General features: G+C 43.6%; 55 protein-coding genes and 1 pseudogene. 4 read left to right on the top strand and 52 right to left on the bottom strand.

The genetic code is table 11. The annotated features are described in order from the left end of the window. Positions 1-55: 55 nt before the first annotated feature. The 18 genes and pseudogenes from IE039_RS04280 to IE039_RS04365 form a co-directional block, all read right to left on the bottom strand. Positions 56-448, bottom strand: coding sequence for a sugar transferase (locus IE039_RS04280; RefSeq protein ID WP_308426350.1), 393 nt, complete (start codon positions 446-448; stop codon positions 56-58). Positions 449-499: 51 nt separating this feature from the next. After that, positions 500-1,246 (bottom strand): CpsD/CapB family tyrosine-protein kinase, encoded by a 747-nt coding sequence (locus IE039_RS04285; RefSeq protein WP_010006202.1) that lies wholly within the window; start codon positions 1,244-1,246, stop codon positions 500-502. Positions 1,247-1,258: 12 nt separating this feature from the next. Continuing rightward, the gene (locus tag IE039_RS04290) at positions 1,259-2,149 is read right to left on the bottom strand and encodes a YveK family protein (RefSeq protein WP_010006204.1); all 891 of its coding nucleotides are present in this window, start codon (positions 2,147-2,149) and stop codon (positions 1,259-1,261) included. A gap of 25 nt (positions 2,150-2,174) precedes the next feature. Continuing rightward, complete coding sequence (locus IE039_RS04295; protein WP_010006205.1) at positions 2,175-2,942, bottom strand: tyrosine-protein phosphatase; 768 nt, start codon at positions 2,940-2,942, stop codon at positions 2,175-2,177. Between the two features lie 295 nt (positions 2,943-3,237). Next, a pseudogene (locus IE039_RS04300) lies at positions 3,238-4,167 on the bottom strand (aldo/keto reductase). 164 nt (positions 4,168-4,331) lie between these two features. After that, positions 4,332-5,684: a hypothetical protein gene (locus IE039_RS04305; RefSeq protein ID WP_189428796.1), complete on the bottom strand. Its 1,353-nt coding sequence runs from the start codon at positions 5,682-5,684 to the stop codon at positions 4,332-4,334. Between the two features lie 104 nt (positions 5,685-5,788). Then, positions 5,789-6,520 carry a tRNA (guanosine(37)-N1)-methyltransferase TrmD gene (gene trmD, locus IE039_RS04310; protein ID WP_010003850.1) on the bottom strand — a complete coding sequence of 244 codons (732 nt, stop codon included), beginning with the start codon at positions 6,518-6,520 and terminating at the stop codon, positions 5,789-5,791. Next, on the bottom strand, positions 6,520-7,041 hold the full coding sequence (rimM, locus tag IE039_RS04315) for a ribosome maturation factor RimM (RefSeq protein WP_189428804.1): 522 nt from the start codon (positions 7,039-7,041) through the stop codon (positions 6,520-6,522). The genes trmD and rimM overlap by 1 nt, the downstream gene beginning before the upstream one ends. A 43-nt stretch (positions 7,042-7,084) precedes the next feature. Beyond that, on the bottom strand, positions 7,085-7,594 hold the full coding sequence (locus IE039_RS04320) for an HdeD family acid-resistance protein (protein WP_189428797.1): 510 nt from the start codon (positions 7,592-7,594) through the stop codon (positions 7,085-7,087). A 319-nt stretch (positions 7,595-7,913) separates the two neighbouring features. Continuing rightward, positions 7,914-8,405: a methylated-DNA--[protein]-cysteine S-methyltransferase gene (locus IE039_RS04325; RefSeq protein ID WP_010003846.1), complete on the bottom strand. Its 492-nt coding sequence runs from the start codon at positions 8,403-8,405 to the stop codon at positions 7,914-7,916. A gap of 63 nt (positions 8,406-8,468) precedes the next feature. Then, positions 8,469-10,388 (bottom strand): PTS fructose transporter subunit IIABC, encoded by a 1,920-nt coding sequence (locus tag IE039_RS04330; RefSeq protein ID WP_189428798.1) that lies wholly within the window; start codon positions 10,386-10,388, stop codon positions 8,469-8,471. Between the two features lie 16 nt (positions 10,389-10,404). Then, the gene (gene pfkB / locus IE039_RS04335) at positions 10,405-11,316 is read right to left on the bottom strand and encodes a 1-phosphofructokinase (RefSeq protein WP_010003094.1); all 912 of its coding nucleotides are present in this window, start codon (positions 11,314-11,316) and stop codon (positions 10,405-10,407) included. After that, a complete protein-coding gene (locus IE039_RS04340; protein WP_029509663.1) occupies positions 11,313-12,077 on the bottom strand; it encodes a DeoR/GlpR family DNA-binding transcription regulator in 765 nt (254 codons plus the stop codon). Before IE039_RS04340 ends, pfkB begins: the two co-directional genes overlap by 4 nt. A gap of 142 nt (positions 12,078-12,219) precedes the next feature. After that, positions 12,220-12,816 (bottom strand): 5' nucleotidase, NT5C type, encoded by a 597-nt coding sequence (locus IE039_RS04345; RefSeq protein ID WP_010005319.1) that lies wholly within the window; start codon positions 12,814-12,816, stop codon positions 12,220-12,222. Between the two features lie 131 nt (positions 12,817-12,947). Further along, positions 12,948-13,361 carry a 30S ribosomal protein S16 gene (gene rpsP / locus IE039_RS04350; protein ID WP_010005317.1) on the bottom strand — a complete coding sequence of 138 codons (414 nt, stop codon included), beginning with the start codon at positions 13,359-13,361 and terminating at the stop codon, positions 12,948-12,950. Between the two features lie 89 nt (positions 13,362-13,450). Then, positions 13,451-14,917, bottom strand: a complete 1,467-nt coding sequence (locus IE039_RS04355) for a PH domain-containing protein (RefSeq protein ID WP_010005316.1) — start codon at positions 14,915-14,917, stop codon at positions 13,451-13,453. After that, positions 14,910-15,401 carry a PH domain-containing protein gene (locus IE039_RS04360; RefSeq protein WP_010005315.1) on the bottom strand — a complete coding sequence of 164 codons (492 nt, stop codon included), beginning with the start codon at positions 15,399-15,401 and terminating at the stop codon, positions 14,910-14,912. The genes IE039_RS04355 and IE039_RS04360 overlap by 8 nt, the downstream gene beginning before the upstream one ends. A gap of 21 nt (positions 15,402-15,422) precedes the next feature. Beyond that, positions 15,423-15,614: a hypothetical protein gene (locus tag IE039_RS04365; RefSeq protein ID WP_010005314.1), complete on the bottom strand. Its 192-nt coding sequence runs from the start codon at positions 15,612-15,614 to the stop codon at positions 15,423-15,425. Positions 15,615-15,917: 303 nt separating this feature from the next. Between IE039_RS04365 and IE039_RS04370 the strand changes: the two genes are divergently transcribed. Beyond that, positions 15,918-16,550 (top strand): deoxynucleoside kinase, encoded by a 633-nt coding sequence (locus IE039_RS04370; protein WP_010005313.1) that lies wholly within the window; start codon positions 15,918-15,920, stop codon positions 16,548-16,550. A 76-nt stretch (positions 16,551-16,626) separates the two neighbouring features. Here IE039_RS04370 and ruvA read toward each other — a convergent pair whose 3' ends face one another. Genes ruvA through murI form a run of 7 tightly spaced genes read right to left on the bottom strand, consistent with a single transcriptional unit; the run spans position 16,627 to position 22,284 of the window. Beyond that, positions 16,627-17,220 carry a Holliday junction branch migration protein RuvA gene (gene ruvA / locus IE039_RS04375; RefSeq protein ID WP_019039745.1) on the bottom strand — a complete coding sequence of 198 codons (594 nt, stop codon included), beginning with the start codon at positions 17,218-17,220 and terminating at the stop codon, positions 16,627-16,629. Positions 17,221-17,244: 24 nt separating this feature from the next. Further along, entirely contained in the window at positions 17,245-18,306 is a 1,062-nt protein-coding gene (gene queA / locus IE039_RS04380; protein ID WP_189428799.1) for a tRNA preQ1(34) S-adenosylmethionine ribosyltransferase-isomerase QueA, read from the bottom strand. Further along, on the bottom strand, positions 18,303-19,160 hold the full coding sequence (locus IE039_RS04385) for a metallophosphoesterase family protein (RefSeq protein ID WP_189428800.1): 858 nt from the start codon (positions 19,158-19,160) through the stop codon (positions 18,303-18,305). The genes queA and IE039_RS04385 overlap by 4 nt, the downstream gene beginning before the upstream one ends. Beyond that, entirely contained in the window at positions 19,160-20,218 is a 1,059-nt protein-coding gene (ruvB, locus tag IE039_RS04390) for a Holliday junction branch migration DNA helicase RuvB (RefSeq protein ID WP_029508969.1), read from the bottom strand. The genes IE039_RS04385 and ruvB overlap by 1 nt, the downstream gene beginning before the upstream one ends. 47 nt (positions 20,219-20,265) lie before the next feature. Then, a complete protein-coding gene (locus tag IE039_RS04395; RefSeq protein ID WP_010006561.1) occupies positions 20,266-20,802 on the bottom strand; it encodes a YfcE family phosphodiesterase in 537 nt (178 codons plus the stop codon). 20 nt (positions 20,803-20,822) lie between these two features. Beyond that, a complete protein-coding gene (locus IE039_RS04400; RefSeq protein WP_010006562.1) occupies positions 20,823-21,437 on the bottom strand; it encodes an XTP/dITP diphosphatase in 615 nt (204 codons plus the stop codon). Between the two features lies 1 nt (position 21,438). Beyond that, on the bottom strand, positions 21,439-22,284 hold the full coding sequence (murI, locus tag IE039_RS04405) for a glutamate racemase (RefSeq protein ID WP_010006563.1): 846 nt from the start codon (positions 22,282-22,284) through the stop codon (positions 21,439-21,441). Positions 22,285-22,374: 90 nt separating this feature from the next. On the opposite strand from murI, the gene IE039_RS04410 reads away from it, so the two are divergent. Beyond that, on the top strand, positions 22,375-23,094 hold the full coding sequence (locus IE039_RS04410) for a YslB family protein (protein ID WP_010001244.1): 720 nt from the start codon (positions 22,375-22,377) through the stop codon (positions 23,092-23,094). A gap of 30 nt (positions 23,095-23,124) precedes the next feature. Here IE039_RS04410 and dltD read toward each other — a convergent pair whose 3' ends face one another. The 5 genes from dltD to IE039_RS04435 are packed head-to-tail and all read right to left on the bottom strand — an operon-like array spanning position 23,125 to position 27,577. Continuing rightward, the gene (gene dltD / locus IE039_RS04415; protein WP_010006565.1) at positions 23,125-24,408 is read right to left on the bottom strand and encodes a D-alanyl-lipoteichoic acid biosynthesis protein DltD; all 1,284 of its coding nucleotides are present in this window, start codon (positions 24,406-24,408) and stop codon (positions 23,125-23,127) included. A gap of 1 nt (position 24,409) precedes the next feature. Continuing rightward, positions 24,410-24,649 carry a D-alanine--poly(phosphoribitol) ligase subunit DltC gene (dltC, locus tag IE039_RS04420; RefSeq protein ID WP_010006567.1) on the bottom strand — a complete coding sequence of 80 codons (240 nt, stop codon included), beginning with the start codon at positions 24,647-24,649 and terminating at the stop codon, positions 24,410-24,412. A gap of 38 nt (positions 24,650-24,687) precedes the next feature. Further along, positions 24,688-25,896 carry a D-alanyl-lipoteichoic acid biosynthesis protein DltB gene (dltB, locus tag IE039_RS04425; RefSeq protein ID WP_010006569.1) on the bottom strand — a complete coding sequence of 403 codons (1,209 nt, stop codon included), beginning with the start codon at positions 25,894-25,896 and terminating at the stop codon, positions 24,688-24,690. Beyond that, positions 25,889-27,421, bottom strand: coding sequence for a D-alanine--poly(phosphoribitol) ligase subunit DltA (dltA, locus tag IE039_RS04430; protein WP_010006571.1), 1,533 nt, complete (start codon positions 27,419-27,421; stop codon positions 25,889-25,891). The genes dltB and dltA overlap by 8 nt, the downstream gene beginning before the upstream one ends. Before the next feature lie 15 nt (positions 27,422-27,436). Further along, entirely contained in the window at positions 27,437-27,577 is a 141-nt protein-coding gene (locus IE039_RS04435) for a teichoic acid D-Ala incorporation-associated protein DltX (RefSeq protein WP_010001237.1), read from the bottom strand. A 155-nt stretch (positions 27,578-27,732) separates the two neighbouring features. Between IE039_RS04435 and IE039_RS04440 the strand changes: the two genes are divergently transcribed. Together IE039_RS04440 and IE039_RS04445 are read left to right on the top strand one after the other, a co-directional pair. After that, the gene (locus tag IE039_RS04440; protein WP_010006572.1) at positions 27,733-28,947 is read left to right on the top strand and encodes a hypothetical protein; all 1,215 of its coding nucleotides are present in this window, start codon (positions 27,733-27,735) and stop codon (positions 28,945-28,947) included. Beyond that, positions 28,937-29,764 carry an alpha/beta hydrolase gene (locus IE039_RS04445; RefSeq protein WP_010006574.1) on the top strand — a complete coding sequence of 276 codons (828 nt, stop codon included), beginning with the start codon at positions 28,937-28,939 and terminating at the stop codon, positions 29,762-29,764. Before IE039_RS04440 ends, IE039_RS04445 begins: the two co-directional genes overlap by 11 nt. A gap of 60 nt (positions 29,765-29,824) precedes the next feature. Here the strand turns inward: IE039_RS04445 and IE039_RS04450 are convergent, their stop codons facing one another. From IE039_RS04450 to IE039_RS04555, 22 genes are all read right to left on the bottom strand, one after another. Further along, positions 29,825-31,189, bottom strand: a complete 1,365-nt coding sequence (locus IE039_RS04450) for a DEAD/DEAH box helicase (RefSeq protein WP_055307571.1) — start codon at positions 31,187-31,189, stop codon at positions 29,825-29,827. A 24-nt stretch (positions 31,190-31,213) separates the two neighbouring features. Further along, positions 31,214-32,206 carry a DHH family phosphoesterase gene (locus IE039_RS04455; RefSeq protein WP_010005869.1) on the bottom strand — a complete coding sequence of 331 codons (993 nt, stop codon included), beginning with the start codon at positions 32,204-32,206 and terminating at the stop codon, positions 31,214-31,216. A 63-nt stretch (positions 32,207-32,269) separates the two neighbouring features. Continuing rightward, complete coding sequence (gene dinB, locus IE039_RS04460) at positions 32,270-33,355, bottom strand: DNA polymerase IV (RefSeq protein ID WP_029509646.1); 1,086 nt, start codon at positions 33,353-33,355, stop codon at positions 32,270-32,272. A gap of 359 nt (positions 33,356-33,714) precedes the next feature. Then, positions 33,715-34,074 carry a 50S ribosomal protein L19 gene (gene rplS, locus IE039_RS04465; RefSeq protein WP_010001800.1) on the bottom strand — a complete coding sequence of 120 codons (360 nt, stop codon included), beginning with the start codon at positions 34,072-34,074 and terminating at the stop codon, positions 33,715-33,717. 120 nt (positions 34,075-34,194) lie between these two features. Continuing rightward, positions 34,195-35,895 (bottom strand): phospho-sugar mutase, encoded by a 1,701-nt coding sequence (locus IE039_RS04470; protein WP_010003507.1) that lies wholly within the window; start codon positions 35,893-35,895, stop codon positions 34,195-34,197. A gap of 46 nt (positions 35,896-35,941) precedes the next feature. Further along, positions 35,942-36,598: a DedA family protein gene (locus IE039_RS04475; RefSeq protein WP_010003506.1), complete on the bottom strand. Its 657-nt coding sequence runs from the start codon at positions 36,596-36,598 to the stop codon at positions 35,942-35,944. A 63-nt stretch (positions 36,599-36,661) separates the two neighbouring features. Continuing rightward, positions 36,662-38,116 carry a sucrose phosphorylase gene (gene gtfA, locus IE039_RS04480; protein ID WP_010003505.1) on the bottom strand — a complete coding sequence of 485 codons (1,455 nt, stop codon included), beginning with the start codon at positions 38,114-38,116 and terminating at the stop codon, positions 36,662-36,664. A 91-nt stretch (positions 38,117-38,207) separates the two neighbouring features. Next, on the bottom strand, positions 38,208-39,416 hold the full coding sequence (locus IE039_RS04485) for an MFS transporter (protein ID WP_048701475.1): 1,209 nt from the start codon (positions 39,414-39,416) through the stop codon (positions 38,208-38,210). 258 nt (positions 39,417-39,674) lie between these two features. Then, positions 39,675-40,631, bottom strand: coding sequence for a thioredoxin-disulfide reductase (gene trxB, locus IE039_RS04490; protein ID WP_029509641.1), 957 nt, complete (start codon positions 40,629-40,631; stop codon positions 39,675-39,677). A gap of 78 nt (positions 40,632-40,709) precedes the next feature. Next, positions 40,710-41,582 (bottom strand): UTP--glucose-1-phosphate uridylyltransferase GalU, encoded by an 873-nt coding sequence (gene galU / locus IE039_RS04495; protein WP_010003298.1) that lies wholly within the window; start codon positions 41,580-41,582, stop codon positions 40,710-40,712. Positions 41,583-41,630: 48 nt separating this feature from the next. Further along, positions 41,631-42,641, bottom strand: coding sequence for an NAD(P)H-dependent glycerol-3-phosphate dehydrogenase (locus IE039_RS04500; RefSeq protein ID WP_010003300.1), 1,011 nt, complete (start codon positions 42,639-42,641; stop codon positions 41,631-41,633). Then, positions 42,634-43,596 carry an HPr(Ser) kinase/phosphatase gene (gene hprK, locus IE039_RS04505; protein WP_010003302.1) on the bottom strand — a complete coding sequence of 321 codons (963 nt, stop codon included), beginning with the start codon at positions 43,594-43,596 and terminating at the stop codon, positions 42,634-42,636. Before hprK ends, IE039_RS04500 begins: the two co-directional genes overlap by 8 nt. Positions 43,597-43,618: 22 nt before the next feature. Then, the gene (locus IE039_RS04510; protein ID WP_010003303.1) at positions 43,619-43,954 is read right to left on the bottom strand and encodes a phage holin family protein; all 336 of its coding nucleotides are present in this window, start codon (positions 43,952-43,954) and stop codon (positions 43,619-43,621) included. Positions 43,955-44,138: 184 nt separating this feature from the next. Next, a complete protein-coding gene (gene phoU / locus IE039_RS04515; protein ID WP_010003304.1) occupies positions 44,139-44,813 on the bottom strand; it encodes a phosphate signaling complex protein PhoU in 675 nt (224 codons plus the stop codon). Between the two features lie 18 nt (positions 44,814-44,831). Further along, positions 44,832-45,602, bottom strand: coding sequence for a phosphate ABC transporter ATP-binding protein PstB (pstB, locus tag IE039_RS04520; protein ID WP_010003305.1), 771 nt, complete (start codon positions 45,600-45,602; stop codon positions 44,832-44,834). Beyond that, entirely contained in the window at positions 45,599-46,438 is an 840-nt protein-coding gene (gene pstB / locus IE039_RS04525) for a phosphate ABC transporter ATP-binding protein PstB (protein ID WP_010003307.1), read from the bottom strand. The genes pstB (IE039_RS04520) and pstB (IE039_RS04525) overlap by 4 nt, the downstream gene beginning before the upstream one ends. A gap of 82 nt (positions 46,439-46,520) precedes the next feature. Beyond that, positions 46,521-47,405, bottom strand: coding sequence for a phosphate ABC transporter permease PstA (gene pstA, locus IE039_RS04530; protein WP_010004353.1), 885 nt, complete (start codon positions 47,403-47,405; stop codon positions 46,521-46,523). After that, positions 47,405-48,328 (bottom strand): phosphate ABC transporter permease subunit PstC, encoded by a 924-nt coding sequence (pstC, locus tag IE039_RS04535; RefSeq protein ID WP_189428801.1) that lies wholly within the window; start codon positions 48,326-48,328, stop codon positions 47,405-47,407. The genes pstA and pstC overlap by 1 nt, the downstream gene beginning before the upstream one ends. Positions 48,329-48,423: 95 nt before the next feature. Further along, entirely contained in the window at positions 48,424-49,305 is an 882-nt protein-coding gene (locus IE039_RS04540) for a phosphate ABC transporter substrate-binding protein PstS family protein (RefSeq protein ID WP_029509635.1), read from the bottom strand. A 105-nt stretch (positions 49,306-49,410) separates the two neighbouring features. Further along, positions 49,411-50,766 (bottom strand): sensor histidine kinase, encoded by a 1,356-nt coding sequence (locus IE039_RS04545; protein WP_189428802.1) that lies wholly within the window; start codon positions 50,764-50,766, stop codon positions 49,411-49,413. A 68-nt stretch (positions 50,767-50,834) separates the two neighbouring features. Then, positions 50,835-51,743: a phosphate ABC transporter substrate-binding protein gene (locus IE039_RS04550; protein ID WP_189428803.1), complete on the bottom strand. Its 909-nt coding sequence runs from the start codon at positions 51,741-51,743 to the stop codon at positions 50,835-50,837. Positions 51,744-51,921: 178 nt separating this feature from the next. Then, positions 51,922-52,611: a response regulator transcription factor gene (locus IE039_RS04555; protein ID WP_029509632.1), complete on the bottom strand. Its 690-nt coding sequence runs from the start codon at positions 52,609-52,611 to the stop codon at positions 51,922-51,924. Between the last annotated feature and the right edge of the window lie 96 nt (positions 52,612-52,707).

Genomic DNA, 52,707 nt, shown 5'->3' on the forward strand with positions numbered 1-52,707 from the left:
CACCATTAAAGACCTTGATGGGTTTTTCTGTCCACTTAAATGTTCAACTTAAATTTTACAATCTGCCTAATGATAAAACTTTCTCATCTGTAATTGCAAGTGGTCTGGGGCCAATAAAGCTCATATCACCTTTTATAATGTTAAGTAACTGTGGTAATTCATCAATCGAAGTTTTCCGAATAAACATACCAAAAGGTGTAATATAACTCGTGATATCATTAAATTCTGAGTTGGCTTTCACTGGTGCACCGTCAGTCATTGAACGAAACTTATATAATGTAAACGGCTTAGAATTCAATCCAAAACGTTCTTGTTTGAAAAAAATCGGTCCTTTTGAAGTGAGTTTAACCAAAATCGCAACAAAAAAAAGCGGTACTATTAAGACAATACCAAGCGTAATCGCCACTATAGTATCTAAAAACCGCTTTAAAAATCTTCTATAGATCATTCTCATTCTCCACTCCCATTCCTATTTTAACCAGCTAGACTACTTGGTATCTCAATAACCATAGCCATAGCCGTATCCGTATCCATTACCCGAATTTTTCTTACGACTACGATCATTGTAAATAAACCCCAGCATTGGTGCTTCTGCTAATTTCAACATATCTACCGTACGTTGTAATGCGCCCTTCGTTGTGTGTCTCCCACTCACAACGATAGCCACACCATCCATCTTACTCATTAGAACCTGTGCATCAGTCACCATCAAGAAAGGAGGCACGTCAAAGATAACTAAATCATATTGCTGTCGCAACTCAGCAATCAAGTTTGTCATTCGACTGGAAGCCAGTAGCTCAGCTGGATTAGGCGGTACTGGCCCAGACGTTATCACGTCTAGCGTTTCCATGCGTGTATGATGAATAATTGATTGCGCATCACTATTCGCGTCAGCGAGATAGTTTGTCAAGCCATGATTATCCGTAATACCAAAGGTTGACGCTACCGTTGGCCGGCGCAAGTCGGTATCTACCAGCAAGATCTTCTTACCTTGTTGTGCATAGACTACTGCTAAGTTGGCTGTTATCGTTGATTTACCTTCAGATGGTAGTGCCGAAGACACAAGTAATGTCTTGACATTACCCTTTGCTACGGAAGCAAAATCAATGTTCGTACGAATCGTTCGAAATTGCTCAGAGACCGGATTTTTGGGTTCTGCTGCTGTAATCAAGCGTGCACCATTAATCATCGTATCCCGTGATAAGCCATCACGACCAGTTTTATATCGCTTTTTAAAAAATGCCATATCTTATATCTCCTAATCCTTACTTAAACGGCTCAAGCGCGAACGTGGATGCATTGCGTCATAACCTAATGATGAGCCTGTGTTGGCTGACATATCGAATTTCCCGATCTTTTTGATGTGTCCAACGGATCCTAAATTAGTTAAGCCAAACAATTGTGAGACTTCATCCGGGCTCTTAACTGTTGTGTCAGACAACTCCTTAGCCAACACAATTAAGAATGTTAACCCACCGAGTAATACGAGGCCCGCTAACGTAAAGAGCTTTGTATTTGGTGCAACTGGCACGTTACTTACCTTGGCTGAATCAATAATTGATACGTTATTGATTTTCATAAAGTCGCCAATTTTATTCTTGAATGAATCAGCGACGGTATTGGCCACCACTGCAGCTTCCTTGGCATTTTTAGCCTTGACATCGATTGAGAAAACTTGCGAATTTTGTTGATTAGAAATTGACACCATACTCTTCAGCTGATCCACAGACAAGTTGTAAGTCTTCTGTGTTGCTGGCTTCGTAATTTCCTCTTGTGCTGGCGCAATCAAACGGCGTGTCCCATCAGCCAATACCTGATATTCCGCGGGCTTGGCTTCTTGGACGACAATCGGTTCTGGATGCTTTAATTGCTTTGATACATCCCCTAAGACATTACTTGAAATCACCAAGTTCTTATACGTATTAATAATCTGTACAGCAGCTTGTTGATCTGATAAATTCACTGAACCGTTGTTATTATCGTTTGAGCGATTTACCAACATGCTGGTTGAAGCACTGTATGTTGGCGCAATTAAAAATTTTGCAATGCCAAAGCCAATTCCCGCACCCACGATTGCCATGAATAAGATAGTAAAAAAGTGCTTACGGATAATGTCCCATAGTTGTCGTAACTCAAGTACGTTATTCATTGTGTGTTAATCCTTTATTCTTTCATTAAAAACGGTTGCGTAGCCAACGTTTGACAATTGGTGCCGGTATCAGACGCTGAATGGGCCGCCCATCAATAATGGCTTCCGCATTCGACGCAAAGAGTTCGCTGATTTCAGCCCCCTGTTTCTTCCTTAGCTTGTCAAAAGCCGCCTGCATATTAAATGCTCGGTTGGGTAAGTCATGCACATCCGAGACAAAGACATGCCCCAGATTATGCGAGACAATCGCCTCGGCAAATTTTTGCACCTTTTTCCCAAAGACACCAACATATGAACTGGCTGTCACCTGCGCAATCGCCCCCCGCTCAACCAGCCGATACAAAATCTCTGGTTGAGCCATCAACTTGGTGTTGCGTTCAGGGTGGGCAATTTGCACCATAATCCCCCGTTGCATCAGATTAAAAATCATATCCTCACTAAAGGTTGGCACATCATCATCAGGAAATTCCAATAGTAAGTACCGGTTCCCTTCATCTGCAAAGAGAATTTCATCTGCCGCTAACGCTTCAATTAGCTCACCGTTAATCCGGACTTCTTGTGACGGAAAGACTTGTAGGGAAATCCCTTCTTGATCCAACATTGATTGAAATTTTTCGGTCAATGCTACCACATCAGCTTTTGGATTGTCGTATTGTCCATTCATATGATGCGGCGTCATTAACATCGCGTCAATGCCTTCCGCTACCGCCTCCCGTGCCATCCGTAAAGAGGCACGCATTGATGCCGAACCGTCATCAATATCCGGTAGCAGATGACTATGTAAATCGATCATACCCGCTCCTTAGTTTGTATTACTATTACAAGTTTAATATTACTATACTGGGTCAAACCTCGTATATAAGCAACCTTAACATGTGAAAGTTTCAACATTATTACAGTTATAAAACAAAAATTTCTTTTTGCCATATTACGGTTTGAGCAAGGTTATTTTCTCTCATATAACTTTTTTAAACCATAATAAAAGCGAACCGCTTACGCGTGTTCGCTTTTCGAAATCTTTACTTTTTATTTGTAAGAAAATATTAAATGATCCAACAAAATCACTTCTAATATCAAATTCGACGTGTTTAAGGCAATGTATTACCAGCAGCCAGATAAATATCATACCAATCTTGACGCGTTAACGTGACGTTATCACCATCAGCCATCTCTTGAATATGTTGGGCACTCATTGAACCAATGATCACTTGCATGTTGGCCGGATGACGTAAAATCCATGCCACCGCAATCGCGCTCTTACTGGTTTGATACTGATCCGCCAAGCGGGCGAGTTCGGCATTTAATTCTGGAAAATCAGGGTTATCCACAAACACGCCACCAAAGAAACCAAATTGCAATGGTGACCAGGTCTGTATCGTCATGTTGTGAATATGACTATACGCCAACAACTCCGCATCACGCATCGTCGCTGCATCATCGGTCATATTGACATGAATTTGTTAATCAATCATACCAGTGTGCATAATACCGAATTGTAGTTGGTTCACAATCAAAGGCTGCTGAACAGCAGTTTTTAACAGTTCAATGTCCAATGAGTTCTGATTTGACACCCCAAAGTAACGTACTTTACCACTTTTCTCTAAGTAGTTGAATGCTTCCGCAACTTCGGCCGGTTCAACTAACACATCCGGTCGGTGCAATACAAAGACATCTAGATAATCCGTTCCAATTCTGCTGAGTTCGTCTTCTACTGACTGGATTAAATTGGCTTTTGAAAAGTCCACTCTTTTGAAATTATCACCACGAACAATTCCACCTTTAGACTGAATGAGAATACTGTCCCGCGCAACGTTAGCATTTTTTAATGCTCGTCCAAATACACTGGATGATTGGCCATCACCATAAATATTTGCCGATTCAAAAAAATTAATGCCATTGCCAATGGCAGACTCAACCGCCTTTTGTGCTTCAATATCACTTCGCGTGCCCATACGCATGACACCAAGCCCAATTCGGGAAGCATTTAGTTCACTAACGCCTATCTTAATCTTCTTCAATATTCTCACCTCATTCTGGAGATACTTGATTGGTTTCAAAATCCGCAACAACTATTGACTGACAAGTCATATATCTAGTATTATAGCGCATGCTATCGTAGACAACTAATGTTCTGTTTGCACCGTCATATGATGTCTATTGTCTACAACAAAAAGCGAACACCTTACGAGCGTTCGCTTTTTGAAATGTCTACTTTCTTGTGATAAGAAAATATTAAACCATACAACACAATCGCTGCCAACACCAAAGTTGTTGCAACCGTGTTCCAACCATGCATGACTTGAATACTTTCAGCAGTCGGCGTACTGGCTGCAGTCATGATGAAAAAGTCTTGAATCGTATGGCCATCTTTAAGAATAATCACGGAGGCCAAGACCATCAGTAAAAACTGGGTCAAAATACTACCAATATTTTGCAACGTATACTTGACCCAGAGCCGCTTATCTTCTGGAATGGGTGCTGTCGCTTGATAACTTGTGGTTAACCAACCATTCAAGGTCCCTTTAAAGAGACTCACAATGAATAACCCGATTGGAAACAATGGCGTCCCCACAATCATCAGCAAGCCCACAACAATCCTAACTAGTGAGCGACGTTTGATGTCTGTCCCAAGTAGCGCCATCCCCTTTGGCGCCAACAGCGTCCCCAATACATAAGGCAAGTAAAAGTAGAAAAAGGCTTCCCGATGGCCATAAAACGCTGCTGTATACAGCGAACTAAACAAAAACAAATAATTTCCTACCGCGCCATTAATCAACGTTAAGCATAACAACTGATTTGGCACGTTACGTTGCACTTTTCGCCGCCAGAAAGTGACTAACCCGACTGTTAACAGGGCAATAAAGAAGAAACTGTTAATCACCGCATCAAAGGCTAACGTATCCGCCAACATGCGACTCGAGCGCAAGCCAAATAGTAAGATAAAAAACACAACGAACAAAATCAGGTAACGATACGAGGTCTCGGCAAAGTCATCGGCATCAACTTGATAATGGGTGATGACGTTTGGTGTTTGCAACGCCAAACCATACATCACGCTGTAAATCACGAAGAACACGAGGTACTTGACCCCTGCGGGCGACAGTAGCGCCGCCCCAAGCAACACTAACATCACCAGCGACCCAATCATATTGCCGCGTAACACCGCATCCCTTGTCTTCAGATACTGCCCAATTGCCGCATTAGCTGGTGGCAGCCACGCCCCACTCAGCCCGAGGAAAAAACCCGCCACAATAAAAATAGGAAAGTATAGGATCCCTAAAATACCAAAACCACATCCTAGTAACCCACAATAAAGCGCCAACTTTAGCAGGCTCAAACTATGTAAGCGTGTCTTAATCCCTCGAATAAAGAAAATCCCCGTCATCCGAAACGTATAAAATAAGACGAACGGTAAAACAGTCAGTAACGACTGCCCATTACTGAGCTGAATTAACAGCATAAAAGGCAAGACAATAATCGTACTACTTAAGATGGTCAGGGCAGATTTACCCACAATTGGCAATTGATTGGTCATAACGGTTTGTCCTCGTATGCAAAACGCGTCATGACATCACGTTTTAGGGTAAAGAAAAAGTCCAAGCAATGGCTTGGACTTTTTGTCATGATCGCATGATCTGATTACTCAGATTCATGTTTAATATCGTCTAAGAGATCGCGTTCCTGCTTTGACAGTGGTCGCTTCTCTAAGAGATCCGGCCGACGTAACCACGTCCGACGTAAGGACTCTTTTAATCGCCATTCGGCAATTTTAGCATGGTTCCCACTCATCAAAACTTCCGGTACCTTACGGCCCCGAAAATCAGCAGGTCGCGTATATTGTGGAAATTCCAACAAATTATCTTGGAATGAGTCTTCCTCAGCACTCACATTGTTACCTAAGACATCTGGTAAAAAGCGCGCCGTGGCATCAATGATGACCATCGCCCCAAGCTCTCCCCCTGTCAACACGTAATCCCCCAATGAGATTTCATCGTCAACGAGCTCGCGAATGCGTTCGTCATACCCTTCATAATGTCCTGCAATAAATGTGATATGTTCTTTTTGTGCTAATTCTTCCGCCACATGGTGGTCAAATTTGCGCCCTGCGGGATCAAGCAGCACCACGTGCCCCTTATCACCTGCTGCTGCTTCAACGGCAGCCATCGCATCAAAGATTGGCTGCGCCATCAAAAGCATCCCCGCACCACCGCCAAAAGGATAATCATCAACATTATTGTGCTTGTTTTCCGTATAATCACGAAAATCTGTCACATGAAAGTCTATTGCCCCTTTGTCAATCGCTTTCCCCAAAATCGATTGTTTCAACGGTGTAAACATATCTGGAAATAAACTTAAGACATCAATTCGCATTAATCTAATAATCCTTCCAACGCATCAATCGTGATGCGCTTATTATCGACATCAACGTTTTTTACCACGTCATCAATCATCGGAATTAATGCATCTTTTTGCCCTGGTCGCTGTACAACCCAGACATCATTAGCCCCAGTGGCCATAATTTCTGACACCACACCGATGTCGTTACCGTCTAGGTCAAATACACGACTATCTATAATTTCGTCGTAATAGTATTCATCATTCCCTAGTGTCTCACGTGCATCGCCATAGACATAGACATCGTGTGTTTTATATTTTTCGATATCGTTAATGTTGTTCACGCCTTCAAAAAGCACTAACCACATATTTTTGTGCAAACGTGACGACTTGACCTTAAATGGGACAAAGCCATCTTTTGTTTCAACTTGTAGTTCCGCACCTTTTTTGAAGCGCTCATCAGCAAAATCAGTAATCGCTAAGATTTTAACTTCACCACGAATGCCGTGGGTGTTGACAATTGTGCCAACTTTAAAATAATTTTCTTTTGTCATAATAATATTATAGCATAGCTTTTATGACCACTGGCAGGTGTTGTGCTTAGGCGTGACGGTGTGACCAAGTGAAGTATTGGAAGATCTTCACAACACCCACAATGATCATTGCCAAACCAAGTAGTAGCCACAAGATTGCTGCACCGATAAGTGGTGAGAATAGTAATACGATACCGGCCAACAAGCTAATCAATGCTGAAAATACTGCCCAACCCTTACGTTCAAAATACTTCAATGAGGCAAAGGTTACAATAGCTTCAACGATCCAAGTGATACCAACCAACAAACCAACGATCAAGAATAGGTAAGCTGTTGCTGCGTACAAGTTGATGAAGCTGAAGACACCAGCCACCAAATAAATCACACCAACTAAGAAGCTACCTAAACGCGCCCAAGCTGATTCGTCATCATGTGTGCCGATTGCGGCAACATAAGCTGCACCAATCGCAATAAAGGCGATACCAACCATGATCGTAACAGCTGCGGCTGTACGGTTTGGCCAAAAGACAATCAAAAGACCAAAGACCAAAGATAGTAGACCTTGAAGTCCTACCATCGAGCGCAACTACGTGTAAAATAAGTCTGACATTTTATTCTCTCCTCCTATATAGCTATTATAACCCTTCCAACCATTGTTGTCGGTTGTCACACAGCCAAAGGTACTGAATCTGATGTCGTTACGCCTTTTGTCATACCACATAATTCGCTACATTGCATTTCAACAAGCATAACGACCGCATTCCCCCATTAACTGCATCACTCAGACAGTCAGAATTGAAATAGGTAAATATCATACGTTTATCATTATATGAAAAGTAAACCCCTTTTTTAAACTTTTTTAGCACTCGAACTCGACGTGTGCTGAAATCTGCGATTTAACGCGGATTTTCCGGTATATCTAATGATAGTAAAACTTGCTTGATCTCGGGCCCATAAGCATATTTCCCAATCCCACCTTGCTTTGGCAAAATTCGATGACAGGCATTAATAATGGTCAGCGGATTTTTGCCAACAGCCGTGGCCACGGCCCGAATCGTCTTGGGATAATTGGCCCGTGCTGCTAAATCCGAGTATGTGAGTGTTTCAGTTGGCGTCATTTCATGTAAGGCCATCCAGACGGCCCGTTGAAACGGCGTCGCCCGCAGGTAATCAATCTTAATCGTCCGAAAGTCCACTGATTCCCCAGCAGCATAACGCCGAAATAGATCGAGTTCTGGGACCTGACCCGCTTGAACTGTCGCTGTGGGATAGTCTGCTAAAAATTCTTGGCGCCCATCATCCGCTAAACTCACAAAAACCACGGCATCATCTTGTTTGAATACCGTCAGTTGTCGTTGTAAAAATGGCATTGTGTCGTAAATAATCATGGTTTCATTTTAGCATAATGAGTCATAAGACATAAAAAGCACGCCTGACGGCGTGCTTTTATCTTACTTTCGCTTTAATAGGCCGAAAATCACACCAGAAATCACAGCCCCAATCGCAATAAAGAGCAAGTACAAGAGTGGTGAACTCGTCAAGGCAATCACGAAGATACCACCATGCGGTGCGAGCAACTTAATGCCTGTCAAACCAACCAAACCACCAGCGACCGCTGATCCAACCATGAAGCTTGGAATGGCGCGGACTGGATCGGCAGCAGCGAACGGAATCGCGCCTTCCGTAATAAAGGACAACCCCATCACAATGTTGGTCAATCCAGCTTCACGTTCTTGCTTGTCAAACTTATGCTTGAACATCAACGTTGCCACAAACACAGCCAACGGTGGCACCATCCCACCAGCCATCACGGCCGCCATAATATTTGACCCACCAGTCGCCACTGTTGCGGCAAGGGTACTTGTCCCAAAGACATAGGCGGCTTTGTTAATCGGACCACCCATATCCACCGCCATCATGCCGCCGAGCAGCGTGCCTAGCAACACCGCGTTCGTGCCGCTTAAGCCTGACAAGAAGTTATCCAACCCTTGGTTAATGCCTGACACTGGAATGTTGATGAACAACATCGCAAACCCAGTCAACAAGACACCCAGCACTGGATAGAACAAAATCGTTTTGATCCCATCAAGTGACTTTGGCAAATTGCTTAAGAGCTTCTTGAGTAGCAAGATAATCCCACCGGCTAAGAAGCCACCGACCAAAGCGCCTAAGAACCCTGACGGAATTGGCATATGCTTGGCATCTAGTCCAACGTTATAAATGTTATACCCGTTGGCTGACAAAGCACCGGCAACGAATCCCGCCACCAGACCTGGCTTTTCGGCAATCGAGTAGGCAATATACCCTGCTAACACTGGCAACATGAAACCAAAGGCAGCCCCACCAATTTGCTTCAAGAAAGCCGCAATTGGATGATACGTGCCCAAACTTGATAGCATATCCTTTGGCACACCAAGACTTTGGTCAATCAAGAAGGCAAAGGCAATCGCAATACCACCACCAATCACAAACGGCAACATGCTTGACACACCACTCATCAAGTGACGATAAAAGGCTTTACCAATTGATTGAGACGTTTCTGTCTCTTTTTGCTTTGGTGCATCACTATGGAAAATCGGTGCTTGTTTGTCTAAAGCCAGATTAATCAATTCTTCTGGCTGCCGAATCCCGTATGCTACTGGCCGATTAATTAACGGCTTGCCATCAAAACGTGCCATCTCCACGTTTTTATCGGCGGCAATAATCACGCCTTGCGCCTCAGCGATATCAGCGTCACTCAAACGGTTCCCAACACCACCAGCACCGTTCGTTTCTACCTTAATGCGAATGCCGAGTTCCGCAGCTTGCTTTTTCAAGGCTTCTTCGGCCATGTACGTATGGGCAATCCCAGTCGTACAAGCGGTCACGGCCACCAAGAATGGTGCATCTTGGGCCACCGTTGTCACCGGTTCTGGTATCACTTCTTGCTCGCTGAACAGTTCAACGACTGCTTCTGGGGTTTGTGCTGCTTTCAGCTCGTCCATAAAGCCATCTTGGAGCAAAAAACGTGACAAACTGGCCAAAGCTTCCAGATGGGTATTATTGGCATCCGCAGGGACGGCAATCATAAATAACAAATGCACCGGCTGACCGTCCATGGCGTCGTATTCGACCCCTTTTTCAGAACGGGCAAACACGACGGTGGGTAGTTTAACAGCACTATTTTTACTGTGTGGCATGGCAATGCCATCCCCTAATCCAGTCGTTGTCTGGGCTTCACGTGCCAAAATGCCTTGCATAAAGGCTTGTTTGTCAGTAATGCGACCAGCGTCATACAGACGGTCAATCATTTCCTCAAAAGCTGCTTGCTTGGTGGTGGCCTTCAGGTCCAGTATCATAACGTCGGTTACTAACAAATCGCTGATTTTCATGATGTTTCCTCACATATTATATTGGTGTGACACGAACTTGTTGATAAATTGATGTAATTGTTGCTTTTGTGGCGATATCATCGCTGAATGCCGTGGCTGTCCCACTGGCAACCGCCATTTTAAAACTTTCAAGCACATCGGCTGTTTGCAGCCAAGTGCCAACAAAACCGGCAATCATTGAATCGCCAGCACCGACCGAATTTTTCACCGTGCCAGCCACAGGGGCGGCGAAGTAATCACCATCGGGTGTTAGGAGTAGTGCGCCGTCACCAGCTAAGGAAACGATGGCCAATTGCGCGCCGTCAGCGAGTAATTGGTGTCCCCAATGTTGGACATCGGCTTGGGTGGTCAATGTTGTGTGATATAGTTGGGCCAACTCATGCCGATTTGGTTTCACCAACAACGGATGCTGGCTTAAAGCGGCTTGGAGTGGTGTACCCGTCGTATCGATCACAAATTGCGCTTGGTGTTGGGCAATTTTTTCAATGATGTGTTGATAAGTATCCGCAGCTAAACTTTTAGGCACACTACCTGACAAAATCACCGTATCATCGGCGGTTAGTTGATCAAATTGTTGCAAGAAAGTTGCTAATTCATCCGGCGTAATCTCTGGACCCGTTGCGTTGATTTCCGTTTCCACATCGGCTTTAATTTTTAAATTAATCCGTGTGTTACCCGCAATCGTCGTAAAGGCTTGTTTGAGATGTGGTTCATTTAACGTTGCTTGCAAGTGTTCGCCGGTGAAACCACCTAGAAAACCTAGCGCTGTATTGTCGATGCCCAAATGGCTTAATAGCCGACTCACGTTGATTCCCTTACCACCTGGAAACAATGTTTGTGAGGTTGACCGATTAGTTTCCCCCAAAGTCAGAACGGGTAAGCGCGTGATGTAATCCAATGATGGGTTTAATGTGACGGTATAGATCATTTTGTCTCCTCCGCTTCAATCACAGTCATGACTTGATGCAGTGCCTGACTTTGATCTGCTGTTAGTTGTGTGGTAATCAACGTGACTTGTGATAAGTCCACCGCCTTGGCAAACGAGGCCGTCCCAATCTTGCTGGCGTCCGCTAAGACATAGCTGGCTTGGGAGCGCTCAACCACAGCCTTTTTAATGGCCGCCTCTTCTAAATCTGGCGTGGTTAACCCAAAGTCAACGGACAAACCGTCGGCACCAATGAAACTCGTTTGAAAGACCATGTGGTTGATTTGATTCACCGCCGTAGCGCCAATGACTGCATCCGTGGTCTGTTTCACCTGACCGCCAATGATCATCACTGGAATCATCAAATCCGATAATTTAGCGGCATGATGCACCGAATTGGTCACCACCGTCACGGCTGGTTTTTTATCAGCCAGATAAGGGATGACCTCACCCGTCGTCGTCCCAGCATCTAAGAAAATCATTTCACCGCCTTTTAATTCGGCGGCGGCACGCTTGGCGATTTGTTGCTTATCGGCTTGATAAATGGTACGCCGTTCATAAACCGTCATGTTATCACGGTCAGGTGTGATCAGTTCAACCCCACCATGCACGCGTCGCACCACCCCTTCTGCTGCCAAGTCAGCTAAATCTCGCCGGACGGTCGAGAGCGAGGTTTGGGTTGCCTGTTTTAATTCTTGGAGGGATACAAATTGATTCTTTTGAATAATATCTCGTAGTCGCTTTTTTCTTTCTTCAACAATCATTGGTTATCCTCATTTAAAATGTAAGCGCTTTCTTTACGCTATTATCATAACTTGATTTAATTTGATTTGCAACCTTTTTCTATCATATTCGTTCAAATACTACCAAATAAAAAGCAATCACTGTCGTGATTGCTTTTTTTGTCTATTCCCAATGGGCTTTTTCAAAATGATCAGTTGCGCCATAAAGTTGATAATCAGCGCCTTTCGCCTGTTCAATGGCACTTTCATGAAGTTTTCCAGTGCTTTGATAAGCTTGCGCTACCAATTTCAGATAATCCACGAGTTCGCCAGTCCATACCAACCGCGGATCATGTCCGTACTGTAGCCAGAGACTATCGGCCGCTGGGTCTAACCACTGACTCGCCCCATGATACGGGCGGTCATCAATGAGAATGCCACCAACCGCATGTACTAGCCCCTTATCATGGGTCAAGGTAACCCGCTTATAAAACGGACTATCCGGCCCATCACCAAAATGTTCGGCTAACCACAAGAGTTTATCTTGCCAAGCACTGGCGTTTTGCCATGGTGCTGTGGACAGAATATGCAGTTCATAAACTGTTGCCAGCGCCTGCACCGCTGCCACCGCACCAGGCATTGGTGGCAAATCTCGGAAAATCCCAGGGATTTGATCCGGCTTATCGACTTGTAACTGTTGTGTCTCAATCGTGTTTAAAATGGCTAACGTATCGACTATGACATTATCCATATCTAAAAATAATTTGGGCTTTGCTTGCATGTGAATTTCTCCGTTTAGGTCAAAGTTAAAGAAAGCGCTTCCAACTTTGGATAGTTTTATTATAGCGGATTTTGCGGTAGAAACAAAGCACAAAAAAGCCGAAGCAAACGCTCCGACTTTTTGAGGTTGTTTTATACCAATGCCAACAATTCAGCCTTCTTAGCTGATGAAGCATATTCGATACCTTGGGCATCCAAGTATACCTTGATCTCAACAACAGTGTTCTTTTCAGTTGGCTTTGCAACTGAAGCAGCAGGCTTTTCAGCAGCTGACTTCTTAGCAGCCTTAGCTTCAGCAAACTTTGCCAAAATACCAGCATGGCTCAACAAGTTGCGAACAGTTTCTGATGGTTGTGCACCATTGTTCAACCATGCCAAAATCTTGTCTTCATCCAATGTGATTTCTGCAGGTTGTGCGATTGGGTTGTATGTACCCACTGTTTCGATGAAACGGCCGTCACGAGGTGAACGTGAATCAGCGATAACAACACGGTAGAAAGGACGCTTCTTGGCACCCATGCGCTTCAAACGGATCTTAACTGACATCTATAATGTCCTCCAAATTTCTTATGTGCTTTTTGCACGTTAATTTACTTTCTTATTATGCCACGATTTAAAAACCGTGTCAAGGGTTTTTACTTGACATCGATTAACCAGCGACGCACTTGCGCCACGACATCTGCTTGTAAGTAGCGTAAATCAATGACAGCAGCGCTGTCGCCGTGCCGTACCACGACTTGTAAATGCTGTGCTTGGCGTGGCACCATGAAGATACTTTGTGACGCATTCAGCCCTTGGATTTTGTCACGGCGAACATAATACTGACGTTTCGTAAACCATGGGGTCGTTTGAATTGCTAAGATATCACCAGCAATCGTCAAGCGTTGATCACGCATACGCAACCAAGCCGCCGACAACCAAACTAACAGGAGCACGCACGCCACTACCAGCATCACTGTATCAGAAACACCGTTGTGCCAATGCCAATGGGATGCTAGTACCCAATAACTCCCAAGTACGAGGCTTAAAATACCCAGACCCCACCACAACGCATAATGGATTTGATAGCGCAAAGCGTGGGGTACCGTTTTAACAGGTTGTAATGCAGGTAATGACAAGGTTGGTAATAACGGTCGTAGCACTTGCGTGGCTTCAGTTGTTTGAATCACCGGCATCAGGACCGTTTGGTTCGCTTCATTTTTATCTGACTTCACCGCTGACGCCAAAAAAACACTCACCGTCACCAAACGCAAAGCGCGACGCAATAACGATTGTTCCAACTGAATAGCTTGCACCCGTGTTGTTCGTAACTGCATGGTGTGCTTAGTCAATAAGCCACGGGAAATGGCCAAGTGCTGGCCAACACGGGTCAACGTAAACCCATAATACTGGTTATAAATTTTAAGAAAGGCTACGCCAATGCCCAAAAAGATGACGACGGCAGTCAACATAGCATAAAACATTAGACTACCACCACTTAACCAATGATCTAAACCAGCCATCACACTTTCTGGTAGATGATTACTCACTTCAGACAGCAAGGTCAAGATGACACCAATAATCCCCAAGCTACCAAATGACGTCAAGGCGTAACGGATTAAGGCCCGTTGGTCGATCTGATACGTGGCACTCGCCTGCGGTTGTGCTGTCGTTGTTGTGCCAACACTGGTAGTTTGCGCCGCTTGTCGGTAACGTTCAATGGTCGCAATCTGTGCTGGGGTTAAAGCGTTAAACGTTAACTGATCATCTGCTTTACCTGATGTCTCAATTCGCACTTGAAAGACTTCAAAAGGTTGGAAAATGAAGGGCTGTGTTTTGGTCAAGGTTTGCACCCGTTCAAATGGGACATGGGTCCGCCGTTTCACAAACACCCCTTGATGCACGGTTATTTCATGTGGCGTTAGCTCATAAGTAAAGAAAAACCACTTCACGACACCAAAAACCAGGGCAATTAACAAAAAACCACCCGTCCACAGCGCCTGTTGGCCAAAATCACGTCGCCCTTGCAACATCACAAACACAAACGGCAACAACAAATCTTTAGCCGTCTGCATCACCATGGCAATCACGGCAAATTTTGATTGACGCATGGGTTTAGTCATCAGTCTCAACCTCCCGTGCCTGGCGGGCTGAGGCAATTAATTGATCACGCAACGCTTGCGCGACCTCTTCTGCAATCGCTTCAATTTTGAAATTGTGCGCAGCGGTCACGACGACAACACTTTGCAAATGGTAATGTTGCAACAATGGACCTTGTTGGGTATCCACATTTTGAATACGATTAACCGGCACGGTTGCCGTTTTCCGAAGGAAAAAGCCCTGATAAATCGTCACCGCATCTGGGGTTAACAGATACTTATGATAGCGATAATAATACGGAATAAGCAACATATGCCCCACAACAAGAAGCACACCAATACTAAAAATCACATTAGTCATCGTCATCACTGTACTTGACCAATGTGATTGGAAAACATAATTGATGCCACCCCAAAGCACTAAGCCTGGTATCAGCAACAAAACATCACGCGCCAACCACACTTTCTTGGCTGTCCGCGGTAAACTCTTAGCGTTTGTTGGTATCATCTCGCAGCCCCCCAGCTACCATTACTTGTGACGTTCAGCGTTGATTTCTTCACTCAACACAATCAAGTGATCTAATGCCCGTCGTGCCAAACGTGAGTCGTGCAAACGGTTGGCTTCATTGGTAATACCACCCAGCGTGTGGGGCGTATTAATATCTTTAATAATGGCAATTAACTGTTCATGCCAGGCTGCCAATTGGTCTTTGTCTGTCATAATTTTCTCCTAATAAACAATTACGTATATTTTATCATGACTAGCAGCGAAGTTCATGAAAAAAACGTGCATTCTCATAAATTAATTATGACAATATTCGTTTTGTTACTCGTGTCGCGCTTGCCCTGGAAATTGGCACGTACTCACGTATCAGGGTTATTATTTTAATACGCTGACTAGTTGCCCCAACAGCCATCTTGGGGTAATGTTCGCTTTTTCTGGCAAAACCACGTAGCGGGTTGGCTTGTTGTTTGCCCAGATTTTTTGTATAGTTAATAGGTTACTAAATAATTGGAGGTTGTCATGGTGATTATTACAGCAGGCATGATTGGCGTTGGCAAAACGACATTAACGAGCTTGATCGCTGAACATTTTGGCACAAAAGCATTTTACGAACCCGTGGGCGACAATCCAGTCTTGCCACTTTATTACTCGGATCCAAAGCAGTATGGTTTCTTACTACAAATTTACTTCCTTAATCGTCGTTTCGACATGATTAAGCAAGCTTTGGCCGATGATAACAATGTCTTAGATCGTTCAATCTACGAAGATGCCCTTTTCACAGCTGAAAATCATAAAGATGGCAACATCACAGATGCTGAAATGGAAGTTTATACGCAATTGCTCGACAACATGATGGCAGAATTGCAAAAGCTCCCTAAAAAGGCGCCTGACCTCTTAGTCTATGCGGAGACAGACTTTGAAACGATTTTGTACCGCATCAAGAAGCGTGGTCGTGATTACGAACAATTCGACGAAAATGACGAATTGCGTCAATACTACTTCCGCATTTGGTCAGCTTACCGTGATTGGTTTGAAGCCTATGATGCGTCATCTAAGATTAAGATTGACTTGCAAACTTATGACTTAGAAGAAACAGCTAATCAACAAATCATCTTAGATCAAATCGACGAAGCCTTAAAGGCTATTCGTTAATAAAAAACCACTTCGTTAGTGTGGTATACCCAACAAGTTAAAGCAACTTTCGGGTACACCACATCGAAGTGGTTTTTTATTTGACTAACAATTTCAATGCTGAACGAATGTAGCCATCCGTGGTATCTGCCGTTTGCGCCAGCGTTTTTTCAATCTTAGCGATTTCTTTGGCACTATAACCCAGCGACGTTAACGCTGCTAGCGCATCGGCTAGTGCCTGGTTGTTGGCTACTGGTTGGGCCGTTGTGAGATACAAGCCAGCCGAAACTGCCAAATCGTCTAACTTGCCTTTCAAATCCAAAATGATTTGTTGGGCCGTCTTCTTCCCCACGCCAGGGAATTGCGTCAAATAAGACACGTCATCATTGGCGACCGCGTTCACTAAGCCTTGGGCATCCCCACTGGCCAAAATGGCCAGCGCACTTTTAGGCCCAATGCCTGACACATTTAACAACTTATTGAATAAAATCTTTTCGTTTTCATCCATGAAACCATAAAGTGCGATTTCATTTTCCCGAACAATTTGTTCCACGTAGACATGCGATTCGACGTTTTGCTCAAAGCGGTAAGGGTTGGCCGTATATAACTTGTACCCGACCCCACTGCGATCACAAACCACGATATAAGCCGGATAAATGTTGGTAATTAACCCATTAATGTATTCGTACACAAGCCATTCTCCTCAAATTATCCTTTAACCACGCTTCACAAACATCGCATCCCCAAAGCTAAAGAAACGATAATGATCAGCCACGGCGTGTTCATAGGCCTTTAAAATATTTTCACGGCCGGTAAACGCCGCCACCAGCATCACCAAAGTTGACTTTGGCAAATGGAAGTTCGTGATGAACGCATCCACCGTGGTCCACTGATAACCTGGCTTAATAAAGATATCCGTCCAACCGGAATCGGCTCGCAAGTGACCATCAAACTTTGACCCAATCGTTTCAAGTGTGCGAATTGACGTGGTACCAGTAGCAATAATGCGCCCACCGTTAGCATGCACGTCGTTCAAGGTATCAGCCGCTTCTTGTGTGAGTTGGTAGAATTCTGAATGCATCTTGTGATCTTCGATGTTTTCTTCTTCGACTGGTCGGAACGTCCCTAACCCAACGTGCAGCGTTAATTCAACCGTTTTAACCCCTTTAGCACGCACTTTATCCAACAATTCTGGCGTCCAGTGCAAACCTGCCGTTGGGGCCGCTGCTGAGCCGTCGACCTTCGAATAAACGGTTTGATAACGTTCTTGATCGTCGAGTTTTTCCTTAATGTATGGTGGCAATGGCATTTCACCCAACTTTTCGAGCAACTCCATAAAAATACCATCGTAGTGGAATTCGATGTAACGGCCACCGTGTTCCAATTCACCAACAACCGTTGCCGTCATGATCGGATTGTTAATGTCATCCCCAAACACGATGGTTGAGCCAATCGGCGACTTTTTGGCTGGCTTTACCAATGTTTCCCAAACATCACCATGATCTTGGCGCAACAACAACACTTCGGCATGCCCACCAGTTTCTGGTCGCGCACCATGCAAACGGGCTGGCAATACGCGGGAATTATTCATGACAATGGCATCACCTGGTTCGACATAATCCAAAATGTCGTAAAAATGCTTGTCTTCATAAGCACCAGTATCGGCATCTAACACCAAAAGCCGTGACGCGTCACGTTGCTTGAGCGGTGTTTGCGCAATTAATGCTTCGGGCAAATCGTAATCAAAATCTGATAATTGGTATGGTTGTGCTGTCATCTATTTCCACCTGTATTGCCACTCAAGCCGGTTGTTTTTTCAAATTCAAAACCAGTTTGGGCAACTTTTTCTTTTTCTTCTGCTGTTAATACTTTGTTTTCGTTGGGGATATTGAACTTTTCTAAGACATCCGCATACGTTAGGCCATTGGCGTTAAGATGCGCAACCAACAAAGCCAATTCATGCCGCTGAGTAGCGGTTGGCTTATTGATCGTAATCGTCTCATCAAAGGCCCGTTCCACCAATCGGTCAAATCGCTTGTTTTCCGATTCGATTTGATAACTTGCTTCAATTGCTGCTAAACGTGCCTGTAGCAGCGGTGTCAGTTCGTCAAAGCTGATAGGCTGCCCGAAAGGTCGTGTTTGCATAAAGGCCGAATCCAATGACAAATTCACCATGCCATCCCGCTGATATTCCGCTTCGTGAATATGCCCATGCACGGATAAAATCGGATAAGGCAAATCAACGGCATAATGGCTCAGCCATACTTGAATCCCATTGATTTTCAACGCCATGGCCGTAGGTTCATAGGCCACGAGGCGTGCTTCTGGCATCTTTAAAGCCGCTTTAATTTGATCGGAATGGTCATGATTACCCTTAAAGAAGACCTTTTGCCCATTTAGACGCACCAACTGGGCGACAAAGTCTTGCTTCTTACGAAACATCCCTAAATCACCCAAAAAATAAACCGTATCCTCAGCAGATACCGTCTCATTCCAGGTTTTCTCAAGATAGGCATTCATATTTTCAATCGTCGGGTCGATGCCAAGTGCGCTAAGCGATGTCGCTCGTGACTTGTCAAAATATAAAATTTTTTCGTGACTAAAATGTGTATCTGAAATAATATAATCCATTAGTGTGCCTCTGGGTACGGTAAATTCAAATGCTTGTAGGCCGCTTCGGTCACCACTCGCCCACGTGGTGTGCGTTGGAGGAAACCAATTTGCAACAAATACGGTTCAACCATGGATTCCAAGGTCTCTGCTTCTTCCCCAATATTGGCGGCAATCGTATTTAAGCCGACGGGACCGCCGTTATAATAAGCCACCATGGTGCCTAAAAACTTATGATCCGTCTCATCAAGCCCGCGATTATCAACCCGCAACTTATCCAAAGCCACATCGACAATACCTTGGTCAATGGCATCTAGCCCCTGCACTTGGGCAAAATCACGCACGCGCTTTAAGAGCCGGTTCGCAATACGCGGTGTTCCCCGCGACCGTAACGCCACTTCATACGCCCCTGCTGGCTTAATCGGTGCTTGGAAAATATCGGCTGATCGCACGACAATTTCTTGGAGTTCTGCTGGCGTATAATACACCATCGCATTAATAATCCCAAAACGATCCCGCAGCGGCTTAGATAACATCCCTGGTCGGGTTGTCGCCCCAATTAATGTAAAGGGTGGTAGTGGGAAATGGACGGCCCGTGCTGTTGGCCCTTGCCCAACCATGATATCGACAAAATAATCTTCCATTGCGGAATACATAATTTCTTCGATATTAGTTGGGAGCCGATGAATTTCATCAATAAATAAAATATCGCCTGGCTCAAGTTCATTGAGTAAGGCCACCAAATCACCTGGCTTCTCAATTGCTGGGCCCGACGTTGTTTTGATATGGACACCCATTTCATTGGCAATAATCATCGCCAACGTCGTTTTCCCTAACCCTGGTGGGCCAAAGAGCAAAACATGATCCAAGGCTTCTTGGCGTTGTTTAGCTGCGGCAATATAAACCGACAACTCCTCTTTTAAGGCCGTTTGCCCAATATATTCACGCAAAAATTGCGGCCGCAATGACAATTCATCATGCTGCTCGGCTTGATTAGCGGCAGCATCTCGAATTAAGCGATCCGCATCAGTTGTTTCTTCATACCATTGATTAAATTGTGGTGTTTGTTCATTTGCCATAACTACCATTTTACCACGTTTATTGCCTACAAATCAGCACGGACTACTTAACGCGCAACCTGTACTGTAAGCTGTGGCAGTGGCTGATGCTGACGATTATAAAATCTCACGTCATAGCGCGTCTCCGTCACATCCAACACAGCATAAGTGCCACCTAAGTTAGCATGTGGCCCTTTAGGCAGACGGATTGAACCTGGGTTAATAAACAAGATATCATCAAACACAACCGCCCCTTCCAGATGGGTATGCCCAAAGAGGACGACCTGTGCGTTGGCTTCGTGGGCCGCCGCAGCCATTAATTTCAGGTTCGCCCAAGCGTTAAATTGGGTCGCGTCATAGAGATGGCCGTGCGTTTGGAAAAAAGTGATGCCATCAATCGTTGTCGCCCGTGCGGCCACGAAATCAGGATCATCATCCATATTACCAATCACAGTTGACACACCATCAAACACGGTGTCATCCGCCGCTAATTCAGAATCACCATTGTAAAAAATGCCGGCAACGCTATCCCGCCATTTGTCAAAAATATCTGCAATGATCTCACGATCACCATGTGTATCTGAAACAATTAAAAACTTTGTCATCCTATTATGTGACACGATCCTTAATCGTGTGACGCTCCTTTCAACCAGTTTGGTAATTGGGCAACCAAGTCTTGCAACGCTAAACCACGATGACTCACTTGGTTTTTTTCAGCTGCTGTTAATTCAGCAAATGTTTTGTTAAAACCTGGTACCCAGAAAATGGGATCATAACCAAAGCCGCCTTCACCATGACGTTCATGCGTCATCACACCTGTCACTTGACCTTTGGTGACCAAGTTATCCCGCCCTGGTCCGGCTAACACTAAAACACTGTGGAAATGCGCGGTACGGTCTGGATTATCGCCTAATTTGGCCAAGACTTTGTCAATATTGGCCGCATCATCATGGTCACCAGCATAACGGGCTGAATAAACCCCCGGCTCACCATTCAAAGCATCCACAGTCAAGCCCGAATCATCTGCTAAGACAAAATCATCAGGGGCTAGTGGTGTAATCGCCATGACTTTTTTCAAGGCATTTTCTTCAAATGTCTGGCCATCTTCAATAATTTCTGGGATATCATCCCCTAAATCACGCAATGGCACCACTTGTACATCAATTTGATGTTGCGCTAAAATTGCGGCTAATTCGGTAATTTTATGCGCGTTATTGCTCGCCAGGATAATTCTCGGCATGTTATTTCTCCTCTAAATGTTGGGTGGCACCTTCGCCGACAATGGCAAGATGGCGCACATCTAGTGCGGTATCGCGGGCTAACCAATCCGTCGCAATGGCCTTGAAGGTCGCTGGCTCTTTGGTCGTGTAGAAAATATCATCTGCATGCTGATGCGGCACTGCCGTATGTAAGGCCTGCTGATCTAACGTGTCGATAATGACTCGTACGGTCTCACGCCCTGGATCTACTAATTTCACGTTTGGCTCAACTGCTGCAGTGATGGCCTCAGCCAATAGTGGGAAATGGGTGCACCCTAAGACCAACGTATCAATCCCCTGTGCGGTTAACGGGGCTAAATGTTGCGCCACGATGTCTTTAGTGGTCGCTGCTTGGGCAAGATTGGCTTCGACTAATTGGACGAAATCCGGCTCAGCTTGCTGGAAAATTGTGACATCAGCATTCACCGCTTGAATCTCGTCTTGATAAGCCCCAGAAGTGACGGTCCCCTGGGTCGCAATCACCCCAATCTTTTGATTACTCGTTGTCGCTGCAGCCGCAGTGGCGCCTGGCACAATCACGCCGATAACTGGAATAGGTAACTGCGCTTGTAATTGTGGCAAAGCGCGCGCTGTGGCGGTATTACAAGCAATCACCAGTAATTTGATGTGCTTTGCTGTCAGCAAAAACTGCGCCATTTGAAAGGTATAATCAATGACTTCTTGTACTGGCCGTGGCCCGTACGGCATCCGTGCGGTGTCGCCAATAAAAATAAATTGTTCATGTGGTAGCTGGTCCTGGGCCGCTTTCACAACGGTTAAGCCGCCGACACCAGAATCAACAAAACCAATTGGATTATTTTTACTCATACCTATAATTATGCCCTTAAAAACAGAGAATGCAAGTTTTTCGCGTGTAAAGTTTGGTATAATAAAAGTCTGAAAGGTTTATACGGGCACATGAACATCAACGATTATGACAAGATTTTACAAACTAATTTCCAAGTCAATAGTTTTGCATTGACACTTTTGCGCGACGGGTTACTACAAAACCTCTTGCAAGAAGATTACCCCCATATTCTCTATTGGGCCGGTAAAGAAATCGCTCGTCAATTTCCCTTTGATGCGTTAGCTTCAGTTGTTGAATTTTTCGACAATGCCGGTTTTGGTCATCTTGAAATTGCGTCACAAGATAGCAAAAATCAACGTTGGACTCTCACTGGTGATCTTGTCCAACAACGCTTAAATCTGAACCGTTCAGCTGATTTTAGCTTAGAAGCTGGCTTTTTGGCACAACAACTTGAATTGCAAACTGGGGCAATTGCCGAAGCGACCTTTAAAATTGGCAAGAAGAATATCGGTGTCAACTTTGAAGTCGTAACGGACCTCAATGAAACGGTTGACGTTTCTGATATTAAACAACGCGTTGCGGCACGTGAATCATTCCTCAAACAAACACACGAAACCGTTGAACAAGCACAACTCATCGAAATTCGTGACGATGGTGCCATTTCTCGTGAACAATCAATCACCGATTCTCTGTTGGCCTTCAAATTTGACGATATTGCCTTACCAATTGAAGAGCAAAACAATTTAAGCGCCCTATCAGATGATGAAGCGATTGACCCATTTAACGTCCCAACAACGACATTTAATGATTCACAATCACCATTCTCGTAAAAAAACGACCCACAATTGTGGGTCGTTTTTTTATTTGAACTGTTGCAAATTTTGTGCTGTTGGCATCAAATTTTGCCACTCTTTTGATAGATAATTGTTGTTAATGTGATAATTGGTTGGCTTGTAGCCACCTTCTAAGAACGGCTTGATATATTCATCTGCTGTTACCCAACCATTCCAACCAAGGTGAATCGTATCTTGCATGAAGTAATTCTTTGCGCCATCGTGTGAGAGATCGGCAATCTTGTTGAACCCTTGTGAGGTCAACTGCTTTTTAACCTTATCCACACTCTGGTAATACATATCATTACTCAAGCCTGTATAATTCGCCCAACGTTGGTTAACTGGTTGAATGACAAACAACACATCCGTTTTTTGACGCGCAAACTCAGCCAAAACCGCTTGTAGATCGGCATACTGCTGTGATTGACGGTAATCAAACTTCTTTTGTGAGTCAGCCAAGCGCTTCAAATTAAATTGAATCCGTGAACGATAGAATGAATCCTTGATTTTGAATGGATTATTCGCCGTTTCACGTGCGGCAATTCTAGTTGCTTCCTTAAACAAAGCACCGTTTTCATCGGTAGCTGGCAAACGACTAATAGCTGGTTTGACGTGCTTATCCCAGTTATTTGAACTAGTAAGGTTTGAGAACAGCTCATCTTCGCGTAACAGCGCCCGATGACGAACCGATAGCAGCTGCAAATCAGTTTGTGACAAAGGCTGATTATCCTTAATCTTAGTTACTAATTTCGCATAAAAACCGTTGTCTTTAATTTGTGGTTGTTCTAACAACTGCTTGGCAATATAACGATCAGTCGGTGTAATTTCTTTGATGTTACGCAACCAATCAACTGTCATCAAAGTAGAATAGAACACTGAGAATGCCCCATGCACATTTTTCTTAACAAACCACTGTTGTGAAATCACAAAGACTGCTTGCTTTTTATGTAGAGCTGGTAACATCTCTTGCATGCTGAGATAGTGTAGCAATGACTCCGTCCCTGCTTGTCCTAACAAGAAAGGTTGATAATTGCGGTGATATTTGGCAGCGAGCATCGAGGGATGCATCGTGTCCAAACGCAATAACTCACTTGAACCAAAAAACGGTACATAGCGCTTAGATGGGTCACTAAAAGCCGCCGTCTTAACTGTCTCGCCCTTATACACATTTTTTGAAAATGAAACAGATGCGTCGCGCACGCTTTTTTGTGAAATGTGGTTTAAGGAGAAAGGTGCTAAAAACAACGCACCAGCCAGTACAAACGCAATGATTACTGGCCCAAAAATCCACCAAAGTCCCCGTTTTTTCATATTACTGTCCGATTAATGATTCAACCTTGGCAACCACTTTATTAGGTGTATCCCATTCGTCACGGTTAAATTCTGACACGGGCGCTTGGATGTCAAACTTGTTTTCAAGATCCAACAACAATTCAACTGTTGCCATTGAATCAAGCAAACCATCATCAAACAAGTTTTCATCCATCTTGTCTGATACATCTTCACCTGTGATTGTGTTCAAAATATCGATTACTTCTTCTTTTACTGACATGTTTTTTTCCTCTTTCTTTTTATACGATGGCTAGATTATTATGACTTAAACCATAAGGTATCCAAAAAGCCACTAAATATTAAGAAACTGACCATCACGACGTTAAACGTCAAGAAGATGGCAAATGCTTCTGTGAACTTGTTATGTGGGACATGGTGCTTCTTCTTATAACGCAACCAGGCATCATTGATGACCAGACCAACACCGTGGAATAAACCATAAACGATGTAGTACCAAGTAATCCCGTGCCAGAATCCCATCAATAACATGTTCGAAATATAGGCGACATTTGATAGCGTGATGCGGCTTTTAAACCACTTGTTCTTCATCATTGTGAAGACCAAACGCATGAAAACGTAATCACGGAACCAAAATGACAAGGTCATGTGCCAACGATTCCAGAATTCCTTCAAGTTTTTTGACAAGAACGGCTTGTTAAAGTTCATTGGTAGGGAAACGCCCATCACGTAACTGGTTGCGACGGCGAATAGTGAGTAACCCGCAAAATCAAAGAACAAATCAAGCCCGTAGGCATACATCACTGGAATTAACCACCAAGTCCACCCATGATGGATGCTGCCAGCAGCTAATGCTAGGCTTTCCACCTGCGGTAGAATCAATGTCCCAAAAATGTAGGCCAAAACGAACTTGTACAAGAAGCCAAGGAAGAAATACCAAACCGCTTTTTCCAGCAGTTCCAAGTACTTCTCACGCGTTGGGACAGTCGCCACATCCTTTTCAAAGCGCCGATACCGATCAATCGGTCCTGACGAAATGGAAGGCATAAAGAGCATAAATCTTAGAAACAGCAAGGGATCAAAGTTTTTAATTGAGCCATCACGTGTTTCTAAAATCATCCCGACTGACCGGAAGGTCAGGTAAGAAATCCCCATAAACCCTAGTAAGGTTGATACATGAGTCCAATGTGTTGCTGGTGCGAGCTTAACTAGGAATAACGGTAAAATTGCGAGACCGGTGACGACATAAAAGACGCTACTACGATTCGCTTTTTGTCGATACTTGGTATACCCCAAAACCAACAGCCACTGCCATATCATATACCCGATAATGGCAAAACCTTCGTGGTATTTAGCGCCATCAAACATCAAAACGATAAATACCAACGATACTGCAATTTCATACCAAACAAAACGCTTCCCAAAGTACAACCCGATAGCCAATGGTGCTAACGCTAATAGCAAGTACACAAAGTACTTGGGATCAGCATACGGTTGTAAGTTAAGCATTACCATTCACCTCAGCAATTAAGCCTTTCAAATCAATCTTACCATTAGGTGTTAACGGCATGCTGTCACGATAAATGAAGCGACCTGGTACCATATAAGGCATCATGATATCTTCCAGTTCCGCTTTAATCGCTTGCGTCAACAAGATTGGCTTTTCAAAGTCATTCGCTTTTGGCACAATAATGGCCAACAACTGCTTAACCTTACCATCCGCATCATATCGGGGTACTGCCACGGCTTGTTCAACCCACTGGCTTTGTTGCAATTGGTGAGCAACTTCTTCTAATTCAATCCGGAAACCGTGTAATTTGATTTGGAAGTCTGTTCGACCACGATAATGCAACAAGCCATCAGCATCACGCGTTGCCAAATCACCCGTGTGATAAGCTTGCTTGCCATCAATGGTTGTAAAGGCAACCGCCGTCTTTTCTGGATTATTCAAGTAACCCTTAGATACTGATGGTCCCGCAATCACAATTTCACCCGTTTCACCATCAGGCAACACTGCCCCATCAAGATCTTGAATGATAATGTCGGTATCAGCGTTAGCATACCCAATTGGCATCTTGTCATACTCAGCCATAATTTCTGGCGTAATTTGTAACCCAGTCACGGCAACTGTTGCTTCAGTTGGCCCATACGTATTAAAAATCTTAGCTTGTGGGAAACGCGCCAAGAGCTTTTCTGCCGTCGTCTTAGTTAACACTTCACCACAGAATAAGAATGTATCAAGTTCTGGGTTCGTTTCTTGATTAAATTCTGGGTTCAACAAGGCCACATCGACAAACGATGGCGTTGACACCCATTTGTTTAATGCCAAGTTTGGCAAAGTATGGAACAAAGCCTTAAAGTCATCAGCCGTTGCTTTTGGCAAAGCCTTCAAAGTTCCCTGTGACAACAACGTTGGCACCCAATCCATGACCGACAAGTCAAATGAATAAGGTGGTTGTGACAAGACGTTGGCCCCTGTTTGCCAACCAAAGTCGTCGCCCAACATCCAGTTAGCAAAGCTCAAGAGGTTATTGTGTGAAATCTGAACCCCTTTTGGCTTGCCCGTTGTCCCAGAAGTAAAGATAATATAGAAATTATCATCCCCTGTCACCGGTTGTGTTAACGTAAAATCAACGGGCGTTGCCATAATATCCGCGAGTTGTTGACGCGTGATAACTGGCACAGCCGTCACATCGATTGGCAAGTCATCAACGGCAATCACCAAGGCTGGTTCCCCAATGGTCAAAATATCTAACAAGCGCTCGTCAGCAGAATTCACATCTACTGGCACATAAGCATGTCCTGATTTAACACTGCCTAAGAAGCTGGCAACCATTTCAAATTGTTGCCCACCATAGACCATGATTGGTGCTTTATCTGTTAGCCCCATGTTTGTAATGTGTGCAGCTAAACGATCAGATGCGGCTTTTAAATCGGCATAGGTATGTGTGCGACCCAATTCATCATACGCAACGTGATCCCCCTGATTTGTTGCGATGGCATCAATTGTCTCAATGACGTTTTTAATTATCATGTTTCATTCCCTATATTAAAATTCGTTGTAGATGAAGTGTCCTTGTCCCACCCCTGAATAACTATACAGGTAAACAAGGATCAAAATAACACAAAAATAAAATAGCGTCCGACTCATAAAGTTTATAATCGGACGCTGAAAGAACCGCTTAATCAATTTCACGTTACCCCTCTTCTGTGATTTTCATGTATAATCGACGTAAGTATGACAGTGTCTGGCACACAAAAAAATAATGAGTTAATTATAACATAAATGTGTCAATCTTGTAGCATATTGTTACAAGATAAAATTTGCACGAAATTGGAGAAACTATGCGCTATTTTCTTGTCAATGTGGCCCAGCGTTGGGAAGCAAAGTTGTGGCAAATGACTGCTTTTCAAAGTATCAAAACAGCATTACATCAATCTCTACCAATTATTATTATTGATATTTATTTACGCTTATCAGTTCAGCTTATTCTATCGCCCAATGCGCTATTCGTCAAATTATTTAAACTTGATGTGCAACCAGTCAAACCATTTTTTGATACCATAATGGTACTGTTACCGCTTGCAGATGCAACGGTTGTCCTAATTTACGTCATCGCTCTGACGCATCAGTACCTGACCGCTAATCATTATCAAAATACCAGTCTCCCTTTAATAACGAACTGTTTGGCGGTTTTCTTATTTTTTGGCGATAAAAATCAATTTCCCGTCTTTAACGTCAATCAATACTTTGTTGTGACCTTGATTGTCTTATTGAGTAGCTACTCTTATACACGTTATGCCACTCATATCAAGCATCATCCTAATCCTTACAGTTTGCCTTATCTCATTTGGGCAGGCATTATTATTATTCTGGGCCTATTTTTACATCAACTTTTCCGGCAACAACTCTTTGAGTTCTTCTTATCCGATCTGTGGACACATCGCTTCTTTGCCTCGTTCTTAGGCCTTATCATTATTACGACTGTGGCGCCGATACTGTACCTTTTGGGTGTGGCGCTACCACCAGAACTTACTGCGCCATCATCAAACATGTATGGTGTTGATCGAAATCTCACCACCTATCTCACCACTGCACACAGTGCCTTACCCGTACCAGAAAACGTATATAGTGTTTATGGCGCCTTTACGTTATTTGGTGGGATTGGCAATGCGTTAGCCATCTGTCTCGTCTTATTATTTGCCGCTTCCAAGCAGCAACGTCGTCTAGCGAGAATTTCTTGGTTCCCAACGTTATTTGATAATAGTTACCTGTTGTTTGTCGGGGTGCCACTCTTTTTGAACCCCCTGATTTTTATCCCGATGATTTTAGTTAATCTGATGAGTTTAGCCATTAGTTTCATTGCTATCACAACCCATTTCATTCAACCAATCGTCTTTGTCGCTCCTGACAGTTTGCCTAATCTGCTATTGCCAACAGTTGCTAGTACCACGCCAATCCGTTCACTCGTGATTACGGTGATCATTTTGATTGGTTCTGTTCTTATCTATCGCCCCTTCTTATCCCATCTAACTCTGGAGGTACCTGGTGAAAAATAAACTCATCTTAATCACGAGCATTGTCTTGCTCTTGGTGCTTAGTTTTTTTAGTCACAAAGCCATTGTCCAATCCAGTGACAAAGAAGCCAAGATTCAAAATTCACGCATGACACCCATTATTTTTGTGCCTGGTTCTAGCGCCACAATCAACCGATTTGACGATTTATTTAAAGAGTTAAATGCCACTGGGCCCGTGCATAGTATTCTTAAGGTTCAAGTCAACGAGAATAACCAACTCGTTTTCCACGGCAAGCTCAATCCGAGAGATCGCCAACCTTTTATTGTTGTCGGCTTCCAAGATAATCGCGACGGCTATAGCAATATTAAAAAACAAACTAAGTGGCTAAACCTCGCCTTAACCGAAATCCAGAATCGTTATCATTTCCGAGACTTTTCTGCCATTGGTCATTCCAACGGCGGTCTCGTTTGGACGAATTATTTAGAACAAGATTACGCAGCGTCGTCCTTTAATATCCCGACGCTCATGACCCTGGGTACACCGTTTAACTTCTCTGAAACCTCCATGCAACGCCGGACTGAAATGCTCAATGATTTCATCGCCAACAATAATCAGTTGCCCGACAATTTAGTCATGTACTCAGTTGCAGGGACTGATGATTATACCGATGACGGGATTGTCCCAGTCGAAAGTGTCTTGGCCGGTAAATATATTTATCAAAACAAAGTCAAATCATATACGCAAATTACCGTTTCTGGGGCAAATGCGCAACATTCGAGTTTGCCCGAAAACCCGGAAGTCGTCAACCTGATTCAAACCAAAGTCATTAAAGCCGGCCAACGTCCTGGTCAAAAATGAAAAAGCACGCTGTCTTTATTAAGCAAAGACAGCGTGCTTTTTATTATTATGATGAGCGGTTTAGGCGCCACCGCGCTTTTTGTTTGACTTACGTACTGCACGCATTTCTTCACGCTTGGCAATACGACGATCCATTTGGTTTTTCCGTTGAATAGCTGACTTGATTTGACGCTTATAGCCAGGCTTCACGACCTTTTTCTTCTTTTTAACCATCCCCACCATCGTTGGGTCAAGCTTTCTTGTGGTTGCGACACGTTGTGTTCGCGCACGGCGATCTTTTACCGGTACGAATTCCCCGTTCTTCAACTGCATGGCCTTGAAATCAATGCCCAAAGCTTCAAGCTCTGCTACTTCGTCTTCTTCATCTGGACCATACAACGTAATCGCCAAACCAGGCATGCCATTACGACCTGTTCGGCCAACACGATGAACAAAGAATTCCAGTTCAGATGGGATATCATCGTTAATGACGTGAGAAACCCCTTCAATATCAATCCCACGCGCCGCCAAGTCGGTTGCGACAACGTATTGGAATTCTAAGTTTTGAATCGCCTTCATCACACGACGACGTTCACGTGGTTCAATATCACCATGAATTTCAGCAACCTTCAAGCCACGGCCACGCAAATTAGAAGCGATTTCTTTGGCACGATCCTTGGTATTGGCAAAAATTAGGGCCAAATAAGGGTTCCCCGTCGTTAAGACTTGGTAAATCACATCGTTTTTATCTTTTGACTTTGTGGCTAACAACCAATTTTCAATCGTGTCAGCAATGACTGTTGAGACTGGAATCGCTTCAAAAAGCGGGTTTGCCATATATTTCTTTAAGAACGGCTTGAGCTTTTCTGGCATTGTAGCACTAAAGACCAATGTCTGTAAGTCTTTTGGCATTGCACCGGCGATATAATCTACTTCTGTCAAGAAGCCCATGTCAAGGGTCATATCTGCTTCATCGACGACCATGGTGTGCACAGCATGTAGCTTCAAGGCACCAGATTCAACCAAATCTTTAATTCGGCCAGGTGTCCCGATAACAATTTGTGGTTGGTTGTTTTCCAACTGCTTGATTTGACGGAGCTTATCCGTCCCACCAACATATTCAGCAATTGTAATATCGGGATTGAGCTGTGACGCAAAGTCCTTGGCTGCTTTTGTAATTTGAGCAGCCAATTCACGTGACGGCGTTGTAATGACTGCTTGTACGTATTGGCGGTCTTGTTCTAATTGGTTAAAAATGGGAATTAAAAAGGTATGCGTTTTCCCTGAACCTGTTTGTGATTGGCCAACGACATCCTTGCCTTGTAAAATCGCTGGAATTAATTTTGCTTGGACAGGGGTTGGCTTGGTGAAGCCAATCTTAGTCAACGCAATAATGATTTCTGGTTTTAAATTAAATTGTCCAAATTGGTTTGCAGTTTCTGCCATCAATTTTCTCTACTTTCATTCTACTCAGTTTGTGGCTGAGGTAACTTCTTTGTCGCCGCCTTGTTCAAGCAAAGCAGCATTGACACTATTGATCAAACGTTCAATATCTTCAGCGGTTTGTGCCCAGGCACCAGAGGCCATTGGATGGCCCCCACCCTCAAATTGGTTCGCAATTTTGTTAATGACAATCGTCCGTGAACGGAGCCGCACACGATAATTGCCTTCATCTTGTTCTTCAAAAATCGCCCATGCCTTAACCTTGTCGATTGTCGCCGGCAATGGCACAACAAACGCCGTGCCTGAATCTTGCAGATCAAATTGTTCCAAGAGTGCTTTGGTTAAGACCACATAGGCAAATCCTGATGGTAAAATCGTGAGGTTTTGCAGCACATAACCCGACAATTTAGCAGCATTTTCCGAAATTGTTGACATATGGTGCAAAACAGCTTCGTAGTCGAAATCATAACCAAATAATTCTGATACCACGCGGAAAGTTTCTTGATCCATACTGTACATGAAACGCCCAGTATCACCGACAATGCCAATATACAATAAACGAGCCGCCTTAGCGTTCATAACCAAACCTTGGTCTTTGAGCGCTTCATAGAATTCATAAATCATCGTACTTGTCGCTGATTTACCTGCTTCAACCCATTGCCAATCCCCATAAGGTTCATCATTGGGATGATGGTCGATTTTAATAATTTCTAATCCGTTTGGCCATCTTTGATCATCGATTCGTGGCGCATTGGCGGTGTCCACCACAAGGACCAACGCATCACGATACATTTTATCGGGCACGTCATCCATAAAGGTGTCATCTTCACTCATCCAAGCTAAGCCTTGGACAGCCTTCCCAACTGCATAAATCTGCTTGTCTGGAAAACTAGCTTCTAAAATCGCCTTTAAGCCCAATTGCGCACCGTACGCATCAGGATCCGGGCGTTGGTGGCGATGAATAATAATGGTGTCATATCGCTTTATTTCTGCTAATATTTGTTCTTCAATTGCTGACATTAATCTATCTTTCTCGTGTTATCTTAAATTTATCGTGACTATATGTATACTAGTATAACATGTTTAAAACAAGGTCATTTCTTCAAAACCGCTTGGCTGTAAATTACTCATTGACAGTCCTAATAAACGAATGGCATACGGGCCTGTTACCACCTCATCAAAAATCGCTTGAGCTGTATTCACCAAGAGGTCTTCAGCAAGCAACCAAGGTTCTACCTGTGTGATTGCCCGGGTTGTGGTATGGAATTTTTCATCCCGAATTTTAACATTTAACGTCCGGCCAACCAACCCACGAGCCTTCAAAGCCGCAATCATACCACTCGCTAACTTTTTAAATTCGGCACGTACCAGTTCATCATGGTGTAAAAACTGCGCAAAAGTTTCCTCTTTACCCACTGATTGCTGTTGGCGTTGCCACTTGACTTCACCAAAATGGACGCCACGCGCCTGCCAATAAAGATTTTCACCCAACTTACCAAACTGCGCCACTAACGTTTCGCGTGATAGTTGCCGTAACGTGGCACCATCAAGTACATTAAGGGCTGCTAACTTAGCTTGCGTTTTCTCACCGACCCCGCGAAATTCACCAATCGGTAAATGATCTAAAAAAGCCAGGCGGTTTTCCGGCGTAATCACCGTCACGCCGTTTGGCTTATTAAATTCAGATCCCAACTTCGCTAATAGTTTGTTATACGATACGCCCACCGAACTAGTTAATCGTGTTTGTTTATAGATGTCATGCCGTAACTGTGCGGCCAGCATTGCGCCTGACAACGCATTGTCGGTCACATCTAAGTAAGCCTCATCATACGCCACCGGCTCAATTTTTGGCGTAATTGTCCGAAAAACGGCATGAATTTGCTTAGAAATGGCTTTATATTTGGCAAAATCAGGGGTCAGAAAGATCCCGTCTGGCGCTAAACGCCGCGCTTCTGCGGATCGCATGGCCGAATGAATGCCAAGTTGGCGCGCGACATAGTTCGCCGTCGTCACCACCCCACGACCCCCAGTTTCTGCTGGATCACGCGAAATAATTAATGGCTGGTGGCGTAATGCCGGATTGTCACGCATCTCGACTTGGGCATAGAAGGCATCGATATCAACATGGAGAATTTTACGTGTATCAGTTGTCAATAAAAACTCTGTCATATCCCTATCTTATCACATTTAACGAACATAGGTTCGCACAACGTGGCCGAATGCCATAAAAAAACCCCTGACCGAAGAGGGCAATGGTCAGGGGATGATAACTGTAGCTATCGATTTATCAATCAGTAATTGGGGGGCTGATTGAAACATTACTAGGGGAGTAATGAAACTCAAATATCTTTGAGTATATTTTTATTATATACCTTCATGCGATTTTTGCATATATCACAACTTTTGCTATTATATTACGCCTCTATGACAAGTCCATATCCCATATTATTTTCCCGTGTCCCAAAAAATCCGGTGGAATTGCCGGTATTTTAATATAAAAAAGACACCTCACGGTGTCTTTTCTCGGATTATACGTCGCGACGACGTTCCTTGATACGTGCTGCCTTACCTTGCAAAGCGCGGAGGTAGTACAACTTGGCACGACGAACGGCACCATAGCGTACAACTTCAATCTTATCAACACGTGGTGAGTGCAATGGGAACGTACGTTCCACACCAACACCAGATGAGATCTTACGCACTGTGTAAGTTGCTTGAATACCAGCACCCTTACGCTTGATAACAACACCTTCGAACAATTGGATACGTTCACGTGAACCTTCGACGATCTTAGCGTACACTTTAACAGTGTCACCAGCGCGGAAGTCAGGGATGTCAGAACGCAATTGTACTGATGTAACGTTTTCTAAAATACTGTTTTGACGCATTGGTCATTCTCCTAGCCGACAATCTTACACTTGCCCTCAGGCTAAACGCACAGCGGATTGTCGTTAATATTGCCTTACGGCTTTCCTTAGTGTAACAAATAATTCATGCCATGTCTAGGACTATTTTGTATAAGTCATCAAATCTGCTGTGATCGTGTCAATTTTGGCTTGTGAAGCAGCTTGTGAATCAGAAGTGACCCCAATATAGAACTTCAGCTTTGGTTCAGTCCCTGATGGGCGCACAGCCACCCATGAGCCGTCAGCTAACCAATACTTCAAGACATTAGCTTTTGGCTGTGTCAATGTTGTGACTTGGCCGTCAGCATCAGTTTCTAGACCAGTTGAGAAGTCTTGCACGCGGCTAACAGCAATCCCTCCAATCGTTTCCGGTTGATGATCACGGAACTTGGCAATGATTTTTGCCATATCGTCATTGCCATGCACACCTGGGAAGTCCAAACTAATCGTCTTTTCTTCAAAATAGCCGTACTTATCAAACAAGGCTTGCAAACCATCTGCAAATGTTTGGCCTTGTGACTTATAGTAAGCCGCTACTTCTGCAAACAACACGAGGGCTTGAATGGCATCTTTATCGTGGGCAAAAGGCTTAACCAGGTAGCCAAAACTCTCTTCAAAACCAAATAAGAACGTCTTTTCTTGTGTTGCTTCATATTCGTCAATGGTTGCCGCGATGTACTTAAAACCAGTCAACACATCAGCTGTTGTCACGCCAAAGCTCTCAGCAATCTTTGAGGCAAAACGTGACGACACAATTGACGTCACAATCGCCCCATTATCTGGCAATGTGCCGGTGTTTTGCTTAGCCGTTAACAAATAATTCACCAAAACAGCGGCAATTTGGTTACCAGTCAAGACTTGGAAAGTTCCATCGGCTAAACGAACAGCAGCCCCCATCCGATCAGCATCGGGATCTGTGGCAACGACCGCATCGGCACCTGTTTCCTTAGCGTAAGCAATGGCCATTTCTAATGCCGCTGCATCTTCTGGGTTTGGCTTGGCAACAGTTGGAAAGTCGCCATCAATCACAGCTTGTTCTTTCACAATCGTATAGTTGGTAAAGCCTGCTTGTTGCAAAGCCTTTTCCCCAATGTATTGCCCGGTGCCGTGAAGTGGTGAGTAGACAAACTTTAACGATTGCCCTTCTTTAGCAACCAATTCAGGATCAACCGTGACTGTCTTCATAGCTGCCAAATATTGCTCGTCAATGGCTTGATCAATCACTTCAACGTAAGTTTGGTCTTCATCAAGGGCAATATTAAAGATATCAGAAATGCCCGCTAATTCGTTAACAACCGCATCAACGGCTTCCGGTACCATTTGGCCACCATCTTCACCATAAACCTTATAGCCATTGTATTCCTTGGGATTGTGTGATGCCGTAATCATGATACCAGCAAATGTCCCCAATTCTCGCACAGCAAAAGACAGTTCCGGCGTTGGCCGCAAGCTGCTAAAGAGATAGACTTTGATTTGATGTGCTGACAAAACTTTAGTTGCGTCAGCTGCAAATTCAGGTGAAAAATGGCGTGAATCAAAGCTAATCACAACGCCACGCTTTTTCGCTTCTTCCCCTTGTGACGCAATATAACGCGCTAAGGCTTCGGTAACTTGGCGTACCGTGAAGATGTTCATTCGGTTAGTTCCCGCACCCAAAACACCACGCATACCTGCTGTTCCAAAGCTCAAATTTTGATAAAAAGCTTCTTCTTGCTGCTCTGGTGTATATGAGGCAAGCTCATCGGCCAAATAGTCAGGCAAATCTGCCGCTTGCCACTGTGCTAAAGTTTCTTGATAATGCATGATTTTCTCCTATAACTTATCTCATCATAATTATAACAAACGCAACCTATTTCCGAACTAATAAGTTCAAGACGGCGCGTCGTATCTTTGGTGAACGTAACCCAACAATCAAGGCAACCGCTATGACCACCAGCCCAATCGTGAGCCATTCGTGCGGGATGGCCAAATGGCCGATAAAATAACCCAGGGATGTGATGGTAAACGCCCATAAAAAGCTAGCAAACGCTGCCATTTTAATATAACTGGCAAAAGGCAATCCCAAACGTTGCGCCAACAATGGTACCGCCACGCGAATAAACGGTAAAAAGCGCCCTAATACAATGAACAATAACCACCGTTTGGGATGGAAATCGACTGCCAAGCGATCAATGACGCCGCCCGATAGATACTTTTTTAAAAAGGGAATACGACCAATCTGTCGGGTTAAAAAGCCCCCAAACCAGTAGTTCACAGCATCACCACAAAGTGACGCCAAACCAAACACCAAACAATCTGCTAATAGCTCCCACAGATTATGATGTAAGCCTGCAACACTCCCTACCGATGTCAAAATCGTATCGCCAGGAATAAAACCCGTGACAATACCGGCTGTTGCAATAAAAATTAGCAGAAACATCACGACAAATTTTGACCACGCAAAGGCTTGATCTGCTGACAGAATATGATTAATGACAGTTGGTAAGTTTGTAGCTAATATGATCATAGACAGGCCCTTTTCCTTGCCTTAATTATATACTAAAAAAAGCGCCAAAGCGCTTTGGTTACATTAAGCCTGTGTATTGAAAATTTCTTTATCGTTTTCAGTGACTTTGAATTGCTTTGTCGCAAAGTCAGCTGTCAAAACGGCAGTTGTTTGACCATCAGCTGATGTACGTGTAATTGTCAAATCATTGTCACCGTTGTTTTCAACCTTAATCTCCCCATCAAGATCAAAGGCTGAGCTTGTGTTACGGAAGCGAAGCAAGTCAAACAAGTTTGACACAACTGGACGCTTAACTGTTTCAGCAATTTCTTCAAGGTCGTAATAGTGACGGTTGATGTTACGGCCTTCCTTTGTGCTTTCCAACAATTCAAGGTCGTTTTCACCTGCCAACAAACCAACGTAATAAACTTGTGGGATACCTGGTGCAAAGATTTGTGTCGCACGTGCTAGCAAGTAAGCGGCATCGTCATTACCCAAAGCTGAGTAATAAGTTGTATTAATTTGGTAAATATCCAAGTTATTGTAGGCTGCTGATGAGAAGATCTTCTTCACGTTAGCCCCAACCTTGTACATTTCTTCTGTTGTAAAGTCTGTTTCTTCTTGTGTCAACAAGTCCTTGGCATCAACAACACCAATACCATCGTGTGTATCCAATGTTGTAAATTGCTTCATTGGGCTTTGACGCAACCAATCAGCCAAACGGTTTGTCCTACCTGAATAAAGTGAGTACAACGTAATCAATGGCAACGCAAAGTCATATGAATACATGTCGTGATCCGTAATCTTGCGCACAATCTTGTAGTGTTCATGGATTTCTGGCAAAACTTCAGAACCTTCTGCTGCCAAGATTTCACGTACTTCGTTCAAAACGTCCCAGATTTCTGGTTCAACGAAGAAGTCGTTTGTATCCAACTTCTTGATAGCGTAAGCAAAGGCATCCAAACGAATCACTGACGCACCATGACGGGCAAGGTTAATCAATGAATCCTTGATGAATTGCTTTGTCACTGGCTTTGTGACATCCAAATCCATTTGTTGGTCACCGAATGTGTTCCAAACTTGGTCTGTTGTGCCGTCCGCAAATGTTACGGGCGCAAATGGTGCCTTATCCTTACGCTTATAAATCAAATCGATATCTTCGGCTGTTGGACGGTTTTCAGGCCAGAATTCAGAATACTTCAAGAACATGTCATAGTATTCTGAGTCTTCCTTCTTTTCTAAGAAGTCTTGGAAATACTTTGATTGTGGTGAAATGTGGTTCAACATGAAGTCAAACATCAAGTAGTACTTCTCAGCTAACTTGTCAATGTCAGACCAGTCCCCAAACTTTGGATCAACTGTTTCATATTCTTCAGGGGCAAAGCCACGGTCGCCTGTTGATGGGAAGAATGGCAAAACGTGGACACCACCAACAACACCATCCAATTCATTTGACAACACTTGATCTAATTCCTTCAAATTCTTACCAAGTGAGTCAGCATATGTAATGAGCATCACTTCATTGGTGAGCTTTTTCATGTTCGTTCTCCTTTATTTACGCTTAATTACGCTGTTTATTGTTCAGTTCATGCTACTTGTATGGCGCCGCAAGTTGGCGCCCAATATGATTTTAAGCCTTCTTTTTGCGGTTGATAATCAAGGTGATAACCGTTAAACCAAGTAGGATAAAGGCCAAAACCGGTGTTGTTGTATAAGCTGCGGAATCCGCATTACGTGTTGGATTTCCCAAAATACCCGACATCAGTGACAAGACAAATGGTTCAACGAACACGCCAACGTTAAAGCCAATCAAGATAATTGATGTGACCAATGGTTGCTTTTTCAAAGGTGCCAATTGTGGTAATTGACTAAAAATAAATGGTGAGATCAGTTGCATTGGGAAACCAATCAACAAAACCCCAATTGTCAAAATAATAAAATTTTGGTTTGAAAAGGCCACTAAGAAGTTTGAGACCGCCATCAACAATAGGCCAACCTGTAACGTATAACGACCAAAGATTTTTTGAACTGTCCCATACAAGATACCACCCATCATAGCCGCAACCAGCATGAAGGAAAGAATCGTTGAAACCACCATACCGTTAACCCCAACATTTTGAGCCATGAATGGGAAACTCAATTGAATGGCCATATAGTCAATTACCAAGAAGGCTGCAAAGAATGCCAAGACCCAAACCATTGGGCTCATCTTAGTTGCTGGACGAATAGCTGGCGTTGTCTTGTCATCTTTTGCTTCTGCTTCCGCCTCTGCTTCATTGACCATGTCTGATGTTTCAGGCACTTGACGATAAAAGAGGTAAAGAATTGGGAAGGCTAAGAGATAAACCAAGAAAGTCATTTGCCAACCAAAGGCCAACAACAATCCGGCAATAAACGTCAAAACTGCTTGACCAATTTGTTCAACCGCAGCACGCCAGCCCAACATCGTTGCTCGCGTTTGGCCTTGGTACATCACTGCAATCATTGACACAGCCAATGAATTGAAAATACCTAAACCAGCCCCGAGGACCATGCGTGATACTAAAATAACGGGATAAGATGCGACGAACAATGGCACCGCACCTGCAACACCGACCAAAATCATCCCCAGCGCAATTGTCTTCTTATCCCCCAACTTTGCTGCGATAAAAGCACTAAATAGGACAAATATCGTCACAAAGATAGATGGTGTTGTTGATAACGCTTGCGCCTCCGTTGCCGTAACGCCAAGGGCTTCTGCCATTTGTGGCAAGGCACCGTTGATGGCGTAAGCACTTGTTAACATAAATGAAATACCTAAAAAGGCAATTTTAGTGAGCCATTTATCCTGACTTCTCATGACATTCTCCTCAAAATCTGATTAAAACCGGTTCCAATTTTTTCAAACAAAACATGCTTTGTGCATTTCTACACAAGTAATTATAATATCCCGATTTTTAAATGTCAAACGTTTTCCAAATGTAATAAATAGTGTAAAACTTTCAGAAAATTACATTTTCTTACATTGTTATTATAACTATCATTTAGGAATTTATATTAAAATTATACGCTGTTCTTTTTGGCTAAAATAAAAAAGCAAATTTTAACAATTTGCTTTTCATTGCGCCGTCGGCGCTGCTGATTTTGACGGTAATTGGCTAATATAAGTGTAAGCCCCTTGGCCCGCAATCCCACCTTCTCCGACAGCTGTCGTAATTTGGCGGAGATCTTTGGCACGGACGTCACCGATTGCAAAAATACCAGGAATGGCAGTTTGCATCTTGTCGTCCGTGATAATCCAACCTTCATCATCAGTAATATTCAAATTTTCAAAACCTTGTGTATTGGGCTTTAAGCCAACATAAATAAAGACACCACTCGCATCAATATGTGATACTTCTTGCGTTTGGTTGTTGATGACATCAAGACCCGTCACCTTTTCACCGTCACCAGTAATCGCGAGCACTTCAGTAAACCAATTAAATGCCATTTTGTCATTAGCAAAAGCACGGTCTTGAATAATTTGTTGCGCACGCAACTTATCGCGACGATGCAATACAGTGACTGACTTGGCCAAGTTTGTCAGATATAGTCCCTCTTCAATAGCAGAATCACCGCCACCAACAACGACAACATCTTCATTACGGAAAAAGGCACCATCACAGACCGCACAGTAGCTGACACCACGGCCTTGATAGTCTTCTTCGCCATCTTTACCTAAATGAATATGCTCAGAACCAGTCGCAATAATCACAACTTTAGCCTTATAGTCACCCATATCCGTATGAATGAGCTTGTCTTCACCATCTAACGTGATTTCTTCAACCATGCCAAAGCCATATTCCGCACCAAATTGTGTTGATGAGGCATACATTTTCTCGGCCAAATCTGGTCCCAAAATCGAGTCAAAACCTGGATAGTTTTCAACTTCAGCCGTATTATTCATTTGGCCACCATAAATGCCACGGTCTAACATCAAAACGGAAAGATCGGCACGTGATGCATAGGTTGCCGCCGTCATGCCGGCTGGACCCGCACCAATAATCACAACATCATATTGCTTATAGTCTGTCAATTTGTTGCCCTCATTTCACTTACTTTTTGTTAATCCTATTCTACACGACACAACTGGATTTGTCTCGTGATTTGAATTTTACAACTTGGCAGCAAGTTCCTTGATGTAGGCGCGTAATTGATCTTTGGTTTGTGGGTGCTTCAAGCCAAATTCAATATTAGTTTCCAAGAAACCAATCTTTGAGCCAATGTCATAACGGTTTCCCTTGAATTCATGGGCATAAACGTGTTGACGATTATTCAATGAATCAATGGCATCCGTTAATTGGATTTCACCACCCTTACCAGGCGCTGTGTTTTCAAGTTCTTCAAAAATTTCCGGTGTTAACAAGTAACGTCCAATAATGGCCAAGTCAGAAGGCGCATCTTCTGGCTTAGGCTTTTCCACGAACGTCTTAACCCGGAAGAGATCCTTTGAAGCTTCAGCGGCTGGGTCAATCACCCCGTATTCTGACACTTGGTCATGTGGTACTTTCATCACCGCCAAAGTTGATTCACCAGTTTCTTCATAACGGTCAATCAATTGCTTTGTCAATGGCACATCATCTTCCATCAAATCATCACCAAGTAACACGACGAAAGGTTCATCCCCAATAAAGGCCTTGGCTGTTAAGACCGCATCCCCTAAGCCCTTTGGGTGTGACTGACGAATAAAGTACATGTTAATGTCCGTTGTTTCTTGCACAATCTTAAGTAATTCGTCCTTACCTTTTTCGCGCAAGTTGTTTTCCAATTCCGGATTTGAATCAAAGTGGTCTTCAATTGATCGCTTTGACTTGCCATCAACAATCACAATCTCTTCGATACCTGAGGCAATCGCTTCACGCACGATATATTCAATCGTTGGTGTATCAACAATTGGTAACATTTCCTTTGCCAAAGCTTTTGTGGCTGGCAAAAAACGTGTCCCAAGTCCTGCTGCTGGAATAATTGCCTTACGTACTGGTTTCATAATTTATAACTCGCTTTCCTTTTCCTCAACCTAACACAACAATCATGCCTAATCTTCAGATTTTAGTGGCCGCGCCATCAAATCAGCAATTGCTTGTGCTAACGGTTTGTCTTCATACAACACTTGATAAATCGCCGTTGTAATCGGCATATCAACTTGATAAGTTTGGGCAAAATCGTACACGGCCTTTGTCGTGTTCACGCCTTCAATCACCATGCCCATGTCTTCGGTGACTTGGGCCAGTGTTTTGCCTTGCCCAAGTCCCATACCCGCGCGATAGTTGCGCGAATTGGGTGACATACCGGTGACGATTAAGTCCCCGATACCCGCTAATTCATAGAGGGTTTCCTCTTTAGCACCCATGGCTAACCCAAGCGCCCGCATTTCTACTAAACTACGTGTCAATAAGGCAGCTTGTGCATTAGCGCCATACCCTAGTCCGACTAATGCGCCTGAGCCGATGGCAACAATATTTTTCAAGGCTGCAAACAACTCTGAACCAAGCAAATCATGGTTGGTATAAGCACGGAAGGTTTGGTTTGACAAAACTGTTTGCAACAACTTAGCTGCTGCTTCGTCCTCACTCCCAATTGACACCGCCGTTAGATCATGTCGGATAACATCTTCAGCGTGTGACGGTCCTGATACCACAGCAATCGCTGATCGATAAGCAGCTGGTACTTCTTCCGCCATCATTTCAGAAATACGCTTGTAAGTGCCTTGCTCAAGCCCTTTCGTGGCGTGTGCCAAAATCACGGTCTGTTGTTGCGCCACTAAGACGTCAGCCAATTGTTGGGCCACTTCACGAACCGCTTTAGTTGGTACCACACTCAAAACAATCTCAACATCCGCCACGGCTTCTGCCATGTCACTGGTGGCAACCAATTGTTCCGACAACTGTGCTTGCGGTAAATACTTGTCGTTGGTATGTTGCGTGTTGATTTCAACCGCTTGGTCTGGGTTATGTGTCCATAAACGCACATCATGCCCATTTTCTGCGGCGGTATTTGCTAAAGCTGTGCCCCAAGACCCTGCTCCGAATACGGCCAGTTTAGTCATGTTTGTTCTCCAAATCTTTCTTTTCGTTCTTGGCCATTTCAGCAGCCATCCGTGCTTCAAGCGTTTTGAGCGGATCAATGCCCATATTAGCCGTACGGAATTTAACTGCGGCCGCATCAATCACACTCGACGTATTACGTCCAGGTGTGACCGGCACAACCATACGCTTGATTTTCACGCCTAAAATTTCCAACGTATCATTATCATTGCCCAAGCGATCAAAGTTCGCTTCACCAATTTTACCGTTTGAGAGATGAATATTCACCGCAATCGTGGCGTGTGAACGCACGGCTACAGCACCGTAAACTTGTTGCACGTCAATAATGCCGACACCACGTACTTCCATCATATTACGAAGTACGTCGCTTGGTTCGCCAATCAAACGTTCTTCATCTTCTTGATAAATATCCACGCGATCATCGGCAACTAAACGGGCCTTATCTTGTTGAATCAATTCCAGCGCTGCTTCGGTTTTACCAATCCCGGCATCTCCAGTAATCAACACACCTAAGCCATACACGTCAATCAAAACGCCGTGTACACTCTCGCGGGGTGATAATTGGCCACCCAAATAGTAAGTCATATTCGATAAAATACGCGACGATGTCAGAGTTGACGTCAAAATTGGAATATGTGCCTCTTCCGCTGCTTGCTTTAACTCGTCACTGATAGGCAACCCCGTTGACACCACAAAAGCTGGGGTCGTCACATCGGCCATCCGGCGATAAACCATCAAGAGTTCATCGTGTCCCATCCGTTCAGAAAAGGATGTTTCAGTAATCCCAAGCAATTGCACACGTTCGGGCGCATAATAATTAAAATACCCTGTCATTTCTAGGCCAGGTCGGGAAATATCGGCGGTTGTAATTGGCCGATCTAAATACTGCTCCCCAGACACAATCTCTAACTTGGTATGATCAACCAACTGTTTTACTGTCACTGAATTCTGTATCATACTACTATCTTTCTCAATCTATTTATACATCAGAGGTCAAGATTGTATTCACAATCGATAACACAATGGCCATTAAAATTGCCCAGCCAAAACCGGCAAACGTAAAACCACCTACCAACCATGCCGTCATTTCTAATAGCAACGCATTAATAACAATCGTAAATAAACCAAAAGTCATGATGTTGAGTGGCAACGTTAAGAGTAATAATACTGGCTTAATCAGCATGTTTAGCAGTGCCAATACAAAGGCCGCCCCTAGAGCCGTCAGCCAGTTCTCAACGCTAAAACCGCTAGGAAATAGCGCGGCTGTCACCATAAAGACAATCATCGTGGTGACTAATCTTGCGATAAATGGCATAGGCCCCTCCAGTCAATCGTGTAAGCGCTTTAAACATTGATATAAAGCATCTTATCGGAAACGTTATAAATTTATTATACCAAATATTTAAATATGATGAGTAGAAAAAATGACTGAACGGGTTGTTCAGTCATTTTTCTGCCATCATTGTCACAAAACTGAGCGCAATGATGGGAAGTATATATTAAATAAAGTAGTTGTAACCAGGGTTTAATTCAATAATTTTACCTGTACGCTTATAAACGATCCACTCGGCAATATCGATGGTATAGTCACCGATACGCTTCAAGTACCCAGCAATCACCAAATAATCAGCCGCTGAATCGACAAGTTCTGGATCATCTTTCATGCCTTTTACGGAATCCAAACGAACCTTCGCTGCCCGATTTGACCATGATTGGTTTTCTTCAGCGATTGTTTCCGCGCCTAAAGCGTCATTTTTAACGTAGTAATCCATCACACGAGAAACCATCGTTGCCACTTGTTCACCGATTTCACCCAATTCTTTTTCGACACTGGCAATATGCTTAGTGCCTTTCACACGAATCGTTGAATTGGCAATGTTACGCGCTTGATCACCCATACGTTCTAGAACTGATACAGCCTTTAAAATCGTCACGATTTCACGCAAATCAGTCGTCACGGGTTGATACAACGCGATCATTTCAAATGTCTTCTTTTCAATGGCTGCTTCGCGTTCATTAATCTTATGATCATTTTCCAAAATGGCTTTCGCCCCTTCACGATCATGATCGACAAATGATTGCACTGCCTTTTGAATGGTTTGGGCGACAAGCATCCCCATTTCTGTAAATGAATTATCTAAGTCAGCTAATTCTTCATCAAATAAACGTCGCATATTGTTTCTCCTTTATGCTTAGCCAAAACGGCCACTGATGTAATCTTGTGTTTCTTGGCGCTGTGGGTTTAAGAAGATGTTTTTCGTGGCATCCACTTCAATCAAATTACCACTTAGGAAAAAGGCCGTGCGATCTGATAGACGTGATGCTTGAGACATCGAATGGGTCACAATAATCATCGCATAATCATTTCTTAAATTCAACAACGTTTCTTCAATGTTGTGACTTGATACGGGATCCAAAGCTGATGTTGGTTCATCTAACAGCAACAACTCTGGTGAGGTAGCCAGCACACGAGCAATCGATACACGTTGCTGTTGGCCACCTGATAAGCCTAACGCTGACTTATGCAAATCATCTTTCACTTCATCCCAAACGGATGCTTGACGTAGCGCTTTTTCAACGGCTTCATCTAGCACCGTTTTATCGCGAACACCGTCTAAGCGCAACCCAAAGATGACATTTTCATAGATTGAAAATGGAAATGGATTAGGTTGTTGGAAGACCATCCCAATGCGCTTACGCAACTCAACTGTATCAGTTGTTGGGGCATAAATATTGGTGCCATTACAGTCAAATGTCCCTGTGACTGTAATGTTATCTTCCAAATCATGCATTCGGTTTAACGCCCGCAAATAAGTGGACTTTCCTGATCCAGAAGGGCCAATGAGCGCCGTAATGCCTTTTTCTGGAAATGAGAGGTTAATGCCATGCAAGGCCTCTTTTTTACCGTACCATAATTTCACATCGCGCGTTTCAAGAATATTCTTTTGTGTACTCTCTGTCATCCGAAGTTCCCCGATATATAATCATTTGTTAGCGCAACTTTTGGTCGTGTAAAGATTTTACGTGTTAAATCATATTCAATGACTTTTCCCATGTGGAAGAACGCCGTGTAATCACTGATACGCGCTGCTTGTTGCATGTTGTGCGTCACGATAATGATCGTATACTTGTTTTTCAACTCAAGCAGTGTGTCTTCAACTTGTGCTGACGAAATTGGGTCAAGCGCACTTGACGGTTCATCAAGCAACAAAATATCTGGCTTCAATGCCAATGCACGAGCAATCACCAATCGTTGAGCTTGTCCACCTGACAAAGCAAGGGCTGACTTGTTTAATTCATCTTTCACTTCATCCCACAAAGCAGCTTGACGCAAACTCGTTTCAACAATTTCGTCTAATTCTTGCTTATTCGTCATCCCACGTTGTGTCAACGCAAAGGTAATGTTGTTATAAATTGACTTTGCAAACGGATTTGGGCGTTGGAATACCATGCCAATATGGCGGCGCATTTCGTACACATCAATCGCTTTTGTGTTAATATCAACACCGCGATACATAATGTTTCCTTTAACCGTGGCCACGCCATCGTTCATCCGGTTCAAAGACCGTAAAAAGGTTGATTTACCGGAACCAGAGGCCCCGATTAAACTCGTGATTTTGTAACGTTCAAACGATAAATCACCTTCACTCAAGGCCAAGTTATCACCATAATAAACTTGCAAATCATGTGTTGACAATGCAATTTCATGCTTTTCCGGTGACATCTTATAAATATAACGTTCAGGTGCCTCATCTGAAATAAATTCACTGACTGGTTTTAAATCAATCGTATTTGCCATTTTTTCTCCATAAAGCCTACAATCAGGCTGTCTTATTGCCTCGCAACTGACTGTGACAACTGTTTCTTGCAATTAACTCACATTAAGCACTGGTAAGCTTTTTGTGCAACTTTGTACCCAGCTTACGTGCACTGAAGTTAAACAATAAGACAACAATGATCAACACTGCTGAGGAACCAGCAGAAACTGCACTCACGTCGGGCATGATGCCTTCAGAATTAATTTTCCAAATGTGCACCGCCAAGGTTTCGGCCGGACGCATTGGGTTTAACGGACTAGAAATGTTGAACGGATTCCAGTCACTGAAGTTCAAAGCTGGGGCTGATTGTCCCGCTGTATAAATCAAAGCCGCCGCTTCACCAAACACACGGCCGGCAGACAAGACAACACCGGTAACAATTGAAGGTACCGCTGCTGGTAAGATGACATGAATCACTGTTTCCCAGCGTGATAGTCCCAATGCTGAGCCAGCTTCACGTTGTAAGTTTGGAATTTGTGCCAAACTGGTTTCAATTGAGCGTGTTAACAAAGGTAAGTTGAAGAATGTCAACGCAATCGCGCCAGACAAAATTGAAAAGCCAAAATGGAATTTCACGACGAACAACAAGAAACCAAACAAACCGACAACAACTGATGGCAATGAACTCAAAATTTCGATTGCTGTCCGAACCATGGTTGTCAAAGGTCCCTTGCGGGCATATTCATTCAAGTAAATTGCCGCAGCTAAAGCGATTGGAAAACTAATCGCCATCGCTAATACTAATAAGTAAAATGAGTTAAACAATTGTACGCCAATACCACCGCCAGCTTCAAAGGCTTTGGCTGGTGCCGTTAAGAAATGCCATGACAAGTGTGGTACGCCACGAACTAAAATAAAGGCGAGCATGGTCGCTAAGATTAGCGCAACAATCCCAGAAATCATATAAATGATGCCTGTGGCGATTTTATCAGCAGTTTTTGCATTCATTATTTCATTTCCCCTTTGCGTCCGATAGCCCGCACAATCAAGTTAAAGACAAGTGACATCAATAGCAAGATCATGGCCAAAGTCCACAAGACATTATTTTGTAGTGAGCCCATAACCGTGTTACCCATTCCCATCGTCAAGACAGATGTCAAGGTTGAGGCTGGTGAAATCAAGTTTTGTGGCATCAATGCCGCATTACCAATCACCATTTGTACGGCTAAGGCTTCACCAAACGCACGCGCCATACCGAAGACAATCGCTGTTAAGATACCTGGTGTAGCCGCACGCAAGATCACTTTATAAATCATTTGCCAACGGGTTGCCCCAATTGCCAAAGCTGATTCACGGTAATGACGTGGGACTGACTTCAACGTATCCACTGTCATTGACGTAATCGTTGGTAAGATCATGACGAATAACACAATGGTACCCGATAGGATACCAAACCCTGATCCACCAAACACTGTCCGAATAAATGGCACAACCACTGTTAAGCCGATGAAACCATAAACAACTGATGGAATACCAACCAGCAATTCAATAATTGGTTGCATGATTTTTGTACCACGCTTTTGCGCAATTTCAGTCATAAATAATGCCGTCCCAATTGCAAATGGTGTGGCAACAATTGCGGCTAAAAACGTCACCAAGAACGAGCCCATAATCATTGGCATCGCCCCGACATAAGGCTGCTTTGTTTGTGGATTAATCACTGATGGATTCCAAGTTGTGCCAAAGAGGAATCCTTTCACACTGACACCATCTTGGAAAAATGTTGATAGTCCACGACTCATAACGAAAGCAAAAATTGAAACGACCACAAGCACGATCAAGGCCAACGCAGACAAACTAATTGCCTGCCCCATTGCGTCTTGCTTCGTTGATTCTGACTTTTGCATCAACTTTTTTGTAATGTTATCCATTTTATCTCCAAAGTATTTGACGAGTGGTTACCCACTGTCTACTATATTTCAAATGCTGTTCTGATCTGACGTATGCATGATAACTACACGTCAGATTATTTTTTTATGATCTGGCCATCGACTTGACGGATAACTTGCATATCATGAACTGAGATATACCCTAGCTTTGGCACCAAAGTTTTTTGTATTTTTTCTGATGATAAATAATCCAAGAACTTGGCGACCTGCTTAGATGGGTTCCCCTTCGTATACACGTGCTCATACGACCAAATCGGATAGCGACCAGTGATGACATTGCTGTTAGTTGGCTTGACATGGTTAATTGTCGGTGCCACAACAGTATTGTTGATGTACCCAAAGGCTGCATAAGAGATAGCGCCAGGTGTTGTCGCAACAATTGACCGCACCATACCAGATGAATCTTGTTCTTGCGCTGAAGTACTCTTATCGCCCATCAAACCAAACTTTTCAAAGGTTGCCCGTGTCCCTGAGCCCGCTGCACGATTGATAATCACAATTGGCAAATCATGCCCACCGACTTGACGCCAGTTCTTGACTTTACCTGTGAAAATCTCACGTAGTTGCTGGGTGCTCAAGTTGGTCACCCCATTTTCTTTATTTAATAACGGTGTAATGCCGACAACAGCCACTTGATGATCGACTAGCTTAGTCGCATCAATTCCTGACTTTTCTTCGGCAAATACATCAGCGTTTCCTAAATCAACCGCGCCTTGTGCAACTTGACTTAGACCGGTACCCGTACCGCCACCCTGCACATTGACAAATGTTCCAAGATTAGCTTTCGTGTACTCTTCTCCGGCAGCTTCTACCAATGGTTGTAAGGCCGTTGAACCGACAGCCGTGATTGATGTGCCTGATGCACTTTTATCACGTGTAATGTAACCTGCGCCAATGGCCGCAATAAGACCCACGATGACGACTGTTGATACAATCATCCCGCGATGTGATTTCGACATGTTGATGCCTCCCAAGATTTAACTACAATAACTACTACTCTCCTATTATCTTAAAGTTTTGTAAATGTCATCGCGGGTGAATGTAAAGATTGTGTCAAGAAATATTTACAAAGGTAACGTCACACTGATTGTTGTGCCCACCGCAACTTGTGATTGTACTTTAATTTCACCATTGTGCTTATTAACAATTTCATTAACAATGGCTAAGCCTAAGCCTGTGCCACTAGCAATTTTGCGTTGTCGTGATTCATCCCCACGATAAAAACGTTCAAAAATTCGGGATTGTTGATTCGTCGGAATCCCGATGCCCGTATCTTTAACATTTAACTGCCAATGCTGATGATCCTTGTAAGCCGTCACGTGAATGTCCCCACCTTGGACGTTATATTTCACTGCATTAACAATCAAGTTTTGTAAAATCATTTCCACGTCTGTTTTGAGACCACGAATGATAAAATCATCAGGCACGTCATTGCGCAATTGCACGGCTTTAGTCTCCGCCAATGGCATCACATGCTGCCATTGTTCGGCCACCATATCATGAATCACTAACTCCGTCTGTACAGCCTCTCGCTTTTGTTGCACACGTGATAATGAGAGAATATCATTGACCAATGACGATAGCCGTTTGGCTTCCTGCGCCACAATAGCCAAAAACATCTCCCGCGTGGCTTGATCTGCGCCGGCCGGTCCTTGTAATGTTTCGATAAAACCCGTAATCGCCGTTAGCGGTGTTTTTAGCTCATGAGACGCATTCGCCAAAAAGTCAGACTGCATCCGCTCAACTTGTAAGACCGATGTTAAGTCATAAATAATGATCATGACTTCCGCATGTTTCAGATTACCTTGATGATACAAAGTGCTAACTTCGTACTGTTTCATATCGCCATTAATTTGTAAATTCAAAATCGATTGTTGATTTTTTTGCGTATTAAACGTTTGGGTAATCAGCTCAGAGAGCGTGAACTGTCGAATCACCATACTTTCGGCAATCGGCGTTTCAGGGCGTTGAATGCCCAACAGGTCAGCCGCCGTTTCATTAAACACATCAATGGTATGGGCGCGATTAATATTAATCACCCCAACTGGTAAACTCGCTAGCAATGAACGATAGTTCGTCACATCACGTTGTGCAGTTTGACGTGCTTGTTCGATCTGATGTTGCATCACATTAAATTGCTTGATCAAGGCGTAATAAGGCGATCCTGGTTCTGCCAACACGCCTCTTGGGGTCTCACCAGCAACCGTATCGGCCATCCGTTTTTCCATCACTGTTAATTCTTGTTGTTGGCGATTTTCCCAAAAATTAGCCCATAGTACAATGACAAAAGTTGCCAAAGTAATAATTAAAACAAGCAACAGCCACTGTCTTAAATGGAGCTGCAATAAACTACTCACGACGCCACAGAATACAAAATTGATAAACCAAAACGATAGAAATTTTAATATTTTTTTTGTCATTACCTTACTCCAATATCTCTATCATAACAAAAAAGCCCGCTGACGCGGACTTTGAAAAATGACTTAAATTAGTTTTTTGTAACCTTACCTGACGCATCACGTGTGACTTTCATATCCGTCAAACCAATGTAACCCAGCTTTGGTACGATTGACTTTTGTACTTCCTTAGTTGTGAAGTAATCCAAGAATGCCTTAGTGGCACCTGTCGCGTCACCCTTTGTATACATATGTTCGTATGCCCAAATTGGCCATGAATTGTCTTCAACATTCTTTGTATCAGGCGTTACCTTATCAATGTTAAGTGCCTTGATACCAGAAGCATCCAAGTAAGCAAAGGCTAGGTATGAAATAGCCCCTGGTGTGGTTGACACAATCTTTTGAACTGTACCGTTAGAATCTTGCTCTGTTGCTTGAACAGCATTTTGACCATCCAACACGTTCTTTTCAAAGACAGCACGTGTCCCTGAACCAGTCGCACGGTTAACCACAACGATCTTTTCGTCTTTACCGCCCACTTCTTTCCAGTTCGTAATCTTACCAGTGAAGATGTCACGCAATTGTGTCTTTGACAAATTTGACACTTGGACATCTGCGTTCACGACTGGTGCAATACCAACAACTGCGACTTTGTGATCCTTCAACTTAGAAGCATCAACACCAGACTTTTCTTCAGCAAAGACGTCCGAGTTACCGATTTGTGCTGAGCCACTAGCAACTTGACTCAAACCAGCACCTGAACCACCACCTTGAACTGTCACTGTCACACCAGGATTTTTTTGTTGGAATGACGTTGCAACTTGTTCCGCTAATGGTTGCAAGGCCGTCGATCCCAAGGCAAGCACCTTACCACTGAGGTTAGAAGTGGCTGTTTTTTGTGTGGCCTGCTTGGTTGTGCTCTTATTTGAATTGGCATACAATGCCACACCTGCTGCGATAACGACAACACCGCCGATAACACCGACAACTGCTTTGTTCATGAGTAATTCTCCCTTGTCTAAGGCTTCATTGAAGCGTATGTAGTGTAAACTTGGTTGTAGTAGTGGCTCTTGGGTGCCAGTCCTTGTTTACAAGTTATATACTACCGACGCTGTGTCAAAGAACTAGGCACAAACCTGTCATCGTTATGTAAATCATTGTAAAGTCATCTTTACGCAGTTAGACCACCATCGTGTAGCCGAAACCACGAACCGTTTTTAGGAGCACCGGCGACTTCGGGTTGGCTTCAATTTTTTCCCGTAAATTACTAATATGCATGTCGACCATACGGCTTTCACCCGTGTATTCATAGCCCCAGACCGCCGTTAAAATCGTTTCACGATCAATGACCCGTCCAATACGTTGGGCAAAATAGAGCAATAATTCATATTCTCGTGGCGTCAACGTCAAAATTTTATCAGCCTTAGTCACAACCTTTTTATTATCATCAATCACCAGATCCTGAATCTTAATGACATCCGCTTCTTCAGAGACTTGATGATCAACTTGTGAACGACGTAATACCGCCTTTAAACGCGCGATAACTTCTCTTGGGCTAAACGGCTTAGTAATATAATCATCTGCTCCAAGTTCTAGACCAAACACCCGATCAAATTCATCCCCTTTAGCAGTGACCAAAATCACTGGAGTACTAATCTTATCTTGACGTAAGGTTTTCAAAACCGTCATGCCATCCATGCCTGGTAACATCAAATCTAGCAAAATAGCATCGAATTGCTGTTGACTGGCTAATTGATAAGCCGTCTGGCCATCTTCTGCCACTGTGACGTCATAATTATTCTCTTCCAGGTTATATTGCAATAACGTTGAAATTGCTGCTTCATCATCCACTACTAAAATTTTTGTCATGATCCCAACACATCTTTTTTAATTAGGCAGATTGCAAGAAATAACTTGAACGAATTTAGTGACGTAGATTAAGTAAGAAGATCTCGATTGGTGTAT

It is taken from the genome of Leuconostoc lactis KCTC 3528 = DSM 20202 (genome assembly GCF_014651235.1).
Classification (GTDB): domain Bacteria; phylum Bacillota; class Bacilli; order Lactobacillales; family Lactobacillaceae; genus Leuconostoc; species Leuconostoc lactis.

Bases quoted from the DNA above. Each gene is read 5' to 3' on its own strand.
- IE039_RS04345 (WP_010005319.1), bottom strand. From the start codon at position 12,816: ATGCAAGCAAAGCCCAAATTATTTTTAGATATGGATAATGTCATAGTC.
- pstB (WP_010003307.1), bottom strand. From the start codon at position 46,438: ATGGCAAATACGATTGATTTAAAACCAGTCAGTGAATTTATTTCAGAT.
- IE039_RS04355 (WP_010005316.1), bottom strand. From the start codon at position 14,917: ATGACTAAACCCATGCGTCAATCAAAATTTGCCGTGATTGCCATGGTG.
- IE039_RS04540 (WP_029509635.1), bottom strand. From the start codon at position 49,305: ATGTCGAAATCACATCGCGGGATGATTGTATCAACAGTCGTCATCGTG.
- rpsP (WP_010005317.1), bottom strand. From the start codon at position 13,361: ATGTCAGTTAAGATCCGTTTGAAGCGCATGGGTGCCAAGAAGCGTCCT.
- IE039_RS04545 (WP_189428802.1), bottom strand. From the start codon at position 50,766: ATGACAAAAAAAATATTAAAATTTCTATCGTTTTGGTTTATCAATTTT.
- IE039_RS04325 (WP_010003846.1), bottom strand. From the start codon at position 8,405: ATGATTATTTACGACACAATGCCATTTTTACAACGACAACTGACGGTA.
- IE039_RS04285 (WP_010006202.1), bottom strand. From the start codon at position 1,246: ATGGCATTTTTTAAAAAGCGATATAAAACTGGTCGTGATGGCTTATCA.
- dinB (WP_029509646.1), bottom strand. From the start codon at position 33,355: ATGACAGAGTTTTTATTGACAACTGATACACGTAAAATTCTCCATGTT.
- IE039_RS04555 (WP_029509632.1), bottom strand. From the start codon at position 52,611: ATGACAAAAATTTTAGTAGTGGATGATGAAGCAGCAATTTCAACGTTA.
- IE039_RS04450 (WP_055307571.1), bottom strand. From the start codon at position 31,189: ATGGCAGAAACTGCAAACCAATTTGGACAATTTAATTTAAAACCAGAA.
- IE039_RS04550 (WP_189428803.1), bottom strand. From the start codon at position 51,743: ATGAACAAAGCAGTTGTCGGTGTTATCGGCGGTGTTGTCGTTATCGCA.
- IE039_RS04360 (WP_010005315.1), bottom strand. From the start codon at position 15,401: ATGATACCAACAAACGCTAAGAGTTTACCGCGGACAGCCAAGAAAGTG.
- ruvB (WP_029508969.1), bottom strand. From the start codon at position 20,218: ATGGCAAATGAACAAACACCACAATTTAATCAATGGTATGAAGAAACA.
- pstC (WP_189428801.1), bottom strand. From the start codon at position 48,328: ATGGATAACATTACAAAAAAGTTGATGCAAAAGTCAGAATCAACGAAG.
- murI (WP_010006563.1), bottom strand. From the start codon at position 22,284: ATGAGTAAAAATAATCCAATTGGTTTTGTTGATTCTGGTGTCGGCGGC.
- rplS (WP_010001800.1), bottom strand. From the start codon at position 34,074: ATGCGTCAAAACAGTATTTTAGAAAACGTTACATCAGTACAATTGCGT.
- dltA (WP_010006571.1), bottom strand. From the start codon at position 27,421: ATGATAATTAAAAACGTCATTGAGACAATTGATGCCATCGCAACAAAT.
- IE039_RS04330 (WP_189428798.1), bottom strand. From the start codon at position 10,388: ATGAAAATCAGCGATTTGTTAGTAACCGACGTTATGATACTGGACCTG.
- pstA (WP_010004353.1), bottom strand. From the start codon at position 47,405: ATGAATGCAAAAACTGCTGATAAAATCGCCACAGGCATCATTTATATG.
- IE039_RS04290 (WP_010006204.1), bottom strand. From the start codon at position 2,149: ATGAATAACGTACTTGAGTTACGACAACTATGGGACATTATCCGTAAG.
- IE039_RS04365 (WP_010005314.1), bottom strand. From the start codon at position 15,614: ATGACAGACAAAGACCAATTGGCAGCCTGGCATGAACAGTTAATTGCC.
- IE039_RS04295 (WP_010006205.1), bottom strand. From the start codon at position 2,942: ATGATCGATTTACATAGTCATCTGCTACCGGATATTGATGACGGTTCG.
- dltD (WP_010006565.1), bottom strand. From the start codon at position 24,408: ATGAAAAAACGGGGACTTTGGTGGATTTTTGGGCCAGTAATCATTGCG.
- IE039_RS04280 (WP_308426350.1), bottom strand. From the start codon at position 448: ATGATCTATAGAAGATTTTTAAAGCGGTTTTTAGATACTATAGTGGCG.
- IE039_RS04510 (WP_010003303.1), bottom strand. From the start codon at position 43,954: ATGCCATTTATCGCAAGATTAGTCACCACGATGATTGTCTTTATGGTG.
- IE039_RS04305 (WP_189428796.1), bottom strand. From the start codon at position 5,684: ATGACCAATCAATTGCCAATTGTGGGTAAATCTGCCCTGACCATCTTA.
- IE039_RS04400 (WP_010006562.1), bottom strand. From the start codon at position 21,437: ATGCCGAGAATTATCCTGGCGAGCAATAACGCGCATAAAATTACCGAA.
- pstB (WP_010003305.1), bottom strand. From the start codon at position 45,602: ATGACAGAGAGTACACAAAAGAATATTCTTGAAACGCGCGATGTGAAA.
- IE039_RS04455 (WP_010005869.1), bottom strand. From the start codon at position 32,206: ATGTCAGCAATTGAAGAACAAATATTAGCAGAAATAAAGCGATATGAC.
- IE039_RS04470 (WP_010003507.1), bottom strand. From the start codon at position 35,895: ATGCATTATCAAGAAACTTTAGCACAGTGGCAAGCGGCAGATTTGCCT.
- IE039_RS04340 (WP_029509663.1), bottom strand. From the start codon at position 12,077: ATGATTGTTGAAGAAAGAAAAAAGCGACTACGAGATATTATTCAAAAG.
- IE039_RS04475 (WP_010003506.1), bottom strand. From the start codon at position 36,598: ATGATCATATTAGCTACAAACTTACCAACTGTCATTAATCATATTCTG.
- IE039_RS04385 (WP_189428800.1), bottom strand. From the start codon at position 19,160: ATGGATTATATTATTTCAGATACACATTTTAGTCACGAAAAAATTTTA.
- phoU (WP_010003304.1), bottom strand. From the start codon at position 44,813: ATGCGACGTTTATTTGATGAAGAATTAGCTGACTTAGATAATTCATTT.
- queA (WP_189428799.1), bottom strand. From the start codon at position 18,306: ATGACAGCACAACCATACCAATTATCAGATTTTGATTACGATTTGCCC.
- IE039_RS04485 (WP_048701475.1), bottom strand. From the start codon at position 39,416: ATGAGAAGTCAGGATAAATGGCTCACTAAAATTGCCTTTTTAGGTATT.
- trmD (WP_010003850.1), bottom strand. From the start codon at position 6,520: ATGCGAATTGATGTCTTAAGTTTATTTCCAGATATGTTTACACCGTTG.
- gtfA (WP_010003505.1), bottom strand. From the start codon at position 38,116: ATGAAAAAGCTCACCAATGAAGTGATGCTCATTACATATGCTGACTCA.
- IE039_RS04410 (WP_010001244.1), top strand. From the start codon at position 22,375: ATGAACATCAACGATTATGACAAGATTTTACAAACTAATTTCCAAGTC.
- IE039_RS04500 (WP_010003300.1), bottom strand. From the start codon at position 42,641: ATGACTAAACTGGCCGTATTCGGAGCAGGGTCTTGGGGCACAGCTTTA.
- IE039_RS04320 (WP_189428797.1), bottom strand. From the start codon at position 7,594: ATGGTAGGACTTCAAGGTCTACTATCTTTGGTCTTTGGTCTTTTGATT.
- IE039_RS04370 (WP_010005313.1), top strand. From the start codon at position 15,918: ATGGTGATTATTACAGCAGGCATGATTGGCGTTGGCAAAACGACATTA.
- dltC (WP_010006567.1), bottom strand. From the start codon at position 24,649: ATGTCAGTAAAAGAAGAAGTAATCGATATTTTGAACACAATCACAGGT.
- pfkB (WP_010003094.1), bottom strand. From the start codon at position 11,316: ATGATCTATACCGTCACATTAAACCCATCATTGGATTACATCACGCGC.
- dltB (WP_010006569.1), bottom strand. From the start codon at position 25,896: ATGCTTAACTTACAACCGTATGCTGATCCCAAGTACTTTGTGTACTTG.
- IE039_RS04395 (WP_010006561.1), bottom strand. From the start codon at position 20,802: ATGACAAAGTTTTTAATTGTTTCAGATACACATGGTGATCGTGAGATC.
- hprK (WP_010003302.1), bottom strand. From the start codon at position 43,596: ATGATACAGAATTCAGTGACAGTAAAACAGTTGGTTGATCATACCAAG.
- IE039_RS04440 (WP_010006572.1), top strand. From the start codon at position 27,733: ATGCGCTATTTTCTTGTCAATGTGGCCCAGCGTTGGGAAGCAAAGTTG.
- galU (WP_010003298.1), bottom strand. From the start codon at position 41,582: ATGAAACCAGTACGTAAGGCAATTATTCCAGCAGCAGGACTTGGGACA.